Origin of the sequence: Pseudomonas sp. BNK-45 (assembly GCF_047456255.1) — a bacterium.
Lineage (GTDB): Bacteria > Pseudomonadota > Gammaproteobacteria > Pseudomonadales > Pseudomonadaceae > Aquipseudomonas.
This window is the reverse complement of the sequence record NZ_CP179909.1, coordinates 5725081-5780403: the sequence shown is the minus strand read 5'-3', so window position 1 is coordinate 5780403 and position 55323 is coordinate 5725081. Positions and strand designations below refer to the sequence as shown.

Genomic DNA, 55323 nt, shown 5'->3' with positions numbered 1-55323 from the left:
GCTCCGCTGCGCAGCTCGCGCCTGGGCAAGCCGCTGCCGTTGCTGGCGGCGCTGCTGGTGCCGGTGCTGGGGCTGGGGCTGTACCTGCATTTTGGCGCCAGCGACAAGGTCGAGCTGACCCGGGAGTTTGCCCAGGCGCCGCAGTCCATGGAGGAAATGACCCGGCGCCTGGAGCGCGCGGTGGCGGCCCAGCCGGACTCTGCCGAAGGTCTGTATTTCCTCGGGCGCACCTACATGGCCCAGGACCGTCCGGCGGACGCGGCGAAGATCTTCGAACGCACCGTGGCCGTGGCCGGCCGCCAGCCCGAGCTCTTGGGGCAATGGGCCCAGGCCCAGTACTTCGCCGACAACAAGCAATGGTCGGACAAGGTCCAGGGCCTGACCGACGAAGCGCTGAAAGCCGATCCCAACGAAGTCACCAGCCTCGGGCTGCTGGGGATCGCCGCCTTCGAAGGCGGACGCTACCAGGACGCCATCGACTACTGGAAACGGCTGCAGGCGCAACTGCCGCCGGACGACAATTCCCGCGCAGCGCTGCAGGGCGGGATCGAACGGGCCAGCGAGAAGCTGGTGGCCGCGGGAGGCAAGGTTGCGACCGAGCCGGCGGTTCAGGCCAAGGGCGCCTTGCTCAAGGTTCGCGTCGATCTGGCTGCGCAGCTCAAGGACAAGGTCCAGCCGGGCGACAGCGTGTTCATCTTCGCCCGTGCCACCCAGGGGCCGCCCGCCCCGTTGGCGGCCAAGCGCCTGACCGTGGCCGACCTGCCGGCTACGGTCGAGCTGGGCGATAGCGACGCGATGATGCCGCAGTTGAAACTGTCGAACTTCCCTGAAGTCCAACTGGTTGCGCGCATTTCCCGCGCCGGCAAGCCAACGTCCGGCGAGTGGGTTGGGCGTAGCCAGCCATTGCCCAGCAGCACCACCGCCGCGCAACAGCTGACCATCGACAGTCCGGATCAATAACCAGAGAAGCCGCCATGACCGCCATCGCTCGTATCACCCTGTTGTCACTGGTCCTGGGGTTGAGCGCTTGTACGGTCCAGCGGCCGGTGCCCACCTCCTCTGAACCCATTCCGCCCGCGGGGCCGAGCACACGCCCGGCTCCGTCCACGGCCCCGGGCAAGCCCAGCGCGCCGATCCCCACGACCAAACCCCTGCCTCGCACCTCCGCCAGCTTTGCCCCGCCGCCGGGCGGGCACAGCCACTGGGACGCCCGGCTCGGGGTCTATGTGCTGGACGACCAGGACAACACGTTCTACCGCCAGCGCACCTATTACCGCTGGAACAACGGTTGGAGCCGTTCCATCAGCCCCGACGGGCCTTGGGAAGACACCGATATCCACGGTGTTCCCGCCGGCCTCGGCCGCCAGTTCCAATAATTCCGGCGCCTGCCGGATAACCGCAGAGGCGCAGGCCAGAGCCCGCGCCCCGGGGTGGATTATTTAAGCCTCGGGTCGGCTGGCCGATACAGCGGGGTGTTCCCGAGTATCAGCCGTTGAGCGCCCGATGAAGAAAGACCTGAACAAACCCTATGTCGCGCCGATGGTGTTTTGGCTGGCCGTGATCTGTGTCCTGCTGTTGCTGTATGGCCTGGGGGCGGCAGACGTGCCGGAACTGATCTATCTGTCCCTGGCACCGCTGTACCTGCTGGTGGCCTTCGCCTTCATGTATTACTTCTTCTGCTGGAGCCTGATCTCGGTGTTCCGCCTGGGCGAGATCGGCTGGAAGAAGGTCGACTACGGCTGGCTGCTGCTGGCTTCCCTGGCGCTGATCAGTGCTACCCAGGCGGTCCGCGTGGACTGGTTCCAGAGCGACTATCAATGGGCGCAAAGCCAGCAGGCCGGCCTGCAGCGCAGGGTGTTGGCCGAGATCGACGACATGCTCGGCAGCGCTCACTGTCAGGCAGCGCTTGAGCTGCATGAGCCCCAGGATGCGGCCCAGGTCAGCAGCCTGTGCGAGCGCTTTGGCACGCTGGAACGCAGCGCCGATGGGCGTCCGTCGACCCTGGCGGTGAGCAAGGTGCAGCAGGCTCTGGATGATCTGCGTGGCGAGTATTCAGCCCCCCTGGTGCAGCAATGGTTGCAGCGTCTGGGACAGACATTCGGGGAGTTGGAGCGCCAGCGGGCCGAGGTCCAGCGCCTGCATGGGCTGACCCAGGTCAGCCAGGCCGAACGCCTCTACGGCTATTGCGCACCCCTGTTGCTGGTGATTGCCCTGGCCTTGCGCGCCTCCAAGGTGACGGGCGAGGTGCTGCTCAAGGCCCCCCAGCGACGCAGGCTGTGGCTGATCGTCAACCGCCGCGTGGTGCTCGATGGCCTGGGCTTTGTCCGCGGTGCCCGGGCGCGACTCGACGAAGCCCTGAGGAACTGGCGCGTGGCCCGTTGGGGCGTGGTGCACCTGTCCTGTGACTTCATCGCCGCGGCCAGTCCCCAGGACACCCCGGTGGCGGTGGCCCCGGGGTTCTATGAAAACGAATTCCGGCTCGAGACCCTGGCCGCCTTCGATGGCAGCGAGTTCGTGCAGTGGACCGCGACCCAGACCATCGACATCCTGTACCTGGTCGGTGAAACCGATCAGGGCCTGATCGAGCGCCTGCGGCGCTGGGGCGAGGCGCTGAACATCGAGGTGCTGGTCCGCGAGCGCATCTGAAGCGCGTCTCAGAGGCGCTCCAGCAACTGCTCCACGTACTCGATGAAGGCCCGGGCCTTGGCACTCACCAGGCGCCCGCCGGGAAACACCGCCCACAGTTGCTGTCGTGGCAGCTGCCAGTCGGTCAGCAGTGCCTTGACCGCGCCGCTGGCCAATTCCGGGGCGAACATCCATTGCGAGGCGGTTGCCAGGCCCTGATGTGCCAGGACCGCCGCCCGCAAGCCTTCCGCGGCATTGACCCGGATCCTGCCGCTGACACTCACCTGCTGCTCTTGGTCACCCTGGAAAAAGTGCCAGAGATGGCCGGGCCCCCGGCTGTAGATCAGGGCCTGGTGTTCGCTCAGATCGTCCGGATGCCGGGGTTCGCCATGTGTGGCCAGGTACTCCGGGGTGGCCAGCAGCAGGCGCGGGCATTCGGCGATTTTGCGCGCGGTGAGGGTCGAGTCGGCCAGGCGGCCCATGCGCAGCGCCACATCCACCCCGGCTTCCACCAGATTGATGTGCTGATCGTCCAGCACCACGTCGATCTGCAGTCCCGGGTGACGATCGAGAAAGGCCCCCAGGTGGGGCACGATGTGCATGCGGGCGAAGGTCACCGCAGCGCCGATGCGCAGGGTGCCATGCAATGCCGCCGCCGACCCGCGAGCAGCGTTTTCCGCCTCGCAGGCCTCCTCCAGGGTGCGCCGGGCCCGTTCGAAATAGGCCAGGCCGGCCTCGGTGGGGGTCAAGCCGCGGGTGGAGCGCAACAACAGCCGCACCTGCAGATGGGCCTCCAACTGGGCAATGGTTTTCGATACGGCGGGCTGGCCCAGGTTCAGGCGGCGGGCGGCAGCGGAGAAGGACCCGCTTTCCACCACATGCACAAAGGTTTCCATCGCGGCTAGGCGGTCCATCGGTTGTCCTTGCAGGAGAGGGGAGCAGGGCCCCCGGGAGCGGTTGCCGACACTATCACCGGGTTCAGCCCGAGTCGCCTAGGCGCGCACTGCTCGGCGGTTGTCCGCCACCAAAAGAAAACGCAGCAGGGCCAGCAGAGGAAAGGCGCTGCCCACCAGCGCCACGCCCAGCCAGCCGCCGTGTTCGTACACCGCGCTGGCAATCGATGAGCCGAAGGCGCCACCGATGAAGATGCTGGTCATGTACAGCGCGTTGAGGCGGCTGCGGCTGTGGGCGTCCAGGGCATACACCGCCCGTTGCCCGAGCACCATGTTCATTTGCACGCAGAAGTCCAGGACCACCCCGGTCACCGCCAGGCCGATCACGCTGTAGGCGGGATGGATCAGTGTCGGCACAAAGCTCAGGGCCGCCAGGAGCATGGCCAAGAGCGAGGCGATGCGGGTGTGGCCGGCATCCGCCAGGCGTCCGCTGATGGGGGCGGCGATGGCCCCGATGGCGCCTACCAGGGCGAAGATCGCGATCTGGCTCTGCGACAGGCCGTGCTGGCGTGCCAGCTCCAGCGGGGCCGCGGTCCAGAACAGGCTGAAGCTGGCGAACATGCAGCCCTGGTAGAAGGCCCGCTGGCGCAAGACCGGTTGCCGGCGCAGCAGGCTCCCCAGTGAGCGCAGCAGTTGGCCGTAAGTGGCGCTATGGGCCGGTTGGCGCTTGGGCATGGTCAGCATCAGGACCAGGCTGATGGCCGCCATCAGCACGGCAGCGGCAATGAACATCGCGCGCCAGCCAAACAGATCGGCCACCACGCTGGACACCGGACGAGCCAGGAGAATCCCCAGCAGCAGGCCGCCCATGATCCCGCCCACCACTCGGCCGCGGGACTCTTCCGGGGCCAGGTGCGCTGCCAGGGGAATGAGGATCTGCACCGACACCGAGCTGAAGCCGATCAGCAGCGACACCAGGAGAAAGACGTTGGGCTGCTGGGTCCAGGCCGCTCCCAGCAGGCTGGCGATGGCCACCAGGGTGGTGATCACCATCAGTCGGCGGTTTTCCAGCAAGTCGCCCAGGGGCACCAGGAAGAACAGGCCCAGGGCATAGCCGATCTGGGTCAGGGACACGATCAGGCTGGCCAGGGAACTGGACAGGCCGAGGTCCGGGGCGATCAGCTCGATGATGGGTTGTGCGTAGTAGATGTTGGCGACGATGGCGCCGCAGCAGAAGGCGAACAGCAGCACCATGCCTCGGGTCATTGTCACGCTGCGCAGGGGCAGCGCCTGGGTCGTTGAGCTCATCGGAATTCTCTTGGCGGCGAAAAGATGGGGCAAGGTTAAGAGGCAGCGCGGTAACGCAGTAGAGAGGGCGGGGCAATAGCATTCATTCCTGCGGGGAATAAATGACCGATTCAAGGCGTTGCGCTGCCGGCCGGGACGGATGCCGCTGACGAGGGCTGATGATACATTTACTTACATCTTGTTCGATAGCATGCTCATGTTCGCCATTCGCCCCGGAGTGGCCCGAGCCCCTTTTTCAACAGAGGATCCATCCCATGAATCGGTCTTTGCGTGGTTGGTTGTGCGCCGCTCAGGGCGTTGTCCTGGCGTTCACCCTGGTGGGCGTCGCGGCCCGCGCCCAGGAGGCGCCGGGCATGCGCATGGGCGTGCGCGGCGAGATCACCGGGATCAGCGGCGACCTGGTGCGGGTGCATGTCAACAGCGGTGAAAACGTCAGTGTCGAGCTGACCCCACAGACCCAGGTACGCGGGGTGACCCTGGCCAACATCGAGGACATCAAGCCCGGCAGCTACATCGGCTCGGCGGCACTGCCCATGGCCGACGGCACTCTCAAGGCCCTGGAAGTGCATGTCTTTCCCGCGCAGATGGCCGGCACCGGGGATGGTCATCGGCCCTTCGACCTGGCCAAGGGCAGCAGCATGACCAACGGCAGCGTCGGGGATCTGGTGGTGAGCAACGGCCGCACCCTGACCGTCAATTACAAGGGCGGGCAGCAGAAGATCCTGGTGCCGGACGATGTCCCCATCGTCAATCTCACCCCCGGGGATCGCAGCCTGCTCAAGGCCGGGGTCAAGGTGGTGATGTTCGTCACCCAGAGCGCCGACGGCAAACTCACCGCGCAGTCGATTTCCGCCGGCAAGGATGGGGTGGCTCCGCCCATGTAAGGCCGTTGCCTGCGGCGTGGAGGATCCCGCTCCGGCTCTGCGCCGCCCAGGCTTGCATTGCCAAATGTTGCAGCACGCGGGTTGCGGTGGAAGTCGCCAAAGCCTTGGTTTACGGTTTCCGGTCGTTCAATGCGCCGGGAGTGCCTTATGGAAAAGTCGACGTTCAACCCAGCCAGTGTGTTCAATTCGCTGCAATACGGTTTCAGCCAGGCGGTGGAAGTGCGGGGCGGCCGACGCCTGCTGCTGTCCGGCCAGGTGGGGGTGGATGAGCAGGAGCGGACGGTCGGCCCCGGCCTGCGGGAGCAGACCGAGCAGGCCTTCGACAACATCGCAAGCGTCCTGGCCGCGGCGGGCGGCCAGATGGCGGATGTGGTGATGCTGCGGATCTACATCGCCGAAGCCGCCCGCGACCAGCAGGAACACATCAGCGCAGTGCTGCTGGAGCGCTTTGCCAGCCAGCCGCCGGCGTCTTCGTGGATCATCGTCAGCGGCCTGTCCCTGCCCGAGTGGCTGATCGAGGTCGAGGCCGAGGCGGTGCTGGAGGAGCAGCATCAGGTGGCCACGGCGGCGTTGTTCAATCCGGCACGGGCGCTCTGAACTCGCCAGCAGGCATAAAAAAAGCGACCGCCAGGGTCGCTTTTTTCATTCACCCGCGAGGGGTCATTTGGCGTTGGTGTAGATCTGGTCGAAGATCCCGCCGTCGTTGAAGTGGGTCTTCTGCACGCTGCGCCAGTCGCCGAAGGTCTTCTCCACCGAGAGGAAGTCGACTTTCGGGAAGCGGTCGGTGTACTTGGCCAGCACCTTCGGGTCCCGTGGGCGCAGGTAGTTGTTGGCGGCGATTTCCTGGCCTTCCGGCGACCACAGGTACTTCAGGTATTCCTCGGCCGCGGCGCGGGTGCCTTTCTTCTCCACCACCTTGTCCACCACCGATACCGGCGGCTCGGCTTCGGCGGACACGCTCGGGTAGATCACCTCGAACTGATCGCGGCCGAATTCGCGGGCGATCATTTCCGCTTCGTTCTCGAAGGTCACCAGCACGTCGCCGATCTGGTTGGTCATGAAGGTGGTGGTGGCGGCGCGGCCACCGGTGTCCAGTACCGGCGCCTGCTTGAACAGCTTGCCGACGAAGTCCTTGGCCTTGTTCTCGTCGCCGCCGTTCTTCAGCACATAACCCCAGGCCGAGAGGTAGGTGTAGCGGCCGTTACCCGAGGTCTTGGGGTTGGGCACAATCACTTGCACGCCATCCTTGAGCAGGTCCGGCCAGTCCTTCAGGGCCTTGGGGTTGCCCTTGCGCACGATGAACACGGTGGCCGAGGTGAAGGGCGCGCTGTTGTCCGGCAGGCGCGTCACCCAGTTGTCCGGCACCAGTTTGCCGTTGTCCGCCAGGGCGTTGATGTCGGTGGCCATGTTCATGGTGATGACATCCGCCGGCAGGCCGTCGATCACCGAGCGCGCCTGTTTGCTGGAGCCGCCGAAGGACATCTGCAGGGTGATGTTCTCGTTGTGCTCGGCTTTCCAGTGTTTCTGGAAGGCGGCGTTGTAGTCCTTGTAGAAGTCGCGCATCACGTCGTAGGACACGTTGAGCAGGGTCGGTGCGGCCTGGGCGACGCTGCCCAGGGCCAGGCCGGCCGCCAGAAGCGAAGCGCTGAAGAGTTTTTTCACTGCACATTCCTTTTGTTCGAGAGTGAAGGCAATTTGCCGCCGACTATAGCCGGGGCGCTATATCTCTTTAAAGATTAAAAAGAACTTTGCTTATTCCAGTTTTTTGAACAGCGCGTTACCGCAGCGCGAGCAGAAGGCCGCGGACGGTTCGTGGCTGTTCTTGCGGCACACCGGACAGTCATGCTTGAGCTGTTCGCCACGCATGGCGCTGGCCAGTTCCGCGGTGAAGATCCCGGTGGGCACGGCGATGATCGAGTAACCGGTGATCATCACCATGGACGAGATCATCTGGCCGATCACGGTCTTGGGCACGATGTCGCCATAACCCACGGTGGTCAGGGTGACGATGGCCCAGTAGATGCCCTTGGGGATGCTGGTGAAGCCATGCTCCGGGCCTTCGACCACGTACATCAGGGTGCCGAACACCGTGACCAGGGTGCAGACGCTGAGCAGGAACACCAGGATCTTCTGCTTGCTGCCGCGCAGGGCGTCCAGCAGGTAATGGGCCTGTTTCAGGTAGGGCGCCAGCTTGAGCACCCGGAAGATCCGCAGCATGCGGATGATACGGATGATCAGCAGGTACTGGGCGTCGCTGTAGTACAGGGCGAGGATGCCGGGGACGATCGCCAGCAGGTCCACCAGGCCATAGAAACTGAAGGCGTAGCGCAGCGGCTTGGGCGAGCAGTACAGGCGCAGGCCGTACTCGATGGCGAAGATCAGGGTGAAGCCCCATTCGATGCAGGCCAGGACGTTGGCGTAGTTGCTGTGTACCTCGTCGATGCTGTCGAGGATCACGATCACCAGGCTTGCGAGGATGATCAGCAGCAGGGCGGTGTCGAAGCGCCTTCCAGCTACCGTATCGGTCTGGAAGATCATCACGTAGAGGCGCTGGCGCCAGTTGTCGCTATTACCCATGGAAGTCGCCTGAATCAAAGATCAGCGCAGCCTAGGGGGAGAGGCCGGGGGAGCGCAAGGTGTGTTGTCCCGGGGCGTGCGATCCAGGACCCGGGTGGCGGCATGCACCAGCCAGCAGGCGATGACGAAGGGCGCGGTGAGGGGTGCAAGGCCCAGGCTGACGATCCCGGGGGTGATCAGCAGTGCCAGCGACATCCCCGCCAGGGGGCGCCACGGAGCACGGGCCTGCTGGCCCAGGGCCAGGGCCGCCAGCGCGCTGTTGTAGCCGGCCAGGCCCAACAGGGCCTGGCCCTGTTGCTGCTGCCACAGTGCCAGGGCCAGGCCGCAGGCCGAGCCGACCAGGGCCCAGGTCGCCGCTCGGCGGTTGGCCAGCAGCAGTCCGAGGAGTATCAGCAGTCCGGCCAGCGGCTGGCCGAGAAACATGATCTGGCCCAGGCCCTGGAGCAGGCCGCCCAGCAGGCTCGACAGCGACAGCTCGGGCACTGCCGGGGGTAGGGGCGCCTGGGGTTGCATCAGGCTCAGCAACAGCCAGCCAAGGCCGACGAAGGGCGCGGTATAGGCCGGCAGGCTGCGCGGCTGGCGAGCGCGCTTGAGCCATTGCTGGGTGAGGATCGCGCTGAGGCCGGCGGCGGCGATGATCAGCGGCGGCAGCAGCACCGACCAGGGCAGGTACAGGCTCAGCAGCAGACCCAGGAGCACACCGTTATAGCTGAAGAGCCCGGCTTGCCGGTCGGCCTTGGCGTAGCCCCGGCGTTGTGCCGTGAGCAGTCCGGCCAGGGCGCCAAGCAGGGCGCCCCCGAGTTGGGCCGGGGCGCCGATCAGGATCGCCAGCAGGCACAACAGGCCGCACAGCGGATGGCGCTGGAGGAAAATCTGACTGAAACCGTTGAGCAAGGCAGTGGCCCAGTCGGGGCAGAAGGCGTTGAAAGACTGTGCAGGCATGGTGGAAATCGATGGATGCGGCGACTACCGCGTGCAGCGCTCGCTCCGAGTGGCCGCCTCTTCGGGCGGCTTCCTGCAGGTCGAGTGCGCTGCGGGGCAGTGGCGGCGGGTCAGAGAAGGGTTTCGACACGCAGGGAGTTGGTGGTCCCCGGCTGGCCGAACGGCACGCCGGTGGTGATCACCACGGTATCGCCGCGCTTGGCCAGGCCCTGGGCCTGGGCGATTTCCAGGGCCGTGGCACACACCTCGTCCACCTGGCGCAGGCGGTCATTGACCACCGAGTGCACGCCCCAGGTCAGGGTCAGGCGGCGCGCGGTGGCCAGGTTCGGCGTCAGGTTGAGGATGGGCACCGATGGCCGTTCCCGGGCGGCACGCAGGGTCGAGCTGCCCGATTCGCTGTAGTTCACCAGCACCGCCACCGGCAGGATGCTGCACACCCGGCGGATCGCGCAACTGATGGCGTCGGACACCGTCGCCTCGGCCTGGGGCCGGCTGACATCCAGTTGGGTCTGGTAGTCGGGACCGCTCTCCACCTGGCGGATGATCTTGCCCATCATCTGCACCGCTTCCAGCGGGTACTCGCCGGAGGCGGTTTCCGCCGACAGCATCACCGCATCGGCGCCTTCGGCCACGGCGTTGGCCACGTCGGTGACCTCGGCCCGGGTCGGCGCGGGCGAAAAGCGCATCGATTCCAGCATCTGGGTGGCCACCACCACGGGTTTGCCCAGCTGGCGACAGGTGCCGATGATGGTTTTCTGGATCTGCGGCACGCTTTCCGCCGGCACCTCCACCCCCAGGTCGCCCCTGGCCACCATGATCGCGTCGCTCAGTTCGGCGATTTCCCGTAGTTGGGTCACCGCTGAAGGTTTTTCGATCTTGGCCATCAGGTAGGCCTTGTCGCCGATCAGCGTGCGGGCTTCACGGATGTCTTCCGGGCGCTGCACGAAGGACAGCGCCACCCAGTCAACCCCCAGCTCCAGGCCGAAGCTCAGGTCGCGGCGGTCCTTGGCGGTCAGTGGGCTGAGGTCGAGCACGGCCTGGGGCACGTTGACGCCCTTGCGGTCCGACAGTTCGCCGCCATTGAGCACGGTGGTCTCGATGGCGTCGGCGTGCTTGGCGATGACCCGCAGGCGCAGCTTGCCGTCGTCCAGCAACAGGTCCATGCCCGGCTCCAGCGCGGCGATGATTTCCGGGTGCGGCAGGCTGACCCGCTCGGCGTTGCCCGGGGTCGGGTCGAGGTCCAGGCGCAGCGCCTGACCCCGCACCAGTTGCACCTTGCCTTCGGCGAAGGTGCCGACCCGCAGTTTCGGTCCCTGCAGGTCCATGAGGATGCCCAGGGGATAGTTCAGTTCGCGTTCGATCTGGCGAATCCACTCATAGCGCTGCGCATGATCGGCGTGGCTGCCGTGGCTGAAGTTGAGCCGGAAGATGTTGACTCCGGCCTGCACCAGTTCACGGATGTCCTCGATGCCGTCGATGGCCGGACCCAGGGTGGCGAGGATTTTGACCTTCTTGTCAGGCGTCATGTTTGGGGCTCTCGAGAATCAGGATGGCGCGGAAGTCGTTGACGTTGGTGCGGGTCGGCTCGGTGACGATCAGGTCGCCCAGCGCGGCGAAGTAGCCGTAGCCATTGTTGTTGTCCAGCTCGTCGCTGGCGCTCAGGCCCAGGGCTGCGGCGCGGGCGTAGCTGTCCGGGGTCATGATGGCCCCGGCGTTGTCTTCGGAACCGTCGATGCCGTCGGTATCACCGGCCAGGGCGTAGATGCCCGGGTAGCCCTTGAGGCTGTCGGTAAGGCTCAGGAGGAACTCGGCATTGCGTCCGCCACGGCCATTGCCGCGCACGGTGACCGTGGTTTCGCCGCCGGAGAGGATCACGCAGGGCGCCGCCAGCGGCTGGCCGTGCAAGGCCACCTGGCGGGCGATGCCGGCGTGAACCTTGGCCACCTCGCGGGATTCCCCCTCCAGGTCGCCGAGGATCAGTGGGCTGTAGCCGGCCTGGCGGGCTTTCACCGCGGCGGCTTCCAGGGATTGCTGGGGCCTTGCGATCAGCTGGAAGTGGCTGCGCTCCAGGCACGGGTCGCCGGGCTTGACGGTTTCCGACTCGGGGCTCTGCAACCAGCTGCGCACGGCCGCCGGGACGTCGATGTCGTAGCGCTTGAGAATCGCCAGGGCCTCGGCCGAGGTGCTCGGGTCGGCCACTGTCGGGCCGGAGGCAATGACTGTCGCCAGATCGCCGGGTACATCGGATATCGCGTAGGTGTAGACCGTGGCCGGCCAGCAGGCCTTGGCCAGTCGGCCGCCCTTGATCGCCGAGAGGTGCTTGCGCACGCAGTTCATCTCGCCGATGGTGGCGCCGGACTTGAGCAGGGCCTTGTTGATGGCTTGCTTGTCCGCCAGGGTGATGCCGGCGGCGGGCAGGGCCAGCAGGGCCGAACCGCCACCGGACAGCAGGAAGATCACCCGGTCCTGTTCCGACAGGTTGCTGACCAGCTCCAGCACCCGCTTGGCCACGGCCAGGCCGGCGGCGTCTGGCACCGGGTGGGCGGCCTCGACCACTTCGATCCTGGTGCAGGGGGCGCCGTGGCCGTAGCGGGTAACCACCAGCCCGCTGACTTCGCCCTGCCAACTGTGCTCCACCACCTGGGCCATGGCCGCCGCGGCCTTGCCGGCACCGATGACGATCACTCGACCGCTGCGGTCGCTGGGGAGATGGGCTTGCAGTACCTGTTGCGGATGGGCGGCGTCGATGGCTGTGGCGAACAGCTCACGGAGGAATTGTTGCGGATCGACCGACATGGCGGGCTCCCGGATTTCTTGTTATGGGGGGCTTGAAGCGGGTGTAGCCGCCACCTCAGGCGGCGACAAGGTCGGCAGGGCCGGTCCCTGGCCCGCCGTGAGGCGTGACCTGCGAACCTTGGTACAGCCTGGGGCAGCGGCTACATAGGGGGGTTATTTTTTCTCGCGGATCGAGAAGTTGGCCATGTGTTCCAGGCCCTTGATCAGCGCCGAGTGGTCCCAGTTGGCGCCACCGATGGCGCTGCAGGTGCTGAACACTTGCTGGGTACCGGCGGTGTTGGGCAGGTTGATGCCCAGCTCGCGGGCGCCGCTGAGGGCCAGGTTCAGGTCCTTCTGGTGCAGGTTGATGCGGAAGCCCGGATCGAAGGTGCCCTTGATCATCCGCTCGCCGTGCACTTCGAGGATCTTCGAGGAGGCGAAGCCGCCCATCAGCGCTTCGCGCACCTTGGCCGGGTCGGCGCCGTTCTTCGCGGCGAACAGCAGGGCTTCGGCCACCGCCTGGATATTCAGGGCGACGATGATCTGGTTGGCCACCTTGGCGGTCTGGCCGTCACCGTTGCCGCCGACCAGGGTGATGTTCTTGCCCATGCTCTGGAACAGCGGCAGGGCACGTTCGAAGGCCTGGCTGTCGCCGCCGACCATGATGCTCAGGGTCGCGGCCTTGGCCCCGACTTCGCCGCCGGACACCGGGGCGTCCAGGTACTGTGCGCCTTTCTCGTTGATCTTGGCGGCGAAGGCCTTGGTCGCGGTGGGGGAGATGGAGCTCATGTCGATGACGATCTTGCCCTTGCCGATCCCGGCGGCAACGCCGTCGGCACGCAGCAGCACGTCTTCGACCTGGGGCGTATCGGGCACCATGATGATGACGAATTCGGCTTCCTGGGCCACTTCCCGGGGCGAGGCCAGGGCCACGGCGCCGGCGGCGATCAGGTCGGCCGGGGCCTTGCCGTGGTGTTCCGAGAGCAGCAGCGAGTGACCGGCTTTCTGCAGGTTGGCGGCCATGGGGTGACCCATGATGCCGGTGCCGATAAATCCGATTTTAGCCATGATAAAAATCCTCTATTCAACGGGGCCTTGCAGGAGCTGGCTGGCCAGCGCAGGTGGCCGCAAGGGCGCTGCAAGGCTTGCGGGCCTGTTCGCCGGCAAGCCGGCTCCTACGCAGGTCCAGGTTCAGATTGCGTTGTGGGTTTTCAGCCAGCCAAGGCCGGCCTCGGTGGTGGTCAGCGGCTTGTACTCGCAGCCGACCCAGCCCTGGTAGCCGATGCGGTCCAGGTGCTCGAAAAGGAAGCGATAGTTGATCTCGCCGGTGCCGGGTTCGTTGCGTCCAGGGTTGTCTGCCAGCTGGATGTGGTTGATCTGGCTCAGATGGCTGGCCATGGTCCGGGCCAGGTCGCCCTCCATGATTTGCATGTGGTAGATGTCGTACTGCAGGTAGAGGTTGGCGCTGCCCACCTGTTCGCGGATCGACAGGGCCTGGGCGGTGTTGTTGAGGTAGAAGCCGGGAATGTCGCGGGTGTTGATGGCCTCCATCACCAGCTTGATGCCCACCGCCTGCAGCTTGTCGGCGGCGTACTTGAGGTTGGCGACCAAGGTCTTTTCCAGCAGGGCTTCATCGGCGCCTTGTGGGCGGATGCCCGCCAGGCAGTTGACCTGGGTGTTGCCCAGGACCTGGGCGTAGGCGATGGCCAGGTCGACGCCGGCACGGAACTCCTCGACCCGATCGGGCAGGCAGGCGATACCGCGCTCACCCTTGGCCCAGTCACCGGCCGGCAGGTTGAACAGCACCTGGGTCAGGCCGTGGGCATCGAGTTGCGCCTTGATTTCGGCGGAGCTGAATTCGTAGGGAAACAGGTATTCGACGCCGCTGAAGCCGGCATCGGCGGCGGCCTTGAAGCGGGCGAGGAAGTCCTGTTCGGTGAACAGCATGGACAGGTTGGCGGCAAAACGCGGCATGGTGGTCTCCTGTGAAGCGGTGAAGCCTGTGGCGGGCGCCAAGGTGGCAGTCGGGCTGCCCCGGCGACCTCTCTGGACAAGAGGGCGCACTGGGCAATCCCGGCAGGTTCGGTGAACCCGATGACAGCCTGTGGCAGCGGCTCCAGGGGTTAGTCGAGCAGGGAAATCGCGGTAGGGGCGTCGTTGCCCACCAGCGCCAGGTCTTCGAACTCGTTGACCGCGTTGATCTCGGTGCCCATGGAAATGTTGGTCACCCGCTCCAGGATGATTTCCACCACCACTGGCACCTTGTAGGTCTGGAGCATTTCCTGGGCCTGGCGCAGGGCCGGCTGGATGTCCTTGGGTTCGAACACCCGCAGGGCCTTGCAACCCAGGCCTTCGGCGACCGCCACGTGGTCGACGCCGTAGCCGTTGAGTTCCGGCGCGTTGAGGTTGTCGAAGGACAGCTGCACGCAGTAGTCCATGTCGAAGCCGCGCTGGGCCTGACGGATCAGCCCCAGGTAGGAGTTGTTCACCACCACATGGATGTAGGGCAGGTTGAACTGGGCGCCTACCGCCAGCTCTTCGATCATGAACTGGAAGTCGTAGTCGCCGGACAGCGCCACCACCTGGCGATTCGGGTCGGCCTTGACCACGCCCAGGGCCGCGGGAATGGTCCAGCCCAGCGGGCCGGCCTGGCCGCAGTTGATCCAGTGGCGCGGCTTGTAGACGTGGAGGAACTGCGCGCCGGCAATCTGCGACAGGCCGATGGTGCTGACGTAGCAGGTGTCCTTGCCGAACACCTGGTTCATCTCTTCATACACGCGCTGCGGCTTGACCGGCACGTTGTCGAAGTGGGTCTTGCGGTGCAGGCTGGCCTTGCGCTGCTGGCAGTCATGCAGCCAGGCGCTGCGGTCCTTGAGCTTGCCGGCGGTCTGCCACTCGCGGGCCACTTCCAGGAGCACGGTCAGGGCGCTGCCGGCGTCGGAGACGATGCCCAGGTCCGGGGTGAATACCCGGCCGATCTGGGTTGGCTCGATGTCCACGTGGATGAACTTGCGGCCTTCGGTGTAGACGTCCACCGAGCCGGTGTGGCGGTTGGCCCAGCGGTTGCCGATGCCCAGCACAGCGTCGGACTTGAGCAGGGTGGCGTTGCCGTAGCGATGGGAGGTCTGCAGGCCGACCATGCCCACCATCTGCGGGTGATCGTCGGGGATGCTGCCCCAGCCCATCAGGGTCGGGATCACCGGAATGCCGGTCAGCTCGGCGAACTCCACCAGCAGCTCGCTGGCATCGGCGTTGATCACGCCGCCACCGGCCACCAGCAACGGACGCTCGGCCTGGTCCAGCAGGGCCAGGGCTTTCTCGGCCTGGACTCGGGTCGCGCTTGGCTTGGCCAGGGGCAGGGGCTGGTAGGCGTCGATGTCGAACTCGATTTCCGCCATCTGCACGTCGAACGGCAGGTCGATCAGTACCGGACCGGGGCGGCCGGAGCGCATTTCGTAGAAGGCTTTCTGGAAGGCGTAGGGCACCTGGCCCGGCTCCAGCACGGTGGTGGCCCACTTGGTCACCGGCTTGACGATGCTGGTGATGTCCACTGCCTGGAAGTCTTCCTTGTGCAGGCGGGCGCGGGGGGCCTGGCCGGTGATGCAGAGAATCGGGATCGAGTCGGCCGAGGCGCTGTACAGGCCGGTGACCATGTCGGTGCCGGCCGGGCCGGAGGTGCCGATGCACACGCCGATGTTGCCGGCCTTGGTGCGGGTGTAGCCCTCGGCCATGTGCGAGGCGCCTTCAACGTGGCGGGCGAGGACGTGATCGATGCCGCCGACCTTCTGCAGCGCGGAATACAGCGGGTTGATGGCGGCACCCGGGATGCCAAAAGCGGTATCGACCCCTTCGCGGCGCATCACCAGAACGGCGGCTTCGATTGCTCTCATTTTGCTCATGGTTTTGTGCCTCTTACGTTTTGTAATTGTATACAAGTGGCTTTCCGCAAAGTGTATTCACGGCGAGCGACGCAGGTCAATTGATTTTCTTGAACTACAGTTGCTTTTGCGCAAGCCCCGATAAACCGGCGTCCATTTGTCGCACGTACCGACTTTTGCGATTTATTGTATACAAAATACAAATTCATTGTGTTCTATTTGTCGTATCGGACTTCTCCTACAAGAAGCTTCCCTCGGGCTTTCTCAATAACAAGATAAGGACGGCACCCATGAGCGCTTTAACCTTGAAAGTCGCAGTCAACCTGGCCAATCAGGCCATCAGTGCGGGGCGCCAGATCAGCGCGGCGCCCCTGACCATCGCCGTGTTGGACGCCGGCGGCCATCTGGTGACCCTGCAACGCGAGGACGGCGCCAGCTTGCTGCGTCCGCAGATCGCCATCGGCAAGGCCTGGGGCGCGATTGCCCTGGGCAAGGGGTCGCGCCTGCTGGCCCTGGACGCGCAGCAGCGCCCGGCGTTCATCGGTGCGTTGAATGGCCTGGGGCAGGGCAGCGTGGTGCCGGCACCGGGCGGGGTGCTGATTCGGGATCAGGCGGGGGCGGTGATTGGGGCGATCGGCATCAGTGGCGATACCTCGGACATCGACGAGCAATGCGCCATCAGCGCGATCGAAGCTCAGGGCCTGGCGGCGGACGCCGGCGTCAGCGCGTAGTCCTCAACCTTGCGGGCCCGGCCCCGGCCTGTAGCCGCTGCCGAGCCCGCGAGGCTGCGAAAAGGTCCGCAGGACCTTGCTGGTGTCTTGATATTTCTGCGCGCAGTTTGCAGCAACAACAGAAATGCAAGGGAAGGGGCACAAACGCGATCAGCGATCCGGTTCGCAGCCCTTGAGCACCAGGCGGATGATGGTCTGCGCCGCGGCCTCGTAGTCTTCTTCGGTGAGCTTGGCCTTGCCGGTGACCACCGAGATCTGCCAGTCGAAGTCGGCGTAGGTCTGGGTCGCGGCCCAGATGCTGAACATCAGGTGGTTGGGGTCGAGCGGGGCGATCAGGCCGCGATCGATCCAGGTCTGGATGCATTCGATGTTGTGCTTGGCCTGGGCGTTGAGCTGTTCCACCTGCTCCGGGCTCAGGTGCGGCGCGCCATGCATGATTTCGCTGGCGAACACTTTGGAGGCGAACGGCAGGTCGCGGGAGATGCGGATTTTCGAGCGGATGTAGCCGCTGAGCACTTCGCTGGGCACACCATCGGCATTGAACGGCGTGGAGGCCTGGAGAATCGGTTCGATGATGCTTTCCAGCACCTCGCGATAGAGGTTTTCCTTGGACTTGAAGTAGTAGTAGACGTTGGGTTTGGGCAATCCGGCCTTGGCGGCGATGTCGCTGGTCTTGGTCGCGGCAAAGCCCTTGTCGGCAAACTCTTCGCTGGCGGCCCGCAGGATCAGTTCTTTATTGCGCTCGCGGATGGTGCTCATAAACCGGGGGATTCCTTGCCTGTTCGGGCGGTTGCGCATGGTAGCACCGGCTTTGCGAGAGGCTCAAGAATGCCGGGTAGGGCCCGCTTTTCCTGCTTGCGCGCGCTCGCTGCACGGTCGGTGGCGCGGTATGCTGCGCGCCTCATTTTCATGCAGGAAGCCTGGCCCATGGCAGGAAGCAGTTTGCTGGTATTGATCGACGACATCGCCGCGGTACTCGATGACGTGGCCTTGATGACCAAGATGGCGGCGAAGAAGACCGCCGGCGTATTGGGCGACGATCTGGCACTTAACGCTCAGCAGGTTTCCGGGGTGCGCGCCGAGCGGGAACTCCCCGTGGTCTGGGCAGTGGCCAAGGGCTCGTTTCGCAACAAGTTGATCCTGGTGCCGGCGGCCCTGGCCATCAGTGCCCTGGCGCCCTGGCTGGTGACGCCGTTGCTGATGGTCGGTGGTGCCTACCTGTGTTTCGAAGGCTTCGAGAAGCTGGCGCACAAGTACCTGCCCCACGGCGACGATGCGGCCGAACATGAGCAGACCTTACAGGCGCTGGCAGACCCTCAGGTGGATCTGGTGGCCTTTGAGAAGGACAAGATCAAGGGCGCGATCCGTACCGATTTCATCCTCTCCGCCGAAATCATCGCCATCACCCTGGGTACGGTGGCGGGTGCTTCCCTGAGCCAGCAGGTGGTGGTGCTGTCGGGGATTGCGATCGTCATGACCATTGGTGTCTATGGCCTGGTGGGCGGCATCGTCAAGCTGGACGACCTGGGACTGTGGCTGGCGCAGAAGCCCGGCGCCCTGGCCAGGGGCATCGGCGGCGCTATTCTGCGGGCAGCGCCCTGGATGATGAAGAGCCTGTCGGTGATCGGCACGGCGGCGATGTTCATGGTCGGCGGCGGCATCCTCACCCACGGCGTGCCTGCCGTGCATCATCTGATCGAAGGTCTGGCCCAGCGCAGCGCCGGGTTCATCGGCGGCGCCTCGGTGATCATGCCGACCCTGCTCAATGCGGTGGCCGGGATTATTGCTGGCGCAGTGGTGCTGCTGGCCGTGAGCCTGATTGGCAAGGGCTGGCGTGCGCTGCGTGGCTGAGGCCTGATCACCCCGAGCCGGCGGCCTGGCGTAGAGCGATTGATGGCGCCCGCGATGCCCGGTGAACTGCACTTGCCTGGGTTGTGCTGTGAGGATGTGTCGCCCCGCCGGATGGCGGGGCGAGGCGGGATTACTCGGCGATCTGCAGCTTGCGCGCTTCGGTGTACACGTAGCGCACTTTTTCGTACTCGAACGGCGAGTTCAGCTGGCCATAGCGGAAGCTGGTCTGGTAACGCTTGTCGACCCCGCGCAGGACCCAGATTTCCGGATGATTGCTGCTGACTTCCGAAACGTTGAGGAAGTTGATCGCCGATTCGGTGGTGTAGTCCACCGCCAGCCCCGCGGTGTCCCGCAGGTTCGACGGACCGAGGATCGGTAGCACCAGATAGGCCCCCGCGGGCACGCCATAGAAGCCCAGGGTCTGGCCGAAATCTTCGGTTTGGCGCGGCAGGCCCATCTTGGTCGCCGGGTCCCACAGGCCGGCGACACCGATGGTGGTGTTGAGCAGCAGGCGCGCGGTGGTTTCCATCGAGCGTTGGCCCTTGAACTGCAACAGGCTGTTGACCAGGTTGGGCACGTCACCGAGGTTGTTGAAGAAGTTGCTCACTCCGCTGCGCAGGAAGCCAGGTGTCACATAGCGGTAGCCGTCCACCACCGGCAGGAACACCCACTGGTCGAAGCGGTAGTTGAAGTGGTAGACCCGACGGTTCCAGGACTCCAGCGGGTCGTAGACATTCAGCGCATTGAGGGTTGAACGCTCGAATTCGCGCTGGTCCAGCCCCGGGTTGAACTTGAGCCTCTTCAACGGCTCGGTGAAGCCGTCGGGATCGGGCGTGACCGGGGTGTTGGCCTTGCTGTTGTCGGCTTGGGCATAGCCTGCGCAGAACAACGCAGCGATAAGCAGGAGATGTTTAGCCACGGAAGAACTCCAGCATGGCGTCGCTGTTGACGCGGTAGTTGAGGTTGCCGCAATGGCCGCCATGGGGGTAGACGGTCAGGCGGTCGCCAAAGGTCTTGCGCAGGAAGCCCAGGTCGCCAGGGCCGAGGATCACGTCGTCGGCGTTGTGCATTACGGCAATCTTCGGGCTGGCCTTGAGGTAGTCCTGCAGGGCGTAGAGGCTCACCTGGTCGATCAGTTGCAGCAGGCTGCCGCCGTCGGTGCGGGCGCGCCACATGGGGATCACCTGCTCGGTCAGGTAGCAGTCGAAGTCGCACTGCAGGGCGCGCTTGAGAAACGGCGTGAGGCTGGTGCCTTCGCGGATCGGGTACTTGGGCGGGGTGATCAGGCCGCGACGGTTGATCAGGTCCGAGGTGAAGGCGATGTCCGCCGCCGAGAAGCGGAAGGAGGTGCCGATCAGCATCGCCATCTGTTCATTGCTCAAGTGCTGCTTGGACTGCTGGAAGTCATAGAGCAGGGCATCGTTGAGGTCGATATAGCCCTTCTGCTGGAAATAGCGGGTCAGCTTGCCCAGCACCAGTTCATAGAAGGTGGTGCTGTTGTTGATGCCCTTGACCTCGGTTTGCACCAGCTTGTCGAGGTTGGTGATCGAGGTGTAGAGGTTGACCGGCGGGTTGAGCAGCAGGACTTTCTTGAAGTTGAAGCTGCGCCGGGTCTCGTCCAGCTTGCTGACGAACGCGGCGTCCAGGGCGCCGAGGCTGTAGCCGGTGAGGTAGAACTCGGTGATCGGCAGCTTGGGGTGCTGGGCGCGCACGGCCTGCATGACCCGGTACATGTCTTCGGCGTCTTCCTGGGTCACCCCGGGGGTGGCGAAGCGCGAGGCGGCGCTGATGAAGTCGAAACTGGTGGGCGAGGACAGCTGCACCACGTGGTAGCCGGCCTTGTAGTAGAGCTTCTTCAGGTATTCGTTGAGGCTGCTGTCATAGCGCGCCCCGGTGCCGGCGATCAGGAAGATCAGCGGCGCGGCGTGATCCTGGGTGGCGATGCGGTAGGTGAGTTTCTTCACCGCCCAGAAGTTGTCCGGGAGGATGAACTCGCGTTCCGGGCGCAGGGTCAGGCTGTAGTCCGACTGGCGGATGTCCTCGTTTGCGGGCAGTTCCGGGCGCAACTCCGGCGGCGTGGTGGCGATGGTGGCTTCGAACGGGTTGGTCAGCGGGTAGCCATAGCTGGCCGGGTCGACATCGACCGCCAGCGCGGACGCACTCAGGATAAGGCCGCCAAGCAGGGCAGCGAAGCGCAAGGAACGAAGCATGACTGTATCCCTAGAAGGAAGGTGCCGAATGAGGTTTGCAGGCTATGACCACCGCGCTGCTGCCGAAGTGCCATGGGGTGGCACAAATTTCCCCTGCCGCAGGCGTGTCGAAGGTTGCTGGTAGGCGGACGATACACGTTGCCACTATTTGCTGAACAGTTATCTGTGCGTCGCCCTTGCCAAGCGTTGGTGGAGGATTATGCTGGGCGCCGTTTTGACTGTTCGGAGTGTTCCATGTCTCGCCGCTTGCCCGTGATCGTGCTGCTCATCGTCCTGCCGTTGTGGCTGGCCGCCAGTTATGGCTTGCGCTACGGCTTTATGGAGGATGCGCGCTGGGTGGGCGCCTGTGTCGAGGAGGCCGCGCGCTGGGAATGCTCGCTGCGTTCCAGCCTGGGCTGGATGATCCACTTCAAGGTGCTGGGCTGGAGCGCCCTGGGTACTGCGCTGCTGGCATTTGTCCTGCCGGGGCGCAGCGGCTGGTGGCTGGCGGTGCTGGCGTTGCTGGCCGGCATTCCGGCCCTGGCGTTGTACAACACCACCTTGGCGGTGTTCGCGGTGGTGATTGGCGCATTGCGTCTGGTGCGGGCTGCGCGATCCTGAAGTGGCGGCCGCGGGCGCAATCCAGGCGTCCCGCGGCCAACAGGCCAAGGTTCAGGCGAGACGGGCCCTGAGGCTGCGCCACAGCGCGGCCACCATCAGCAGGCTGACCAGGGCCCAGCCCCAGGCCTGTTGGTTGGCCAGGCCTTCCTGGTACAGCTGGGGAGCGATGCCGGCACCCAGGATAAAGGTCAGCAGGGCAATTTCGCGGCGCGGGACGCGGACCGGGCGGCACAGGTAGACCAGCGCCGGCAGCACCAGGGCCGCGCTGGGGAAGCTGCGGTAGCGTGGGTCGAACACCAGTTCCAGCATCATGACTGCAGCGGCGAAGCCCGCTGCCGCCAGAAGCCAGCCGGCCCGTTGTTCCAGGGCGTTGAAGGCCCGTTGGCGCCAGCCTTGGCGAGGGCTCAGTGTCAGTGCGGCGTGGCTCAGAACCAGCAGGTTCAGGCCCAGCAGCAAGGCGGCCCACACCCACTCCCCGGTGAAACGGCTGGTGACCCGTGCCAGTTCGGCCCAGGTGCCGATGGCGCAGGCCGCCAGCGCTCCCAGTAGCGGCAGCAGCAGTGCCGCGTGCCGGGTCCGGACTGGTCCGCCCAGCACCAGGGTGCCAAGGAAGATCACGCCGCCCACGCCCAGCCACAGCGGCCAGTAAGGCAGGTTGGAAACCGGGCCGGCGAGGATGCCCTTGTCCTGGCGATCGGCGTCGAACAGTCCCCAGTAGCCGCCCACCGCACCTTCGCTGGCGCGTTTCCAGGGTTGGTCGAAGGCTTCGATCAGGTTGTAGTGCCAGCCGTTGTGCTCTGCCAGGGCCACGAAGCCGCGAATGAACTTGGCTTCGTTGACCCGGCTCGGCACTGCGGTTTCGCGCTGGCGGCCTTCGCTGGGCCAGCCGGTTTCACCGATCAGCACGTCCTTGGGGGCGAAACGGTTGCCGAACACCTGGCGCACCTCGGCCACGTGGTTGAGGGCGGCGTCGATGTTCGATGGATCGTCTTCCCAATAGGGCAGCAGGTGGATGGTGAGGAAGTCCACCGCCGGGGCGATTTCCGGGTGCTTGAGCCAGAACTCCCAGACGTCGGCGTAGGTCACCGGCTGCTTGACCCCGGCCTTGACCTTGAGAATCAGCCGCGCCAGTTGGGCGCCGGTGACTTCCTTGCGCAGCAGGGCTTCGTTGCCGACGATCACCGCGCTGACCACGTCCGGGTTGGCGTTGGCCGAGGCGATCAGCAGGTCGACTTCTTTTTCGGTGTCCACCGGGTTGCTGTTGACCCAGGCGCCGATCATCAGCTTCAGGCCGTGCTTGCGCGCCAGCTCGGGCAGGGCTTCGAGTCCGGTCATGGAGTAGGTGCGGATGCATTCGAACCGTGTGGCCAGCAGCGCCAGGTCGGCATCCATGCGCTCGGGGCGCAGTGCGAACGGCTGGTCGAAGGGCGACTGATCCTTGTCGAACGGCGTGTAGGACGCACATTGCAGTTTGTGGCTGGCGCTGGCGACGTCGGGCAGATGCACTGGCTGGCCAAGGCCGTACCAGTAGCCGCAAAGGGCCAGCAGGCCGATCAGGCAGGCAAACAGATAAGCAGGGAAGGGGAAGCGGGCGGAGGCGGACATGGTCAGGCCATAGCAGAACAAAGCCCGGCATCTTACCCGTATTTGTCCGGGGCTTGGTGGTCGGCATGCTGTAGCCATGCAAAGTTCGGGCGGGCCTGCGGCATGGGATCGGCGGCGGGCCGGTTAATGGCTATCTGATGTCGTTGCTGGTTGTCTTGAGGTCGCAGACAGAGCAGGTCGCGGGCGAAGGCAGGTTGATGATCGAAGCATCAGTACTCCGCTGATGATCGAACGCGTTCGCGGTGAGGCGTGATGGGGGCGCTGTGCACCATAACCATACGTTGACGTGCCTGGCAGCCGCCTGGCACTGCACTATTCGGGGAAGTAACGATGAAGATGCGACGACTCTTAGGCGCAGGTGCCGCACTGGTACTTGCCATCAGCTCCACTCTGGCCAGTGCCGACAGCAAGACCCTGAGCATCGGCTACGTCGACGGCTGGTCCGACAGCGTGGCGACCACCTATGTGGCCGCGGAGGTGATCAAGCAGAAGCTCGGTTATGACGTCAAGCTGCAAGCGGTTGCGACCGGGATCATGTGGCAGGGCGTGGCCACCGGCAAGCTCGATGCCATGCTCTCGGCCTGGTTGCCGGTGACTCATGGTGAGTACTGGGCCAAGAACAAGGACAAGGTGGTGGACTATGGCCCCAACTTCAAGGACGCCAAGATCGGTCTGATCGTGCCCGAGTACGTCAAGGCCAAGACCATCGACGACCTCAAGACCGACACCAGCTTCAAGAACAAGATCGTTGGCATCGACGCCGGGTCCGGGGTGATGCTCAAGACGGATCAGGCGATCAAGGACTACGGCCTGGACTACAAGCTGCAGGCCAGTTCCGGTGCGGCGATGATCGCTGAGCTGACACGTGCCGAGGAAAAGCAGGAGTCCATCGCCGTGACGGGCTGGGTGCCGCACTGGATGTTCGCCAAGTGGAAGCTGCGTTTCCTTGAAGACCCGAAAGGCGTCTACGGCGCTGCTGAAACCGTCAACAGCATCGGCAGCAAGGGGCTGGAGAAGAAGGCGCCGGAAGTGGCGGCGTTCCTGAAGAAGTTCCAGTGGGCGTCCAAGGATGAAATCGGCCAGGTCATGCTGGCCATTCAAGACGGCGCAAAACCGGAGGCAGCGGCCAAGGACTGGGTTGGCAAGCACCCGGAACGCGTTGCCGAGTGGACGGCTAAATAGCCGCCAGGCGTCTAGATAGAGGGTCCCGGGGCCGCCCGCTGCTTGCAGTGGGCGGCCCTTGTTTTTTTCGCGGGGAAAATTGGCGAGCTGGCTAATGTCGTTCTAATACTAAGGTCGTCTGGAACCTGCTCCATAGCCGCATAGAGTGGACGAAGGTCTGTTGACGCTTGGTGGCGAGCCGCGTTGCTGGGCCAGCTTGTGCGAGGCAAGGCGCGAGATGCCGCCAATGGTTATTCCCTTGGCAAATCCCGCAACGCAGCCTCGCGCAAGTTGGCATGCAACCGAAGGGACGGGGTCCACTTGGTGCAGGGCTGCGTTTCTCGGAGCTTATTTGGAACAACCAAACTGCGCTCCTCGCGCCTTGCCCTGCACCAAGTGGATCACCGTCGCGGTCGTCACCAAGCGTCAACAGACCCTAGGTTCCACCTAAAATCTGTGCTGCGAGGATAAAAACAATGAACGACAGCATTTACCTCTCGATTCAAAACAGCCCGCGTTTCAAGGAGCTGGTCAGCAAGCGAGAGCGGTTCGCCTGGATTCTCTCGGCGATCATGCTTGGGCTTTACTCGGGTTTCATCCTGTTGATCGCCTATGGGCCCCAGATCCTGGGCGCCAAACTCAGTCCGACGTCATCCATCACCTGGGGTATTCCCATTGGTGTCGGCTTGATTGTCTCGGCCTTCGTCCTGACGGCCATCTATGTGCGACGCGCCAACGGTGAGTTCGACGAGCTGAACAACGCGATCCTGAAGGAGGCTCAGCAATGATCCGACGTCTATTCGCAGCACTCGGTCTTGCCGCTTTCGCTCCCGCCCTCTGGGCCGCAGACGCTTTGACAGGCGAAGTCCACAAGCAACCCCTCAACGTTTCGGCGATTGCCATGTTCGTGGTGTTCGTTGGGGCTACGCTGTGCATCACCTACTGGGCCTCCAAGCGCAACAAGTCGGCTGCCGACTATTACGCGGCGGGCGGCAAGATCACCGGCTTTCAGAACGGCCTGGCGATTGCCGGTGACTACATGTCCGCGGCGTCCTTCCTGGGGATTTCCGCCCTGGTGTTCACTTCCGGCTATGACGGCCTGATCTACTCCATCGGCTTCCTGGTGGGCTGGCCGATCATTCTGTTCCTGATCGCCGAGCGCCTGCGCAACCTGGGCAAGTACACCTTTGCCGACGTGGCGTCCTACCGCCTCGGGCAGACCCAGATCCGTACCCTGTCGGCCTGCGGCTCGCTGGTGGTGGTAGCGTTCTACCTGATCGCGCAGATGGTGGGTGCCGGCAAGCTGATCCAGCTGCTGTTCGGCCTCGACTACCACGTGGCGGTGATCCTGGTGGGGATCCTGATGTGCCTGTATGTGCTGTTCGGCGGCATGCTGGCCACCACTTGGGTGCAGATCATCAAGGCGGTGCTGCTGTTGTCCGGCGCGTCCTTCATGGCGCTGATGGTGATGAAGCACGTCAACTTCGACTTCAATACCCTGTTCTCCGAGGCGATCAAGGTTCACCCCAAAGGTGAGGCGATCATGAGCCCGGGCGGCCTGGTGAAGGATCCGATCTCGGCCTTCTCCCTGGGTCTGGCGCTGATGTTCGGTACCGCCGGCCTGCCGCACATCCTCATGCGTTTCTTCACCGTGAGCGATGCCAAGGAAGCTCGCAAAAGCGTGCTCTACGCCACTGGTTTCATCGGCTACTTCTACATCCTGACCTTCATCATCGGCTTTGGCGCGATCCTGCTGGTGAGCACCAATCCGGCCTTCAAGGATGCGGCGGGTGCCTTGCTCGGCGGTAACAACATGGCGGCGGTGCACCTGGCCAATGCGGTGGGTGGCAGCGTGTTCCTCGGCTTTATCTCGGCAGTGGCCTTCGCCACCATCCTGGCGGTTGTGGCGGGTCTGACCCTGGCGGGTGCCTCGGCGGTGTCCCACGACCTGTATGCCAGCGTGATCAAGAAGGGCAAGGCCAACGAGAAGGACGAGATCCGCGTTTCCAAGATCACTACCGTGGCCTTGGGTGTGCTGGCCATCGGCCTGGGCATTCTCTTCGAAAGCCAGAACATCGCGTTCATGGTGGGCCTGGCGTTCTCCATCGCCGCCAGCTGCAACTTCCCGGTACTGCTGCTTTCCATGTACTGGAAGAAGCTCACCACCCGCGGCGCCATGGTTGGTGGCTGGCTGGGCCTGGTCAGTGCGGTGGCGCTGATGGTCCTCGGTCCAACCATCTGGGTGCAGATCCTGCATCACGAGAAGGCGATCTTCCCGTATGAGTACCCGGCGCTGTTCTCGATGATCATCGCCTTCATCGGTATCTGGTTCTTCTCCATCACTGACAAGTCGGCTTCGGCTGTCAACGAGCGGGCCCTGTTCTTCCCGCAGTTCGTGCGTTCGCAGACCGGTCTGGGTGCCAGTGGGGCGGTGTCGCACTAAGCGAGAGGGTGGCATCGGCTTCTATATAGAAGCTGTGTAATGGCGAAATGCCTCGGTCGAGAGATCGGGGCATTTTTGTGTCCGCTCGTCCTGTACTACTGGCGCCGAGTTCAGGCGCAGGGTCGTAGGCGCGGGCTTGCCGGGCAAAGCGTATTTGAGGGGGGAGGGAGTGCGGGGCTCTTCACCGGCAAGCCGGCTACTGCGCTGTGTAGGCAAGGGAGGGCAGAAACAAATACGACCTCTGTTAGAGGCCGTATTCGGTGCAGCTAAGACGTGTGCGCAAGGCGGGTCTTATTTGCGGTCTTCCAGCTTGGTGATGTCGCGCGACTCGTAGCCGGTGTACAGCTGACGTGGACGGCCGATCTTGTAAGGGCTGGAGAGCATTTCTTTCCAGTGGGAGATCCAGCCGACGGTCCGCGCCAGGGCGAAGATCACGGTGAACATACTGGTTGGAATGCCGATCGCCTTGAGGATGATCCCCGAGTAGAAGTCGACGTTCGGGTACAAGGAGCGTTCGATGAAGTACGGATCGGTCAGGGCGATCTCTTCCAGGCGCATGGCCAGTTCGAGCTGAGGATCGTTGTTGATGCCGAGCTCTTTCAGGACTTCGTCGCAGGTCTGCTTCATCACGGTGGCGCGCGGGTCGCGGTTTTTATACACACGGTGACCGAAGCCCATGAGTTTGAACGGATCGTTCTTGTCCTTGGCCTTGGCGATGAACTTGTCGATGTTCGATACATCGCCAATTTCGTCGAGCATGGTCAGTACGGCTTCGTTGGCGCCGCCGTGGGCAGGGCCCCAGAGTGCCGCAATACCGGCTGCGATACAGGCGAACGGGTTGGCGCCCGAAGAGCCGGCCAGGCGCACGGTGGAAGTCGAGGCGTTCTGTTCGTGGTCGGCGTGGAGGATGAAGATCCGGTCCATTGCCTTGGCCAGTACCGGGCTGATCGGTTTGATCTCGCACGGGGTGTTGAACATCATGTGCAGGAAGTTTTCCGCGTACGACAGGTCGTTGCGCGGATACATCATCGGTTGGCCCATGGAGTACTTGTAAACCATCGCAGCCAGGGTCGGCATCTTGGCGACCAGGCGCACGGCGGAAATTTCGCGGTGCTGCGGGTTATTGATGTCCAGGGAGTCGTGGTAGAACGCCGACAGGGCACCGACTACGCCACACATCACCGCCATCGGGTGAGCGTCGCGGCGGAAGCCGTTGAAGAAGCTCTTCAGCTGCTCGTGAACCATGGTGTGGTTCTTTACGGTGCTGACGAACTGAGCCTTTTGTTCGGCGGTGGGCAGTTCACCGTTGAGCAGCAGGTAGCAGGTTTCCAGATAGTCCGACTTTTCAGCCAGTTGTTCGATCGGGTAGCCGCGATGCAGCAGAATGCCGTTGTCGCCGTCGATGTAGGTGATTTTCGACTCGCAGGAGGCGGTCGACATGAAACCCGGGTCAAAAGTGAAGCGGCCCGTGGCCGTCAGGCCCCGAACATCGATTACATCGGGACCAACGGTGCCGGTTAAAATGGGCAGCTCGACGGGGGCTGCGCCCTCGATGATCAACTGCGCTTTTTTGTCAGCCATGTGGCCTCCTATTTATGCTTGAAATCATCAGACAGACCCCCCACGCAGGGCCCGCACCACTATAGTGAGATAAATCTGAATGTCAATTTGCCTAAAGTCTTGTCCCAGAAGGCTTTGGGAGGGATTTTTTAGCGAAATTCACCGCCATTTACGCCTTTTATATGGCTAACGCAATCAGCTATTAGGGGAAGGCGTTTGCGTTGTCATTAGTAGCCTAACTGTCTATACTCGGCCACCGACCTCCGTAGGCTTCTGGGCCCGCTTTATTGGGGGTCGCACTCCCTGGGTAGTGGTTACCTGACCAGTGCACTCCCCAACAACTTTGCCCTGATTGTTAGGGGCTCTTCAGTGTGAAAAAAAGCCGTGAATAGCCAACGACCTGTAAACCTAGACCTAAGGACCATCAAACTCCCCATCACCGGCGTTACGTCGTTTCTTCACCGTGTTTCCGGCATCATCCTCTTCCTGGGCATCGGCATCATGCTTTATGCATTGAGCAAATCCCTGGGTTCCGAGGAAGGCTATGCCGAGGTGAAGGCGTGCTTGACCAGTCCGCTGGCCAAATTCGTTGCATGGGGCCTCCTGTCCGCCTTGCTGTATCACTTGGTGGCCGGTGTACGCCATCTGATTATGGACATGGGCATCGGTGAGACGCTGGAAGGCGGCAAGCTGGGCTCGAAAATCGTTATCGCCGTATCCGTGGTGGTAATCGTTCTGGCGGGAGTTTGGATATGGTAACCAGCGTTACGAACCTGTCGCGTTCGGGCCTTTATGACTGGATGGCACAACGTGTGTCTGCGGTCGTTCTCGCGGCTTATTTCATTTTCCTGATCGGATACCTCGTAGCGAATCCGGGCATTGACTACACCCAGTGGCATGGCCTGTTCGCAAACAACTGGATGCGTATCTTCAGTCTGCTGGCCATGGTGGCCCTGGGCGCTCACGCCTGGGTCGGCATGTGGACCATCTCGACTGACTACCTGACGCCGATGGCGCTGGGCAAGTCGGCGACAGCAGTGCGTTTCCTTTTCCAGGCAGTATGCGGCGTCGCGATGTTCGCTTACTTCGTCTGGGGTGTGCAGATTCTCTGGGGTATCTGATTCATGGCTAACATTCCAACCATTTCTTTCGACGCCATCATCATTGGCGGCGGCGGCGCCGGCATGCGTGCCGCACTGCAGCTGGCCCAGGGTGGCCACAAGACTGCCGTGATCACCAAGGTGTTCCCGACCCGTTCGCACACTGTGTCTGCCCAGGGCGGCATCACCTGCGCGATCGCCTCGGCGGACCCGAACGATGACTGGCGCTGGCACATGTACGATACCGTCAAGGGTTCCGACTACATCGGTGACCAGGACGCTATCGAATACATGTGTCAGGAAGGCCCGGCTGCGGTCTTCGAACTGGACCACATGGGTCTGCCGTTCTCCCGTACCGAAACCGGTCGTATCTACCAGCGTCCTTTCGGCGGTCAGTCCAAGGACTACGGCAAGGGCGGCCAGGCGGCTCGTACCTGCGCAGCTTCCGACCGTACCGGTCACGCGCTGCTGCACACCCTTTATCAGGGCAACCTGAAAGCCGGTACCACCTTCCTCAACGAGTGGTACGCAGTCGATCTGGTGAAGAACCAGGATGGCGCCTTTGTTGGCGTGATCGCTATCTGCATCGAAACCGGCGAAACCACCTACATCCGCTCCAAGGCCACCGTTCTGGCTACCGGCGGTGCAGGTCGTATCTACGCTTCCACCACCAACGCCCTGATCAACACCGGTGACGGTGTAGGCATGGCGCTGCGTGCCGGCGTTCCGGTGCAAGACATCGAAATGTGGCAGTTCCACCCGACCGGCATCGCCGGCGCTGGTGTACTGGTAACCGAAGGTTGCCGTGGTGAAGGTGGCTACCTGATCAACAAGCACGGCGAGCGTTTCATGGAGCGTTATGCTCCGAACGCCAAAGACCTGGCTGGCCGCGACGTTGTAGCGCGCTCCATGGTCAAGGAAATCATCGCCGGCAACGGCTGTGGCCCGAATGGCGACCACGTGATGCTCAAGCTCGATCACCTGGGTGAGGAAGTGCTGCACAGCCGCCTGCCTGGCATCTGCGAGTTGTCGAAGACCTTCGCCCACGTTGACCCGGTGGTTGCTCCGGTTCCGGTCGTTCCAACCTGTCACTACATGATGGGCGGCGTTGCCACCAACATTCATGGTCAGGCGATCACTCAGAACGCTGCTGGCGAAGACACTATCATCCCTGGCCTGTTTGCAGTGGGTGAAGTGGCTTGCGTATCGGTACACGGTGCCAACCGTCTGGGCGGCAACTCGCTGCTGGATCTGGTGGTGTTCGGTCGTGCAGCTGGCCTGCACCTGGAAAAAGCGCTGTCCGACGGTATCGAATACCGCGACGCCAGCGACACCGACGTCGACGTAGCCCTGAACCGCCTGGCCAAGCTCAACGAGCGCACCACCGGTGAAGACGTTGCAACCCTGCGTCGCGAGCTGCAGAGCTGCATGCAGAACTACTTCGGTGTATTCCGTACTGGCGAATACATGCAGAAGGGTATCGCCCAGCTGGCCGATCTGCGTGAGCGTATCGCCAACGTCAAGATCAACGACAAGTCTCAGGCTTTCAACACTGCACGTATCGAAGCACTTGAGCTGCAGAACCTGCTGGAAGTGGCTGAAGCCACCGCCATCGCTGCCGAAGTGCGTAAGGAGTCCCGCGGCGCTCACGCCCGTGAAGACTTTGAAGACCGTGACGACGAAAACTGGCTGTGCCACACCCTGTACTTCCCGGGTGAGAAGCGCGTTGCCAAGCGTGCGGTCAACTTCTCGCCGAAGACTGTTCCGACTTTTGAACCAAAAGTCCGGACTTACTAAAGGGTGATCGATATGTTGCAAGTTGAAGTTTATCGTTACAACCCAGACACCGACTCGGCTCCGAAAACCCAGGTTTTCCAGGTCGACACCGGTGGCAAGGACCTGATGGTGCTGGACGTGCTGGCGCTGATCAAAGAGCAGGACGAGGGTTTCTCCTACCGTCGTTCCTGCCGTGAAGGCGTTTGCGGTTCCGATGGCATGAACATCAACGGCAAGAACGGCCTGGCGTGCATCACGCCGCTGTCTGCCGTGGTCAAGAAGAACAAGCTGGTTATTCGTCCGCTGCCAGGTCTGCCGGTTATCCGTGACCTGGTCGTCGATATGAGCATCTTCTACAAGCAATACGAGAAGGTGAAACCATTCCTGCAGAACGATACGCCGGCTCCGGCCATCGAGCGTCTGCAGTCTCCGGAAGAGCGCGAGAAGCTCGACGGTCTGTACGAGTGCATCCTGTGCGCTTGCTGCTCGACCTCTTGCCCGTCCTTCTGGTGGAACCCGGACAAGTTCCTGGGTCCAGCTGCCCTGCTGCAAGCCTATCGCTTCCTGGCAGACAGCCGTGACACCAAGACATCCGAGCGTCTGGCTTCCCTGGACGACCCGTTCAGCGTATTCCGCTGCCGGGGGATCATGAACTGCGTCAACGTATGTCCCAAAGGCCTGAACCCGACTAAGGCCATCGGTCACATTCGTAACATGCTGCTGCAGAGCGGCGTGTGATTCAGCTGTTGTACCCGTAGGACCGCTGTACCCGTAAAAGCCAAGGCGCGGGCTTCAACCCGCGTCATGGCTCTAACCTGAGCAGCAGCTCACAAAGTGGCTGCTCTTATTTTTGAAGAAATGAGACAAGCAGGGGCATCCGGGCTGGTACCCGGACTATCAGCGTGATCCTAAGTGGCTTGTTTTGGTCGCTGCATTCGGACTTCTGCAAGCTTGCTCGGTGTCTTCGCCGGTGGTGTTCCCCTAACCGAGGGTGACCAAGCATGCAAGAAAGCGTGATGCAGCGCATGTGGAACAGCGCCTACCTATCCGGTAGTAACGCTGCCTATGTGGAAGAGCTCTACGAGCTCTACCTGCACGACCCTAACGCTGTGCCAGAAGAGTGGCGCACTTACTTTCAGAAGTTGCCTACCGACGGCAGCACTGCCATCGATGTTTCGCACTCGACAATCCGCGATCATTTCGTCTTGCTGGCAAAGAACCAGCGCCGCGCCCAACCGGTATCCGCCGGCAGCGTGAGCAGTGAGCACGAGAAGAAGCAAGTTGAAGTGCTGCGATTGATCCAGGCCTATCGGATGCGTGGCCACCAGGCAGCCCAGCTTGACCCGCTGGGGCTGTGGCAGCGTCCTGCACCTGCAGACCTGTCGATCAATCATTACGGCTTGACCAATGCCGATCTTGATACGACCTTCCGTGCCGGCGACCTGTTCATCGGCAAAGAGGAAGCGAGCCTACGCGAAATTCACGAAGCGTTGCAGCAGACATATTGCCGCACCATCGGCGCTGAATTCACGCACATCACCGATTCCGAGCAGCGCCAGTGGTTCCAGCAGCGTCTGGAAAGCGTGCGCGGCCGTCCGACCTATTCCGCCGACATCAAGAGCCACCTGCTCGAGCGCGTCACCGCCGGCGAAGGCCTGGAAAAATACCTGGGTACCAAATACCCGGGCACCAAGCGTTTCGGCCTGGAAGGTGGCGAAAGCCTGATTCCGATGCTCGACGAGTTGATCCAGCGTTCCGGTTCCTACGGCACCAAGGAAGTCGTGATCGGCATGGCCCACCGTGGCCGCCTCAACGTGCTGGTCAACACCTTCGGCAAGAACCCGCGCGAGCTGTTCGACGAGTTCGAAGGCAAGAAGAAGGTCGAGCTGGGCTCCGGTGACGTCAAGTACCACCAGGGCTTCTCGTCCAACGTGATGACCACCGGTGGCGAAGTTCACCTGGCCATGGCGTTCAACCCGTCCCACCTGGAAATCGTTTCTCCGGTGGTCGAAGGTTCGGTGCGCGCCCGTCAGGACCGTCGCAACGACCAGACCGGTGACAAGGTTCTGCCGATCTCGATCCACGGTGACGCGGCATTCGCCGGTCAGGGCGTGGTGATGGAAACCTTCCAGATGTCCCAGACCCGCGGTTTCCGTACCGGCGGCACTGTGCACATCGTGATCAACAACCAAGTTGGTTTCACCATCAGCAACCCGCTGGACTCGCGTTCCACCGAGTACGCCACCGACGTTGCGAAGATGATCCAGGCGCCGATCCTCCATGTGAATGGTGATGATCCGGAAGCCGTGTTGTTCGTGACCCAGCTGGCCATCGACTACCGCATGCAGTACAAGCGCGATGTGGTGATCGACCTGGTCTGCTACCGTCGTCGCGGCCACAACGAGGCCGACGAGCCAAGCGGCACCCAGCCACTGATGTATCAGCAGATCACCAAGCAGCGCACCACCCGTGAGCTGTATGCCGATCGCCTGATCCAGAGCGGTGTGCTTGACGCAGAGCGTGTTCAGGCGAAAGTCGATGAGTACCGCAATGCGCTGGACAACGGTCTGCACGTAGTGAAGAGCCTGGTCAAGGAACCGAACAAAGAGTTGTTCGTGGACTGGCGCCCATACCTGGGCCACACCTGGACCGCGCGTCACGACACCACCTTCGATCTCAAGACCCTGCAGGAACTGTCCGCCAAGCTGCTGGAATTGCCAGAAGGCTTCGTGGTTCAGCGTCAGGTCGCGAAGATCTACGAAGACCGTCAGAAGATGCAAGCCGGCGGCCTGCCGATCAACTGGGGTTACGCTGAAACCATGGCGTACGCGACCCTGGCGTTCGAAGGTCACCCAATCCGCATGACCGGCCAGGACATCGGCCGCGGCACCTTCTCGCACCGTCACGCTGTTCTGCACAACCAGAAAGATGCCAGCACTTACGTGCCGCTCAAGCATCTGTTCGAAGGTCAGCCGCGCTTTGACCTGTACGACTCCTTCCTGTCGGAAGAGGCGGTACTGGCATTCGAATACGGCTACTCGACCACCACGCCGAACGCGCTGGTGATCTGGGAAGCCCAGTTCGGCGACTTCGCCAACGGTGCGCAAGTGGTGATCGACCAGTTCATCACCAGCGGCGAGCACAAGTGGGGCCGTCTCTGCGGTCTGACCATGCTGCTGCCTCACGGTTACGAAGGTCAGGGCCCCGAGCACTCCTCGGCACGCCTGGAGCGTTACCTGCAGCTGTGTGCCGAGCACAACATTCAGGTGTGCATGCCGACCACGCCGGCACAGATCTACCACTTGCTGCGTCGCCAGGTGATCCGTCCTCTGCGCAAGCCGCTGGTGGTACTGACTCCTAAGTCGCTGCTGCGTCACAAGCTGGCCATCTCGACTCTGGAAGATCTGGCCGAAGGTTCGTTCCAGACCGTTATTCCGGAAATCGACGCACTGGACCCGAAAAAGGTCGAGCGCCTGATTCTGTGTAGCGGCAAGGTCTACTACGACCTGTTGGAAAAACGCCGTGCCGAAGGTCGTGAAGACATCGCCATCGTGCGTATCGAGCAGCTGTATCCGTTCCCTGAGGACGACCTGAACGAAGTCCTGGCTCCGTACACCAACCTCAAGCACGTGGTCTGGTGTCAGGAAGAGCCGATGAACCAGGGCGCCTGGTACTGCAGCCAGCACCACATGCGTCGCATCGTAGGCAATCACGACAAGTCGCTCGTACTCGAGTACGCCGGCCGTGACGCCTCTGCTGCGCCTGCTTGTGGCTACGCGTCGATGCACGCTGAGCAGCAGGAAAAACTGCTGCAAGATGCTTTCACTGTTTAACGCCTTCGCGCACCTGAAACCGAATTTAAGGAACCACAGATAATGGCTATCGAGATCAAAGCCCCCACTTTCCCGGAATCGGTTGCCGATGGCACCGTTGCCACCTGGCACAAGCAACCGGGCGAAGCCGTCAAGCGCGACGAGCTGATCGTCGACATCGAGACCGACAAGGTTGTGCTGGAAGTTCTGGCCACCGCTGACGGCGTGCTGGGCGCTATCGTCAAGAACGAAGGCGACACCGTTCTGTCCGACGAAGTTCTGGGCTCCATCGTTGAAGGCGGTGCCGCTACCGCTGCTCCTGCTGCCGCTGCTCCGGCCGCTGCCGCTGCTGCCCCGGCTGCCGCTGACGGCGAAGACGATCCAATCGCCGCTCCTGCCGCGCGCAAGCTGGCTGAAGAAAACGGCATCAACATCGCTTCCGTTGCCGGTACCGGCAAAGGTGGTCGTGTGACCAAGGAAGACGTAGTGGCTGCCGTTGCCGCCAAGAAAGCCGCTCCGGCTGCCGCGCCTGCCAAGGCTCCGGCCCCGGCTGCCGCTGCTCCGGTGTTCGCTGCCGGTGATCGCGTCGAGAAGCGCGTACCAATGACCCGTCTGCGTGCCAAGGTTGCCGAGCGTCTGGTTGAAGCCCAGTCGAACATGGCGATGCTGACCACCTTCAACGAAGTCGACATGACCGAAGTCATGGCTCTGCGTTCGAAGTACAAGGACCTGTTCGAGAAGTCCCACAACGGCGTGCGCCTGGGCTTCATGTCGTTCTTCGTCAAGGCCGCCACCGAAGCGCTGAAACGCTTCCCTGCGGTCAACGCCTCGATCGACGGTTCCGACATCGTTTACCACGGCTACGCCGACATCGGTGTTGCGGTGTCCAGCGACCGTGGCCTGGTGGTTCCGGTTCTGCGTAATGCCGAGTTGATGAGCCTGGCCGAAATCGAAGGCGGCATTGCCACCTTCGGCAAGAAGGCTCGCGACGGCAAGCTGTCGATGGAAGAAATGACCGGTGGTACTTTCACCATCACCAACGGTGGTACTTTCGGCTCGATGATGTCGACCCCGATCGTCAACCCACCGCAAGCCGCTATCCTGGGCATGCACAACATCCTGCAACGTCCTATGGCGATCAACGGTCAGGTAGTAATCCGTCCGATGATGTACCTGGCGCTGTCCTACGATCACCGTCTGATCGACGGTAAAGAAGCTGTGACATTCTTGGTAACCATCAAGAACCTGCTGGAAGACCCGGCGCGTCTGCTTCTGGACATCTAAAAAGCAGTTGCAAGCTGCAAGCGACAAGCTCCAAGCCCCCAGGGCGAGGGGCTTCAAGCTTGCGGCTTGCGGCTTCTAGCTTGCCGTTAAAAGGAACCTTTTTATGACTCAGAAATTCGACGTAGTAGTGATTGGCGCGGGCCCAGGCGGTTATGTAGCTGCAATCAAGGCAGCACAGCTTGGCCTGACGACTGCTTGCATCGAGAAGTACACCGATAAAGAGGGCAAGCTGGCCCTCGGCGGTACTTGCCTGAACGTCGGTTGCATTCCTTCCAAGGCGCTGCTGGACAGCTCCTGGAAATTCCACGAAGCGCAGGACGGTTTTGCCATCCACGGTATCCAGCACGCTGGCGTGACCATGGACGTGCCGGCCATGATCGGTCGCAAGGCCAACATCGTCAAAGGCCTGACCAGCGGTGTTGCCACCCTGTTCAAGGCCAACGGCGTCACTTCGATCCAGGGCCACGGCAAGCTGCTGGCTGGCAAGAAGGTCGAAGTCACCAAGCCGGACGGTTCGGTTGAAGTGATCGAAGCCGAAAACGTGATCCTGGCTCCAGGTTCGCGTCCGATCGACATTCCACCGGCTCCGGTCGATCAGAACGTCATCGTCGACTCCACCGGCGCCCTGGAATTCCAATCCGTACCAAAACGTCTGGGCGTGATCGGCGCTGGCGTCATCGGCCTGGAGCTGGGTTCGGTCTGGTCGCGTCTGGGCGCGCAAGTGACTGTCCTCGAAGCACTGGACACCTTCCTGATGGCAGCTGACACCGCTGTTTCCAAGGAAGCGCTGAAAACCCTGACCAAACAGGGCCTGGACATCAAGCTGGGCGCTCGCGTGACCGGCTCCAAGGTCAACGGCGAAGAAGTCGTGGTGACCTACACCGACGCCAACGGCGAGCAGACCATCACTTTCGACAAGCTGATCGTTGCCGTTGGTCGCCGTCCGGTGACCACCGATCTGCTGGCTGCCGATTGCGGCGTGACTCTGGACGAGCGCGGCTTCGTGCACGTTGATGATCACTGCGCCACTACCGTACCGGGCGTCTACGCCATTGGTGACGTGGTGCGCGGCATGATGCTGGCTCACAAGGCCTCGGAAGAGGGCGTCATGGTCGCCGAGCGCATCAAGGGCCACAAGGCCCAGATGAACTATGACCTGATCCCTTCGGTTATCTATACTCACCCGGAAATTGCATGGGTCGGTAAAACCGAGCAGGCCTTGAAAGCTGAAGGCGTTGAAGTTAACGTCGGCACCTTCCCGTTTGCCGCCAGCGGCCGTGCCATGGCAGCCAACGACACCGGTGGTTTCGTCAAAGTCATCGCCGATGCCAAGACTGACCGCGTATTGGGCGTCCACGTGATTGGCCCAAGCGCTGCGGAACTGGTTCAGCAAGGTGCGATCGGCATGGAATTCGGCACCAGCGCCGAAGACCTGGGCATGATGGTTTTCTCCCATCCGACCCTGTCCGAAGCCCTGCACGAAGCAGCTCTGGCTGTGAATGGCGGCGCCATCCACATTGCCAACCGCAAGAAACGCTAAGCAATAATAAGAAACCACGGCGGTTGGCCCGTCGTGAGCCTTGTGCGCAAGACTCACCGCGGAATATCCGCTGGACTCGACCTCTTGAGGTAGCGCCACACACTGGATCGGGGCCCAGGCTCCGGGTTCAGGGTGTGGCGCTGGTTTGAGAGTAGCGGTCACAGGTGGTGCGGCACTCAATATTGAGCGCAGCGCCGAATGCGCAGTACCTAACGAAGACGGTAAAAAGCATGAATCTTCACGAGTATCAGGGTAAGCAGCTGTTCGCTGAATACGGCCTGCCAGTATCCAAAGGCTACGCGGTAGACACCCCGGAAGAAGCAGCAGAAGCTTGCGACAAAATCGGCGGCTCCGAGTGGGTTGTCAAAGCCCAGGTTCACGCCGGTGGTCGCGGTAAAGCGGGCGGCGTTAAGCTGGTTCGCAGCAAAGAAGACGCTAAGGCATTCGCTCAGCAGTGGTTGGGCAAGCGTCTGGTGACCTATCAGACTGACGCCAATGGCCAGCCTGTCACCAAGATCCTGGTTGAATCGTGCACTGATATCGCTAAAGAGCTGTACCTGGGCGCTGTCGTTGACCGTTCGAGCCGTCGCATCGTGTTCATGGCTTCCACCGAAGGTGGCGTGGACATCGAGAAAATCGCTCACGACACTCCAGAAAAAATTCTGAAAGCCACTATCGATCCACTGGTTGGCGCTCAGCCATTCCAAGGTCGCGAGCTGGCTTTCCAACTGGGTCTGGAAGGCAAGCAAGTTGCCCAGTTCGCCAAGATCTTCGTGGGTCTGGCCAAACTGTTCCAAGATCACGATCTGGCCCTGCTGGAAGTGAACCCGCTGGTGATCAAGGCTGACGGCGATCTGCACTGCCTGGACGCCAAGATCAACATCGACGCCAACGCCATGTACCGTCAGCCTAAGCTGAAGACTTTCCACGATCCGTCGCAGGACGATCCGCGCGAAGCGCACGCTGCCAAGTTCGAACTGAACTACGTAGCCCTGGAAGGCAACATCGGCTGCATGGTCAACGGTGCCGGCCTGGCCATGGGTACCATGGACATCGTCAACCTGCACGGCGGTAAGCCAGCCAACTTCCTCGACGTGGGCGGTGGTGCTACCAAAGAGCGCGTGACCGAAGCCTTCAAGATCATTCTGTCCGACACCAACGTCGCTGCAGTACTGGTCAACATCTTCGGCGGCATCGTTCGCTGCGACATGATTGCCGAAGGCATCATCGGCGCCGTGAAAGAAGTCGGCGTGAAAATCCCGGTTGTTGTTCGCCTTGAAGGCAACAACGCGGAACTGGGCGCTAAAGTACTGGCAGAAAGCGGCTTGAACATCATCGCTGCTACCAGCCTGACCGACGCTGCTCAACAAGTTGTCAAAGCTGCGGAGGGCAAATAATGAGCGTCCTGATCAATAAAGACACCAAAGTTATCTGCCAGGGCATTACCGGTTCGCAAGGTAGTTTCCACACCCAGCAAGCCATCGAGTACGGCACCAAGATGGTTGGCGGCGTAACTCCAGGCAAAGGCGGCACCGAGCACCTGGGCCTGCCAGTGTTCAACACCGTGAAAGACGCTGTAGCGGCCACTGGCGCCACCGCCAGCGTGATCTACGTTCCAGCTCCTTTCTGCAAGGACTCGATCCTGGAAGCGGCTTTCGGCGGCATCAAGCTGATCGTCTGCATCACCGAAGGCATTCCTACCCTGGACATGCTGGACGCTAAAGTTAAGTGCGACGAGCTGGGCGTGACCCTGATCGGCCCTAACTGCCCAGGCGTGATCACTCCAGGCGAATGCAAGATCGGCATCATGCCAGGTCACATTCACTTGCCAGGCAAGGTCGGTATCGTTTCCCGTTCCGGCACCCTGACTTACGAAGCCGTCAAGCAGACCACTGATGCCGGTTTCGGCCAGTCCACCTGCGTCGGCATCGGTGGTGACCCGATCCCGGGCTCCAACTTCATCGACATCCTGAAGCTGTTCCAGGAAGACCCGAAGACCGAGGCGATCGTGATGATCGGCGAGATCGGCGGTTCGGCTGAAGAAGAAGCGGCTGCCTACATCAAGGCTCACGTGACCAAGCCGGTTGTTTCCTACATCGCTGGTGTGACTGCTCCTCCGGGCAAGCGCATGGGCCATGCTGGCGCAATCATCTCTGGCGGCAAAGGCACTGCAGACGAGAAATTCGCTGCACTGCAAGACGCAGGCGTGAAAACCGTGCGTTCGCTGGCAGACATCGGCAAGGCCCTGGCCGAGCTGACCGGTTGGGCTGTCAAGTAAGCCTCGCGCTTAGCTTGTAGTTCCTCCAGCAAAGGCCACCTTCGGGTGGCCTTTGTGCTTTCTGGCGCAAGCCGGTTTGCCGGCGAAGGGGCCTGTGCGCGGGGGTGTTGTCCTTGGCGAGGCCGGCGCTGGCGGGCCTGCTCCGACACGAGTCGGCTCCTGGGCGAACCAGGCTCTGGGCAACGCAGGCGCCAGCCGTGCGGTGGCTGCGCGGGGGGATTCATTCCGGTGGAAAAATAGTTTCAAAAAGGCGACATCCCCATGTCGCATATCAGAAAATTCTCATTGCGCCGGTGCGTTCGTCTTACAGATTCGGTAGGCTAGCCGCCTCTTTATGCGTCTGCTGCCCACAAGGTATCGGCGCGCTAAACGGGTCAGTCTTATACGGACTGACAGCATTTCCCTCACCCATAAGGGAAATCCCTCTCTAAATTCCGATTCAGTAGTGTGGTATTTCCTTAATGAAAGTGTTGAAAGGCCAGGACATTCTGGCGCTCGGCTTCATGACTTTTGCCCTGTTCGTCGGGGCTGGCAACATCATTTTCCCACCCATCGTCGGCTTGCAGTCCGGACCTCATGTCTGGATGGCGGCGCTGGGCTTTCTGATCACTGCGGTGGGCCTGCCGGTGATCACCGTGGTTGCCCTGGCCAAGGTCGGTGGCGCCATGGATGCGTTGAGCAGCCCCATCGGTAAAGTCGCCGGCGGTCTGTTGGCGGCGGTCTGCTACCTGGCGGTTGGCCCGCTGTTCGCCACGCCGCGCACCGCCACTGTGTCCTTTGAAGTGGGCCTGGCACCCCTGACCGGCGAGAGCCCGCTGGCACTGTTCCTCTACAGTTCGGCGTATTTCCTGCTGGTGTTCTTCATCTCCCTGTATCCAGGTCGTCTGCTGGATACCGTTGGCCGTTTCCTGGCGCCGCTGAAGATCATCGCCCTGGCGGTGCTGGGGATCGCAGCGTTCGCCCTGCCGGCCGGCAGCATTGGCGATGCCACGCCCGAGTATGTCGCCGCACCATTTTCCCAGGGCTTCATCAATGGCTACCTGACCATGGATACCCTGGGCGCCCTGGTGTTCGGCATCGTCATCGTCAATGCCATTCGCTCGCGCGGGGTCGAGTCGCCTCGACTGATCACCCGCTATGCGGTGATCGCCGGCCTGATTGCCGGGGTTGGCCTGGCGCTGGTGTACGTCAGTTTGTTCCGCCTCGGTTCGGGCAGCCATGAAGTGGCAGCCGGTGCCACCAACGGCGCAGCGGTACTGCATGCCTACGTGCAGCACACCTTCGGCTCCCTGGGCAGCGGTTTCCTCGCGGTGCTGATCTCCCTGGCGTGCCTGGTGACCGCCGTGGGTCTGACTTGCGCCTGTGCCGAGTACTTCAGCCGCGTAACGCCCTTGTCCTACAAGACGCTGGTCGTGATCCTCGCGGTTTTCTCGCTGTTGGTATCGAACCTTGGCCTGACCAAGCTCATCGCCTTCTCGATTCCGGTGCTGACCGCCATCTACCCGCCCTGCATTGCCCTGGTGGCCCTGAGCTTCTGCAAGGAGTTCTGGCAGGACCAGCGCCGCATCGTCGGTCCGGTGATGCTGGTGTCCTTTGTCTTCGGCCTGATCGATGCGCTCAAGGGCGCCGGCCTGGCCGATGGCCTGCCCAGCCAGCTGGCGCACCTGCCGTTGAGCGAGCAAGGCCTGGCCTGGCTGGTGCCTTCGGTGATCATCCTGGCGGTTGCCGTGATCTTCGACCGTATCCTGGGCAAGCCGGCCGAAGCGCTGGCTTGATCTGTCGGCAAGGGCTCAGGGTCGCCACAAGCGGCTCATGAGCATCCAGAACAATGCCCCGTATCGATCGATACGGGGCATTTTTTATGGGGCTCGGGCAGTGCCTTTTTCCTTTGCGTGGCGTCGAAGCTGTGTCCTCTGCCACGCCCTACAGGAATTTGCATGTCGTTCGTCCAAGCCAACCTGATCCATTTACTGGCCGCTTTGTGGTTCGTCATCTGCTGGGGCGGCTATACCCGTTATGCCACCTGGAAGGGACGGGACACCGCCTGCCTGGCCAGTGTCCTGCACCTGTATCGCGAAGACTGGATGCGCCGCATGCTGTTGCGTGACAACCGTATCGCCGACGCCAGTGTGATCGGCAACCTGGAACGCAACGCCTCGTTCTTCGCCTCCAGCACCCTGATCATCCTGGCGGGCATTCTTACCGTGCTTGGAGCCTCGGAACGCGCGGTGTCGCTGCTGGCGGACATTCCCATGGTCCAGCAGGCGTCCCAGGGCATGTCGGAGATCAAGCTGCTGTGTCTGGCGCTGGTGTTCGTCTACGCCTTCTTCACCTTCAGCTGGTGCATGCGCCAGTACAACTTCGCCGCCATTCTGGTGGGCTCGGCGCCAATGATCGGTGAGCGCCAGGTGTCCGAGCAGGAGCGCAAGGCTTTCGCTTCGCGGGCGGCACGGGTCATTTCCATGGCTGCCAACCAGTTCAACTTCGGCCTGCGCTCCTATTACTTCGGCATGAGCATGCTGGCCTGGTTTGTCAGCCCCTGGCTGTTCATGGTGATGAGCGCGGGGGTGGTGCTGGTGCTTTATCGTCGCGAGTTTCATTCCGACGTACTGGATGTGATGGTCTATACCCCTACGGAGGCGCCATTGCCCGAGACAAACAAGGAGCTAGGCTGATGAGTATTTCGTTCTGGTGCGTGTTTATCAGTGCGTTGCTGATTTTCATTGCGCGCATTCCGGTGGCCAAGGCCATGAAAGAGCAGGGCGGTTACAACAACCATCTGCCACGTCAGCAACAGGCCCAACTGACCGGGCTGGGCGCGCGGGCCCTGGCGGCGCATCAGAACAGTTTCGAGGCCTTCATGCTGTTTGCGGTCGGGGTGCTGATGGCCCATGTCACCCAGACTCAAGGCTGGTTGATCGACGTCCTGGCCATCACCTTTGTGATTGCCCGGGTCTTCTATCTGGCGTGCTATCTGGCGGATTTGACCTGGCAGCGAAGTCTGTTCTGGGCGGTGGGAATCTTGTGTTCCTTGTTGTTGATGCTTAGTCCAACTTTTCGCTGGTTGCTTATCTAGTCATTTCTTTCGGACACAATAAAGCCCGCACTTGGCGGGCTTTATTTATATCTTGCGCTAAAACCGAGTTAGTTGGTTTTAGGGGCTGCTTCCTTGGCGCTTTCTTCGGCTGCGGCCTTGTTGGATTCAGCCTGGTCTTTGGCAGCTTCGGCGTTTTCCTTGGCAGCTTCGTTCACTTTATCCTGAGCTTCGTTCATTTTTTGTTGAGCTTGCTCAGCGTGTTGGTTGGCATCTTGAGCTTTGTCCTCGGATTTTTTGTCACAGGCAGCCAGACCGAGGGAAGCGGTCAGCATCAGGGCAATAGCTAAAGTCTTACGCATGGGGTGTTTCTCCTTAGTGAAGATATCTACTGGCCTTTCGATCATGGTCTTGTGATTTAAGTTCCTTGGGGTTCCTAGATATATTAAGTATTTGTTCTACGGAACTTTTATCGCCCTGGCCAACCATCGATTCCTGACACTAACAAGAGAGATAACCCATGGCGCAGAATCCTGTTTTCGAGCGTGCATTGCGCTTTCTTTCCGCCTTGCGACACTGCCAGGTGCTGGGCATCAGCGTGCATAGCGCATCAGCGCAGGGCATGACCCTGACCTTGCCCTACAGCCCGCAGATCGTCGGCGATCCCCACACTGGAATCATCCACGGTGGCGCCCTGACCACCCTCATGGACACGGCCTGTGGCATGGCCACGTTGTGCGTGCTGCCGGAGTTCGAGGTTTGCCCGACCCTGGACCTGCGCATCGACTACATGCACCCGGCGGTGCCTCATCACGACGTGCATGGTTTTGCCCAGTGCTACCGGGTCACCACCGATGTGATCTTTACCCGCGGTTTTGCCTATCAGGACGATCCGCAGCGCCCGGTAGCCCATGTGGTCGGTACGTTCATGCGCATGGGCAAGGGTCTCAAGGGCACCCCGGGTTTTGCCACGGCCCTCAAGGGAGCGCGTCCATGAGCGAAGATCTCAAGGTGTTGCTGGAGCAGGCTCACCAACAGGGCGACTACGGTCCCTTGCTGCAGAAGATTCCCTACGCCGCCCTGATCGGCATCGAATGCTCGCGGCTGGGGGACGAGTTGCTGTTTCGCTTGCCGGCCAACAAGGACAACATCGGCAATCCCTTGCTGCCGGCGCTGCATGGCGGAGTGATCGCCGGTTTCATGGAATTGGCGGCGGCTGTGCATCTGTTGATCTTCACCGGCGCTCCCGGGGTGCCGAAGATCATCGATTTTTCCCTGGATTACCTGCGTGCCGGGCAGTTTCGCGACACCTTTGCCCGCTGCCAGGTCTGGCGTCAGGGGCGGCGCGTGGCCAACGTCGCGATCACCGCCTGGCAGAGCACCGCCGACGAGCCGATTGCCACCGCCCGTGCACATTTCAAGATCGAAGAGGCACCCGCCCCTTGAAATCCGGCGAGCTACCCCCACTTCCATGTCATCCCGCCGTTCTCCGCTTCCGGAGCGCGACCACAGCCATCTGATTGGAGTTTGATGACCATGAGTGTGGAAACTCAAAAGGAAACCCTGGGCTTCCAGACCGAGGTGAAGCAACTGCTGCACCTCATGATCCATTCGTTGTATTCCAATAAGGAAATCTTCCTTCGCGAATTGATCTCGAACGCCTCTGACGCCGTCGACAAATTGCGTTTCGAAGCCCTGTCCAAGCCTGAGTTGCTGGAAGGTGGCGCTGAACTGAAAATCCGTGTGAGCTTCGACAAGGACGCCAAGACCGTCACCCTCGAAGACAACGGTATCGGCATGAGCCGTGAAGATGTCATCACTCACCTGGGGACCATCGCCAAGTCCGGCACCGCCGACTTCATGAAAAACCTCACCGGCGACCAGAAGAAGGACTCGCACCTGATCGGTCAGTTCGGCGTGGGCTTCTACTCTGCATTCATCGTTGCCGATCAGGTCGAAGTGTTCAGCCGCCGTGCCGGCCTGCCGGCCAGCGAGGGCGTGCACTGGTCGTCCAAGGGCGAAGGCGAGTTCGAGGTTGCGACCATCGACAAGGCCGAACGCGGCACCCGCATCGTCCTGCACCTGAAGTCCGGTGAAGACGAATTCGCCGATGGCTGGCGCCTGCGCAACATCATCAAGAAGTATTCCGACCACATCGCCTTGCCGATCGAGCTGCCCAAAGAAGCCGCTGCCGCCGAAGGCGAAGAGAAACCGGCGCTGGAGTGGGAAACCGTCAACCGCGCCAGTGCCCTGTGGACCCGTCCGCGTACCGAGATCAAGGACGAGGAATACCAGGAGTTCTACAAGCACATCGCCCATGACTTCGAGAACCCGCTGAGCTGGAGCCACAACAAGGTTGAAGGCAAGCTGGAATACAGCTCGCTGCTCTACGTGCCGGCTCGTGCACCGTTCGACCTGTACCAGCGTGAAGCGCCGAAGGGCCTCAAGCTCTACGTACAGCGCGTGTTCGTCATGGATCAGGCCGAGTCCTTCCTGCCGCTGTACCTGCGCTTCATCAAGGGCGTGGTGGACTCCAACGATCTGTCGCTGAACGTCTCGCGGGAAATCCTGCAGAAAGACCCGATCATCGATTCGATGAAGTCGGCGCTGACCAAGCGCGTGCTGGACATGCTGGAAAAACTGGCGAAGAACGAGCCTGAGCAATACAAGGGTTTCTGGAAGAACTTTGGCCAGGTGATGAAGGAAGGCCCGGCCGAAGACTTCGCCAACAAGGAAAAGATCGCCGGCCTGCTGCGCTTCGCTTCCACTCAGGGCGACGACGGCGAGCAGACCGTGTCCCTGGCCGACTACCTGGCTCGCGCCAAGGAAGGTCAGGACAAGATCTACTTCCTCACCGGCGAATCCTACGCCCAGGTCAAGAACAGCCCGCACCTGGAAGTCTTCCGCAAGAAAGGCATCGAAGTGCTGCTGCTCACCGACCGCATCGACGAGTGGCTGATGAGCTACCTCAACGAGTTCGACGGCAAGAGCTTTGTCGACGTGGCTCGTGGCGACCTGGACCTGGGCAACCTGGACTCGGAAGAGGACAAGAAGGCTGCCGAGGAAGTCGCCAAGACCAAGGAAGGCCTGGTTGAGCGGATCAAGACCGCGCTGGGCGAGAGCGTCAGCGAAGTGCGGGTTTCCCACCGCCTGACCGACTCCCCGGCGATCCTGGCCATCGGCGAGCAGGACCTGGGGCTGCAAATGCGTCAGATCCTCGAAGCCAGCGGGCAGAAGGTTCCGGATTCCAAGCCGATCTTCGAATTCAACCCGACTCACCCGTTGATCGAGAAACTCGACGGCGAGCAGAACGAAGAGCGCTTTGGCGACCTGTCGCACATCCTCTTCGATCAAGCGGCCCTGGCGGCCGGCGACAGCTTGAAAGACCCGGCGGCCTATGTGCGCCGACTGAACAAGCTGCTGGTTGAACTGTCGGTTTAACCAGGTTGCAGGAAAAACCCGCTTCGGCGGGTTTTTTCATTCTGGTGTCCCCCTACTGGAGAAGATGAGTCATGAGTCAAATCACCGTGCGTTCCGTGGTCTATCAGATCGATGGCCAGCCCTATGAAGGCCTGCTGGCCTTTGATGCCGCCCATAAAGGCGCGCTCCCGGGGTTGCTGATGGCGCCGAACTGGATGGGTGTCAGCGCCGGCGCGCAGCAGCTCGCCGAGTCGGTGGCGGCCAAGGGGTATGTGGTGCTGATCGCCGACCTGTATGGCCAGTCGGTACGCCCCAGCGACGCCGATCAGGCCGGTGCGGCGATGATGCCCCTGAAGAATGACCGGGCGCTGTTGCGTCGGCGGATGCAGGCGGCCTTCAGCGCCCTGCAGAGCCAGGCCGAGGCCGCGGTGGACCTGTCCAGGCTGGCCACCTTCGGTTTCTGCTTTGGCGGCTGCTGCGCGCTGGAGCTGGCCCGCAGCGGGGCGCCAGTCAAGGCCGCGGCTTCCTTCCATGGCACCCTGGACACGCCCGATCCTGCGGATGCGCAGAACATCAAGGGCTCGGTGCTGGTGCTGCACGGTGCGGCCGATCCGCTGGTGGCCAAGGAACAACTGCCGGCCTTCGAGGCGGAGATGAATGCCGCAGGTGTTGACTGGCAACTGGTCAGCTACGGCGGCGCGGTGCATTCCTTCACCGATCCTCAGGCCAATGTCCCGGGCAAGATGATGTATGACGCCAAGACCTCGGCCCGGGCCTTCGCCACCCTGTACTACCTGCTGGACGAAGTGTTCCAGGGCTGACGGCATCCCTTGATCCGCCAGGAGCCGGCCTGCCGGCGATAGAGGGGCCTGTGGGCGATGCAAGGCCTGCGGGCCTGTTCGCCGACAAGCCGGCTCCTGCAGATCAGTGGCGGGAAGCGGGCAGTTCGATGCGCTCGCTTTCTCCCGGCACTTGCGGCCAGTCCCCGGCTGCCCAGCGTCCGCGTGCGGCCTCGATCAACAGCGGGTCGCTGGCGACAAAGTTCCAGTTGATCCGCCGCGGCCCGTCCAGAGGCGCACCGCCAAGCAGTACCGCGTGGCAGTCGCTCTCGGCGAACAGCGTGGCGTTTTCTCCCTCCGGCAACACCACCAGCGAGTGCGGGGGCAATGGCTCGCCGTCCAGTTGTGCCTCGCCGTCCAGCACATACAGCGCGCGTTGCTGATGCTCGGTGGGAATCAGCAGGCTGGTGGCGGTCTGCAGGTGCAGTTCGGCATACAGGGTCGGGGAGAGCACCGGCACCGGCGACTCCAGGCAGAAGCCGCTGCCGGCGATCATGCGGATCGTGACCCCGAGGTTGTCACTCACTGGCAGTGTGGCTGCGGGGTGATGGCTGTAGTGTCCGGGCCCCTGCTCATGCTCCTTGGGCGAGGCCAACCAGACCTGCAAGCCATGCAGGGTGAAAGCCTGGCTCAGCAAGGCCTCGGGCGTGCGCTCGACGTGGGCGATGGCACTGCCTGCGGTCATCCAGCTGACGTCCCCGGGGAGGACGATCTGGTCCGAGCCGAGGCTGTCCTTGTGGCGGATCTGTCCTGCGAACAGGTAGGTCAGCGTGGACAGGCCGATATGCGGGTGCTGGCGGATGTTCATGCCTTTGCCGGCGGGGTAGGAGGTGCTCAGCATGTGGTCGAAGAATACGAAGGGGCCGACGCTGCGGCACTGTGCCGAAGGCAGGGGGCGGAGGATAGGCTGGCCTTCGACGTCCTCGACGCGGGGGCGGATCACTAGGGGTGAATTCATGGCGGATTCCAGGCTGACCGGGGGTATGCCCGCAAGCATAACCCCCGGATGCCAGCCTTGCCGCTACTGGCTGAAGGCGCCTTCGGACAGGTGAGTCTCGATGCTGACTTCACTGGTGGTCATCAGCTTGTGGATCGGGCAGCGGTCGGCCACCCGGTGCAACTCTTCACGCTGGGCGTCGGTGAGCACGCCCTTGAGGGTCAGCTTCACGTGCAGGGCGTACTTGCCTTGCTGTTCCTGGCTGTTGTCGTGCTTGAGCTCCACCGTGACGCCGGTGAGCGGGATGTTTTTCTTCTGTGCGTAGAGCTTGAGGGTCAGGGCCTTGCAGGCCCCCAGGGCGGCATCGAAATAATCGTGGGGCTCGGGCGCGGTGCCTTCGCCACCGGCGTACTGGGGCAGGTCGGTGAACAGCTGATGGTCGTCGACCTGAATGCTGTGGCGGAAACCTTCGCTGGACTCGGTATTGACGGTAATGGTCATGGCAAACCTCAGGCAGTGATGAATGTCGGATCGGGTGGTAAAGGTGCTGAAGTTATAGAGCATCGGCCGGCGCAGGCGTTCAGGTTTTTACTGGCGGTAGCCGATGGCCCGGTGGCACGCCGATGAATGTGCAAGCAGCGACGTCGCAGCGGGTTTCGAGGTGGAAGCTGTACTGTTTGATCGGAAAATGTCGATTTTCTGTGAGCTGAATCGTTTTACTCTGAGGTATCGAAGTCATAGGGCGTTTTGATATCACGTTTTTGTCTTACGCAAATTTCCGCCGGCCCGATACCGTCTAAGAGCACCCTGCTGCAAGCTCTTGCAGCGCTCTAGGAAGGAGCCAAAGGAATGAGTCTCAGAAGTCTCAACATCGCCCCCCGCGCCAGCCTGGGTTTTGGCTTGCTGGCGCTGATGGTGTTTGTCCTCGGCGCATTTGCCCTGATGCAGATGGCCAACATGCGCCAGCAGTCCGATGAGGTGGAAAGCAACTGGTTGCCCAGCGTCATGTCGGTGGGCGACATGAGCCAGGATCTGTTGCGTCTTCGCGCCCTGACCCTGCGCCTGCTGATCAATCGCGACCCCCAGGCCCTGGCCCAGAACGAAGCCAAGATCAAGGACATCAAGAGTGGCCTGGGCGTTGCCCAGGGGCGCTATGAGTCGCTGATCGTGCTGCCCCAGGAGCGGGTCCTGTTCGATCGCTTCAAGGGCGTGGAGCAGCAGTACCTGCAGCGGCAGGCCCAGGTCATGGCCTTCTCCAGCCAGAATCAGCTGGAGGAGGCGGTCAAGGTGGTCAACGGTGAAATGAACCAGTTGGCCGATGAAATGGCCGCGACACTGCACGAGCTGATCGACTTGAACAAGCAAAGTGCGACCCAGGCCACGGATCTGGCTCAGGCAGTGTTCAGCCAGTCGCGCGTCTGGGTGGTGGCGATGATCGTGGTGGCGGCCCTGGTGACCATTGGCCTGGCCTTGTTGTTGACCCGCAGCATCGTCCTGCCGCTGGCGCAGTCCTTGCGCGTCGCCGAGGTGGTGGCCGGCGGCGACCTGACCGGAGACATCACGGTGATCGGCAAGGACGAGCCGGCGCGCCTGTTGCTGGCGCTCAAGGCCATGCAGCACAGCTTGCGCGAGACTATCCGGCGCATTTCCGATTCCTCCAGCCAGCTTGCCTCGGCTTCCGAGGAGCTCAGTTGCGTCACCGAGGATGCGACCCGGGGCCTGCATCAGCAGAGCCAGGAGATCGAACAGGCCGCCACGGCAGTGAATCAGATGACCGCCGCGGTGGAGGAGGTGGCGAGCAACGCGGTGGCCACTTCCGAAGCGTCCCGGGAGTCAGATCGGATCGCCCAGCACGGTCGCGAACAGGTGCATCAGACCGTGCTGTCCATCGAGTCGCTGGCCGAGGATGTAACAGCCAATGCCAGTCAGGTCGAACAGCTGGCGCAGAAGGTCTACGGCATCAGCAAGGTGCTGGAGGTGATTCGCTCCATCGCCGAGCAGACCAACCTGTTGGCCCTGAACGCGGCCATCGAGGCGGCGCGGGCCGGGGATGCCGGGCGCGGCTTCGCGGTGGTGGCCGATGAAGTGCGGGCCCTGGCCCATAGGACCCAGCAGTCGACCCAGGAAATCGAGCAAATGATCGGCGGTATCCAGCAGGGCACCGATCAGGCGGTCAGCTCCATGCAGCAGAGCAATAGCCGCGCCCATTCGACCCTGGAAGTGGCCAAGGCGGCGGGGCAGGCGCTGGAGGAAATCGCTTCGGCCTTCACCCTGATCAACGAGCGCAACATCGTGATCGCCAGTGCCTCGGAGCAACAGGCGGCGGTGGCGCGGGAAGTGGACCGCAACCTGATGAACATCCGCAACCTGGCGTTGCAGACCTCGGCCGGGGCCAATCAGACCAGCGCGGCCAGCCAGGAACTGTCGCGGCTGGCGGTGGACCTGAACAGCATGGTGGCGCGTTTTTCCGTCTGAGCCGCTGGCGCCGGAAAATGGCAGGCAAAAAAAAGCCCCGAACCGGTCGGGGCTTTTTCATGTCGCGAAGCGGCGAGGCTTACTTGCCCTGCCAGCGCTTCAGCACCAGGGTGGCGTTGGTGCCACCGAAGCCGAAGCTGTTGCTCATCACGGTGTTGATGGTGGCGTCTTCGCGAGTCTTGGTCAGGATCGGCATATCGGCCACTTCCGGGTCCAGCTCGTCGATGTTGGCCGAACCGGCCATGAAGTTGCCTTCCATCATCAGCATGCAGTAGATCGCTTCGTGAACGCCGGCGGCGCCCAGGGAGTGACCCGACAGGCTCTTGGTGGAGCTGATGGCTGGAGCCTTGTCGCCGAACACTTCACGCACGCCTTTCATTTCCGCGACGTCGCCGACCGGAGTCGAGGTGCCGTGGGTGTTCAGGTAGTCGATCGGGGTGTCGACAGTGGACATGGCCATCTGCATGCAGCGGATAGCGCCTTCGCCGCTTGGGGCCACCATGTCGTAGCCGTCGGAAGTGGCGCCGTAGCCGACGATTTCCGCGTAGATCTTGGCGCCACGGGCCAGAGCGTGTTCCAGCTCCTCGACCACCACCATGCCGCCACCGCCGGCGATGACGAAACCGTCACGCTTGGCGTCGTAGGCGCGGGAGGCTTTTTCCGGGGTTTCGTTGTACTGGGTGGACAGGGCGCCCATGGCGTCGAACAGGAACGACTGGGTCCAGTGCTCTTCTTCACCGCCGCCGGCGAAGACGATGTCCTGCTTGCCCATCTGGATCTGTTCCATGGCGGTGCCAATGCAGTGAGCACTGGTGGCGCAGGCAGAAGCGATGGAGTAGTTCAGGCCCTTGATCTTGAACGGTGTGGCCAGGCAGGCGGAAACGGTGCTGCTCATGGTCCGCGTGACGCGGTATGGGCCAACGCGCTTGACGCCTTTCTCGCGCAGGATGTCCAGCGCTTCCATCTGGTTCAGGGTCGAGGCACCACCGGAACCGGCGATCAGGCCGGTACGCGGGTTGGAGACTTGTTCTTCGCTCAGGCCAGAGTCGGCGATGGCGTCTTTCATGGCCAGGTAGGCGTAAGCCGCCGCGTGGCCGACGAAGCGATAGATCTTGCGATCGATCAGTTCTTCGAGGTTCAGGTCAATGGAGCCGGAAACCTGGCTACGCAGACCCATTTCGGCATATTCCGGGTTGAAGCGGATGCCAGGGCGACTTGCACGCAGGTTAGCGGAGACGGTCTCTTTGTCATTGCCCAGGCACGAAACAATGCCCAGACCAGTGATAACGACGCGGCGCATGCGGATAACCCTTAGAAGTTGTCAGTGGAGGTAAACACGCCGACCCGGAGGCCTTCGGCGGTGTAGATTTCGCGGCCGTCAACGCTGACCGAGCCATCGGCGATGGCCATGTTCAGCTTGCCCTTGAGCACGCGCTTGATGTGAATGTTGTAGGTGACCTTTTTCGCCGTCGGCAGAACCTGGCCGAAGAACTTCACTTCTCCCGAACCCAGGGCGCGACCGCGGCCCGGCAGGCCTTGCCAGCCGAGGAAGAAACCGACCAGCTGCCACATGGCATCCAGGCCCAGGCAGCCCGGCATCACCGGATCGCCTTCGAAGTGGCAAGCGAAGAACCACAGGTCTGGAGTGATATCCAGCTCAGCGACCAATTCACCTTTACCGTACTTGCCACCCTCTTCGCTGATATGGGTGATGCGATCCACCATCAGCATGTTGGGGGCGGGCAGTTGCGCGTTACCTGGGCCGAACAGCTCACCGCGACTGCAGCGCAGCAGGTCTTCCCGAGTAAAGGCGTTTTGTTTGGTCATGCGAGCTCCTCAATAGTCCCGTGCGGCAGGGTTGGGCAATCTTCCCGGCCGATCGAAGCGTTCATGCCTCGAGCCGGCAGCCTACTCATAGACTATTGCGTTGTAGTGAAAGTCACAGCGCCAAGGGTATGAAAGTACACTTGTTCACTGAAATTTTTTTTGAGGGCCTTTTCAGGGCCCCGTCGGGTGCCTAAGACTGCCGCACTTTCGCCCGTCACGCCAGTCGCACCTGTTGGAAAATAGCCTGTTACTGCACCCAACGTTGGAGAATCTGCTGCAGATCCGCACGCTTGAACGGCTTGGCCAGGTAGTCGTTCATGCCCGCTGCCAGGCAGGCTTCGCGGTCGCCCTGCAAGGCGTTGGCGGTCAGGGCGATGATCGGCAGATCGGCGCAGCCGGGCAATTGGCGGATCTGCCGGGTGGCTTCATAACCATCGACCAGCGGCAGTCGGCAATCCATCAGAATTGCCTCGAAAATCAGGCTCTCGGCGCTGCGCACCGCCTGGGCCCCGTCGGTGACGATGCTCACGGTGAAGCCCAGGCTGCGCAGCATGGCCTGGATCACGGTCTGGTTCACCGGGTTGTCTTCCACCAGCAGCACATTGCGGCCCTCGCCCTGGTGAGCGGCGGTGCTGACGCGCGGTGCCAGCACCGGCAGGCTTTGCTGGAACAGCGCCAGGGGGATCTCCAGGGTGAACACCGAGCCACGGCCTTCCTCGCTCTGGGCCCGCAGGGTGCCGCCCATGCGTTCGGCCAGGGTGCGGGCAATGGGCAGGCCCAGGCCGGTGCCGCCATACCGCCGGGAAATGCTGCTGTCGGCCTGCTGGAATGCATCGAACATCAGCTCCAGGCTGGCGGGGCTGATACCGATTCCGCTGTCGCGCACCGCACAGGTGAACCACAGGAGCTCATGATCCAGGGCCTGCCACTGGGCCTCGATGATCACGCTGCCTTGTTCGGTGAACTTCAGGGCGTTGCCGATCAGGTTGACCAGAATCTGCCGGATCCGCGTCGGGTCGCCCTTGACCTGCAGCGACTCCATGCCCGGTGGCAGGCGCAGTTGCAGGTCCAGGCCGCGCTGCAGGGCGCTGTGCTGGAAGGCCTGGGCCGAGCTGCCGATCAGTTCGGCGAGGTTGAACGGGATGTGTTCCAGCTCCAGGGCTGAGCGTTCGATGCGCGAGAAATCGAGGATGTCGTTGATCACCTTCAGCAGGTGTTCGGTGGACTCCGAAGCCAGCGCCGCGTATTCGCTCTGCTCCTGGGTCATCTCGGTGGTTTCCAGGAGCTGCAGCATGCCCAGCACGCCGTTCATCGGGGTGCGCAGTTCGTGGCTCATCATCGCCAGGAAATCCGATTTCGCCTTGTTCGCCCGTTCCGCTTCCTCCCGGGTCTGGATCAGTTGCGACATGGCCTGTTGCTGCTCGCGGCTGGCCAGCTCCAGGCCGGCGGCGAGGTTGTTGATGTGGCGTGCCAGATTGCCCAGCTCGCCGTCGTCGACAATCGGCAGCGGCGCCTTGAAGTCGCCTTCCTGGATCGCCTTGACCGCGTTACCCATGGCGCTGATGGGTTGCGCCAGGCCGGCAGCCAGGCGCCGTGCGAGGAGGAAGGTGAATAGCAGGGCGAACAGGGCGAGGATCGCGGCCTTGAGGAGTATTTCCTGCTGGCGCTGGCTGAAGGCGTCGTTGGACATGCCGACAATGACCCGTCCCAGATACCCGTCGCCCTGGGGCCCGAGGCTGGTCGGGTCGTCTTCCAGGAAGTCGTTGTGCACCTGGATGCGCTGCAAGCGCACCGGCGCCTGGAACACCTTGATCTGTTGCGCCTGTTTATGAGTGGCAGACGGTTGCTCGACATACACCAGGATGTTGTTGGCGCTGTCCTGGACCTCCAGAAAGTGCACGTGGGGCGTGGCCAGGGTGGCCTGCAACAGGCTTTCCAGGCCTTCGTTGTTGCCGGAGATCACGCCGTACTCGGTGGCTGGCGCCAGCTGGTTGGCAATCAGTTGGCCGGTGTGGTTGAGCTCCTGGCGCAGGTCCTGAATGCGCACGAAGGTGAAGAAGCTGATCAGCAACAGGGTCAGGAGCAAGGCCGGGCCGAGGCTGATGAGCTGCGTGCGGGTGTGGATGTCCCATCGGCGACGCAATTTCATGGGCGTTGCTCTCCTTCACTCAGTTGGCGCGCGACGGCTTGCGGGTCGATTTCCTCGATGCCCAGTGAGCGTGCCACCTGTGGATTGCTCAGTACTTTGAAGGCCGCCGGGTACAGTGCCCGGGGCCAGCGATTCGGCGCCTGCTCAAGCAGGCTGTCCAGGGTCTGCAGCCAGTCCTGCTGGTCGCTGTAGGTGCTGGCCAGGCTGCCGGCCCTGACGAAGCCGGCATTGGGGCCGATCAGCGCCCGCTGTTGGGCGTAGCTGCTCAGGAGCAGGTTCTTCACGGTTTTCGGGTTGTACAGCTTGGGGTCATCCAGGCCCAGCAGCACGTCGCTGTTGCGCAGCAGGTTTTGCAATGGCCGGCTGTCGTGGGTGCTGTCCCAGGCTTCGGCGACGATCTCCAGGCCCAGGGATTGCGCGGCGCCGCGCAGCTCCTTGAGCAGGAACTGGCTGTCCTCGCTGTACAGCACGCCAACCCGGCGCACCTGGGGCAAGACCTGGCGGATCAGGTGCAACTGACGACTCGGCGGTGGATCGCTCCAGAGCAGGCTGAGCTCGGGGTGGTGCAGGCCTTGCAGGCGCTGTTCGGCTTGCAGGCGGCTGATGCGCAGGACCAGGGTGGCCGGGCCCTGGGGATCTTGCAGGCGCCAGTCGAGGCTTTGCGGATCCAGCAGAATCAGGCGCGTGGCGCTGGGCAACTGGCCCGGCGCCGGCAGTTGCTCCAGCGGTACGAAGTGCACCTGGTCCTGGGGGCGTTGGGCGGCCAGCTCTGCGGTGAAGGTGCGTACCGCCGGGTTGTCCTCGCTGGC

50 protein-coding genes and 1 pseudogene (2 of these 51 cut by a window edge) are annotated in these 55323 nt (G+C 62.4%); 29 read left to right on the top strand and 22 right to left on the bottom strand.

Features of this window, described 5'->3' with window-relative positions:
• The 3 genes from ccmI to ACMGG8_RS26120 all read left to right on the top strand — a co-directional run.
• Positions 1–960, top strand: partial view of a c-type cytochrome biogenesis protein CcmI gene (gene ccmI, locus ACMGG8_RS26130; RefSeq protein WP_108544782.1) — the 3' portion only. Its footprint begins 246 nt before the window's first position; the window shows 960 of its 1206 coding nt (coding positions 247–1206); its start codon lies off the left edge, out of view; it ends in the stop codon at positions 958–960.
• A gap of 14 nt (positions 961–974) precedes the next feature.
• Complete coding sequence (locus ACMGG8_RS26125) at positions 975–1376, top strand: hypothetical protein (RefSeq protein WP_414158695.1); 402 nt, start codon at positions 975–977, stop codon at positions 1374–1376.
• Between the two features lie 127 nt (positions 1377–1503).
• Entirely contained in the window at positions 1504–2646 is a 1143-nt protein-coding gene (locus ACMGG8_RS26120; protein WP_414158694.1) for a hypothetical protein, read from the top strand.
• An 8-nt stretch (positions 2647–2654) separates the two neighbouring features.
• Here ACMGG8_RS26120 and ACMGG8_RS26115 read toward each other — a convergent pair whose 3' ends face one another.
• Positions 2655–3539 (bottom strand): LysR family transcriptional regulator, encoded by an 885-nt coding sequence (locus ACMGG8_RS26115; RefSeq protein WP_129405528.1) that lies wholly within the window; start codon positions 3537–3539, stop codon positions 2655–2657.
• A gap of 78 nt (positions 3540–3617) precedes the next feature.
• Positions 3618–4826 (bottom strand): MFS transporter, encoded by a 1209-nt coding sequence (locus tag ACMGG8_RS26110; protein WP_060838170.1) that lies wholly within the window; start codon positions 4824–4826, stop codon positions 3618–3620.
• A gap of 254 nt (positions 4827–5080) precedes the next feature.
• Between ACMGG8_RS26110 and ACMGG8_RS26105 the strand changes: the two genes are divergently transcribed.
• Entirely contained in the window at positions 5081–5710 is a 630-nt protein-coding gene (locus ACMGG8_RS26105; protein WP_060838171.1) for a DUF5666 domain-containing protein, read from the top strand.
• A 147-nt stretch (positions 5711–5857) separates the two neighbouring features.
• Positions 5858–6307 (top strand): RidA family protein, encoded by a 450-nt coding sequence (locus ACMGG8_RS26100; protein WP_060842830.1) that lies wholly within the window; start codon positions 5858–5860, stop codon positions 6305–6307.
• Positions 6308–6370: 63 nt separating this feature from the next.
• On the opposite strand, the gene ACMGG8_RS26095 is transcribed toward ACMGG8_RS26100, so the two are convergent.
• The 8 genes from ACMGG8_RS26095 to gcl all read right to left on the bottom strand — a co-directional run bounded on the left by ACMGG8_RS26095 (position 6371) and on the right by gcl (position 15903).
• Positions 6371–7372, bottom strand: a complete 1002-nt coding sequence (locus ACMGG8_RS26095; protein ID WP_060838173.1) for a sulfate ABC transporter substrate-binding protein — start codon at positions 7370–7372, stop codon at positions 6371–6373.
• A gap of 90 nt (positions 7373–7462) precedes the next feature.
• Positions 7463–8287, bottom strand: a complete 825-nt coding sequence (locus ACMGG8_RS26090) for an ion transporter (RefSeq protein ID WP_060838174.1) — start codon at positions 8285–8287, stop codon at positions 7463–7465.
• 21 nt (positions 8288–8308) lie between these two features.
• Positions 8309–9229: an urea transporter gene (locus ACMGG8_RS26085; RefSeq protein ID WP_414158693.1), complete on the bottom strand. Its 921-nt coding sequence runs from the start codon at positions 9227–9229 to the stop codon at positions 8309–8311.
• A gap of 110 nt (positions 9230–9339) precedes the next feature.
• On the bottom strand, positions 9340–10755 hold the full coding sequence (pyk, locus tag ACMGG8_RS26080) for a pyruvate kinase (protein WP_060838176.1): 1416 nt from the start codon (positions 10753–10755) through the stop codon (positions 9340–9342).
• Complete coding sequence (locus tag ACMGG8_RS26075; RefSeq protein WP_414158692.1) at positions 10745–12025, bottom strand: glycerate kinase type-2 family protein; 1281 nt, start codon at positions 12023–12025, stop codon at positions 10745–10747. The genes pyk and ACMGG8_RS26075 overlap by 11 nt, the downstream gene beginning before the upstream one ends.
• A 153-nt stretch (positions 12026–12178) precedes the next feature.
• On the bottom strand, positions 12179–13072 hold the full coding sequence (locus tag ACMGG8_RS26070; RefSeq protein WP_060838178.1) for a 2-hydroxy-3-oxopropionate reductase: 894 nt from the start codon (positions 13070–13072) through the stop codon (positions 12179–12181).
• A gap of 123 nt (positions 13073–13195) precedes the next feature.
• The gene (hyi, locus tag ACMGG8_RS26065; RefSeq protein ID WP_108544789.1) at positions 13196–13978 is read right to left on the bottom strand and encodes a hydroxypyruvate isomerase; all 783 of its coding nucleotides are present in this window, start codon (positions 13976–13978) and stop codon (positions 13196–13198) included.
• Between the two features lie 149 nt (positions 13979–14127).
• Positions 14128–15903, bottom strand: a complete 1776-nt coding sequence (gcl, locus tag ACMGG8_RS26060) for a glyoxylate carboligase (protein WP_060838180.1) — start codon at positions 15901–15903, stop codon at positions 14128–14130.
• 269 nt (positions 15904–16172) lie between these two features.
• Here gcl and ACMGG8_RS26055 point away from each other — a divergent pair, with 269 nt between their 5' ends.
• Positions 16173–16613 carry a GlcG/HbpS family heme-binding protein gene (locus tag ACMGG8_RS26055; RefSeq protein ID WP_016968076.1) on the top strand — a complete coding sequence of 147 codons (441 nt, stop codon included), beginning with the start codon at positions 16173–16175 and terminating at the stop codon, positions 16611–16613.
• Between the two features lie 150 nt (positions 16614–16763).
• Here the strand turns inward: ACMGG8_RS26055 and ACMGG8_RS26050 are convergent, their stop codons facing one another.
• Positions 16764–17372 carry a TetR/AcrR family transcriptional regulator gene (locus ACMGG8_RS26050; protein ID WP_060838181.1) on the bottom strand — a complete coding sequence of 203 codons (609 nt, stop codon included), beginning with the start codon at positions 17370–17372 and terminating at the stop codon, positions 16764–16766.
• A gap of 168 nt (positions 17373–17540) precedes the next feature.
• On the opposite strand from ACMGG8_RS26050, the gene ACMGG8_RS26045 reads away from it, so the two are divergent.
• Positions 17541–18464 carry a DUF808 domain-containing protein gene (locus ACMGG8_RS26045; protein WP_060838182.1) on the top strand — a complete coding sequence of 308 codons (924 nt, stop codon included), beginning with the start codon at positions 17541–17543 and terminating at the stop codon, positions 18462–18464.
• A gap of 130 nt (positions 18465–18594) precedes the next feature.
• Here ACMGG8_RS26045 and ACMGG8_RS26040 read toward each other — a convergent pair whose 3' ends face one another.
• Positions 18595–19383, bottom strand: coding sequence for a VacJ family lipoprotein (locus tag ACMGG8_RS26040; RefSeq protein ID WP_060838183.1), 789 nt, complete (start codon positions 19381–19383; stop codon positions 18595–18597).
• Positions 19376–20674: a serine/threonine protein kinase gene (locus tag ACMGG8_RS26035; RefSeq protein ID WP_060838184.1), complete on the bottom strand. Its 1299-nt coding sequence runs from the start codon at positions 20672–20674 to the stop codon at positions 19376–19378. Before ACMGG8_RS26035 ends, ACMGG8_RS26040 begins: the two co-directional genes overlap by 8 nt.
• A 234-nt stretch (positions 20675–20908) precedes the next feature.
• Between ACMGG8_RS26035 and ACMGG8_RS26030 the strand changes: the two genes are divergently transcribed.
• Complete coding sequence (locus tag ACMGG8_RS26030; RefSeq protein WP_060842833.1) at positions 20909–21274, top strand: hypothetical protein; 366 nt, start codon at positions 20909–20911, stop codon at positions 21272–21274.
• A gap of 51 nt (positions 21275–21325) precedes the next feature.
• On the opposite strand, the gene ACMGG8_RS26025 is transcribed toward ACMGG8_RS26030, so the two are convergent.
• Positions 21326–22879 carry a beta (1-6) glucans synthase gene (locus tag ACMGG8_RS26025; RefSeq protein WP_414158691.1) on the bottom strand — a complete coding sequence of 518 codons (1554 nt, stop codon included), beginning with the start codon at positions 22877–22879 and terminating at the stop codon, positions 21326–21328.
• Positions 22880–23209: 330 nt separating this feature from the next.
• Between ACMGG8_RS26025 and ACMGG8_RS26020 the strand changes: the two genes are divergently transcribed.
• The 3 genes from ACMGG8_RS26020 (at position 23210) to ACMGG8_RS26010 (ending at position 26483) form a co-directional block, all read left to right on the top strand.
• Positions 23210–24061: a glycine betaine ABC transporter substrate-binding protein gene (locus tag ACMGG8_RS26020; RefSeq protein ID WP_060838186.1), complete on the top strand. Its 852-nt coding sequence runs from the start codon at positions 23210–23212 to the stop codon at positions 24059–24061.
• Between the two features lie 455 nt (positions 24062–24516).
• Positions 24517–24828, top strand: coding sequence for a DUF485 domain-containing protein (locus tag ACMGG8_RS26015; RefSeq protein ID WP_016968084.1), 312 nt, complete (start codon positions 24517–24519; stop codon positions 24826–24828).
• On the top strand, positions 24825–26483 hold the full coding sequence (locus ACMGG8_RS26010; RefSeq protein ID WP_060838187.1) for a cation acetate symporter: 1659 nt from the start codon (positions 24825–24827) through the stop codon (positions 26481–26483). Before ACMGG8_RS26015 ends, ACMGG8_RS26010 begins: the two co-directional genes overlap by 4 nt.
• 291 nt (positions 26484–26774) lie before the next feature.
• Here ACMGG8_RS26010 and gltA read toward each other — a convergent pair whose 3' ends face one another.
• A complete protein-coding gene (gene gltA / locus ACMGG8_RS26005) occupies positions 26775–28064 on the bottom strand; it encodes a citrate synthase (RefSeq protein WP_011060047.1) in 1290 nt (429 codons plus the stop codon).
• A gap of 363 nt (positions 28065–28427) precedes the next feature.
• On the opposite strand from gltA, the gene sdhC reads away from it, so the two are divergent.
• The 12 genes from sdhC to ACMGG8_RS25945 all read left to right on the top strand — a co-directional run bounded on the left by sdhC (position 28428) and on the right by ACMGG8_RS25945 (position 42909).
• Positions 28428–28802 (top strand): succinate dehydrogenase, cytochrome b556 subunit, encoded by a 375-nt coding sequence (gene sdhC / locus ACMGG8_RS26000; protein ID WP_011060048.1) that lies wholly within the window; start codon positions 28428–28430, stop codon positions 28800–28802.
• Positions 28796–29164: a succinate dehydrogenase, hydrophobic membrane anchor protein gene (gene sdhD / locus ACMGG8_RS25995; RefSeq protein WP_011060049.1), complete on the top strand. Its 369-nt coding sequence runs from the start codon at positions 28796–28798 to the stop codon at positions 29162–29164. Before sdhC ends, sdhD begins: the two co-directional genes overlap by 7 nt.
• A 3-nt stretch (positions 29165–29167) precedes the next feature.
• Positions 29168–30940, top strand: coding sequence for a succinate dehydrogenase flavoprotein subunit (gene sdhA, locus ACMGG8_RS25990; RefSeq protein ID WP_060838188.1), 1773 nt, complete (start codon positions 29168–29170; stop codon positions 30938–30940).
• A gap of 12 nt (positions 30941–30952) precedes the next feature.
• Positions 30953–31657, top strand: coding sequence for a succinate dehydrogenase iron-sulfur subunit (locus tag ACMGG8_RS25985; RefSeq protein ID WP_022643104.1), 705 nt, complete (start codon positions 30953–30955; stop codon positions 31655–31657).
• Positions 31658–31920: 263 nt separating this feature from the next.
• Positions 31921–34752 carry a 2-oxoglutarate dehydrogenase E1 component gene (locus ACMGG8_RS25980; RefSeq protein WP_016968088.1) on the top strand — a complete coding sequence of 944 codons (2832 nt, stop codon included), beginning with the start codon at positions 31921–31923 and terminating at the stop codon, positions 34750–34752.
• 42 nt (positions 34753–34794) lie between these two features.
• A complete protein-coding gene (gene odhB, locus ACMGG8_RS25975; protein WP_060838189.1) occupies positions 34795–36015 on the top strand; it encodes a 2-oxoglutarate dehydrogenase complex dihydrolipoyllysine-residue succinyltransferase in 1221 nt (406 codons plus the stop codon).
• Positions 36016–36118: 103 nt separating this feature from the next.
• Positions 36119–37555 carry a dihydrolipoyl dehydrogenase gene (lpdA, locus tag ACMGG8_RS25970; RefSeq protein ID WP_060838190.1) on the top strand — a complete coding sequence of 479 codons (1437 nt, stop codon included), beginning with the start codon at positions 36119–36121 and terminating at the stop codon, positions 37553–37555.
• Positions 37556–37785: 230 nt separating this feature from the next.
• Positions 37786–38952 (top strand): ADP-forming succinate--CoA ligase subunit beta, encoded by a 1167-nt coding sequence (sucC, locus tag ACMGG8_RS25965; protein WP_009047768.1) that lies wholly within the window; start codon positions 37786–37788, stop codon positions 38950–38952.
• Positions 38952–39833 (top strand): succinate--CoA ligase subunit alpha, encoded by an 882-nt coding sequence (gene sucD, locus ACMGG8_RS25960; RefSeq protein ID WP_003223019.1) that lies wholly within the window; start codon positions 38952–38954, stop codon positions 39831–39833. Before sucC ends, sucD begins: the two co-directional genes overlap by 1 nt.
• A 461-nt stretch (positions 39834–40294) precedes the next feature.
• Positions 40295–41608, top strand: a complete 1314-nt coding sequence (gene brnQ / locus ACMGG8_RS25955) for a branched-chain amino acid transport system II carrier protein (RefSeq protein WP_060838191.1) — start codon at positions 40295–40297, stop codon at positions 41606–41608.
• A gap of 162 nt (positions 41609–41770) precedes the next feature.
• The gene (locus tag ACMGG8_RS25950) at positions 41771–42508 is read left to right on the top strand and encodes a DUF599 domain-containing protein (RefSeq protein ID WP_060838192.1); all 738 of its coding nucleotides are present in this window, start codon (positions 41771–41773) and stop codon (positions 42506–42508) included.
• A complete protein-coding gene (locus tag ACMGG8_RS25945; protein ID WP_060842835.1) occupies positions 42508–42909 on the top strand; it encodes an MAPEG family protein in 402 nt (133 codons plus the stop codon). The genes ACMGG8_RS25950 and ACMGG8_RS25945 overlap by 1 nt, the downstream gene beginning before the upstream one ends.
• Before the next feature lie 68 nt (positions 42910–42977).
• Here ACMGG8_RS25945 and ACMGG8_RS25940 read toward each other — a convergent pair whose 3' ends face one another.
• Positions 42978–43229 (bottom strand): hypothetical protein, encoded by a 252-nt coding sequence (locus ACMGG8_RS25940; RefSeq protein ID WP_016968094.1) that lies wholly within the window; start codon positions 43227–43229, stop codon positions 42978–42980.
• Between the two features lie 158 nt (positions 43230–43387).
• Here ACMGG8_RS25940 and ACMGG8_RS25935 point away from each other — a divergent pair, with 158 nt between their 5' ends.
• The 4 genes from ACMGG8_RS25935 (at position 43388) to ACMGG8_RS25920 (ending at position 47108) form a co-directional block, all read left to right on the top strand.
• The gene (locus ACMGG8_RS25935) at positions 43388–43864 is read left to right on the top strand and encodes a PaaI family thioesterase (protein WP_060838194.1); all 477 of its coding nucleotides are present in this window, start codon (positions 43388–43390) and stop codon (positions 43862–43864) included.
• The gene (locus ACMGG8_RS25930) at positions 43861–44313 is read left to right on the top strand and encodes a PaaI family thioesterase (RefSeq protein WP_060838195.1); all 453 of its coding nucleotides are present in this window, start codon (positions 43861–43863) and stop codon (positions 44311–44313) included. The genes ACMGG8_RS25935 and ACMGG8_RS25930 overlap by 4 nt, the downstream gene beginning before the upstream one ends.
• A gap of 90 nt (positions 44314–44403) precedes the next feature.
• Positions 44404–46308, top strand: a complete 1905-nt coding sequence (gene htpG, locus ACMGG8_RS25925; protein WP_060841901.1) for a molecular chaperone HtpG — start codon at positions 44404–44406, stop codon at positions 46306–46308.
• 71 nt (positions 46309–46379) lie between these two features.
• Positions 46380–47108: a dienelactone hydrolase family protein gene (locus ACMGG8_RS25920; RefSeq protein ID WP_060838196.1), complete on the top strand. Its 729-nt coding sequence runs from the start codon at positions 46380–46382 to the stop codon at positions 47106–47108.
• A gap of 103 nt (positions 47109–47211) precedes the next feature.
• On the opposite strand, the gene ACMGG8_RS25915 is transcribed toward ACMGG8_RS25920, so the two are convergent.
• Together ACMGG8_RS25915 and ACMGG8_RS25910 are read right to left on the bottom strand one after the other, a co-directional pair.
• On the bottom strand, positions 47212–48084 hold the full coding sequence (locus tag ACMGG8_RS25915) for a pirin family protein (RefSeq protein ID WP_060842837.1): 873 nt from the start codon (positions 48082–48084) through the stop codon (positions 47212–47214).
• A gap of 63 nt (positions 48085–48147) precedes the next feature.
• Entirely contained in the window at positions 48148–48564 is a 417-nt protein-coding gene (locus ACMGG8_RS25910; RefSeq protein WP_042942143.1) for an OsmC family protein, read from the bottom strand.
• A gap of 348 nt (positions 48565–48912) precedes the next feature.
• Between ACMGG8_RS25910 and ACMGG8_RS25905 the strand changes: the two are divergent.
• Positions 48913–49683, top strand: a pseudogene (locus ACMGG8_RS25905) (MCP four helix bundle domain-containing protein); the annotation flags it as partial.
• Positions 49675–50538, top strand: a complete 864-nt coding sequence (locus ACMGG8_RS25900; RefSeq protein ID WP_375136255.1) for a methyl-accepting chemotaxis protein — start codon at positions 49675–49677, stop codon at positions 50536–50538. The pseudogene ACMGG8_RS25905 and the gene ACMGG8_RS25900, both read left to right, overlap by 9 nt.
• A 79-nt stretch (positions 50539–50617) precedes the next feature.
• On the opposite strand, the gene fabB is transcribed toward ACMGG8_RS25900, so the two are convergent.
• The 4 genes from fabB to ACMGG8_RS25880 all read right to left on the bottom strand — a co-directional run.
• Entirely contained in the window at positions 50618–51838 is a 1221-nt protein-coding gene (gene fabB, locus ACMGG8_RS25895; RefSeq protein ID WP_016963486.1) for a beta-ketoacyl-ACP synthase I, read from the bottom strand.
• Positions 51839–51849: 11 nt separating this feature from the next.
• Complete coding sequence (gene fabA, locus ACMGG8_RS25890; protein WP_011060067.1) at positions 51850–52365, bottom strand: 3-hydroxyacyl-[acyl-carrier-protein] dehydratase FabA; 516 nt, start codon at positions 52363–52365, stop codon at positions 51850–51852.
• Between the two features lie 247 nt (positions 52366–52612).
• The gene (locus ACMGG8_RS25885) at positions 52613–54514 is read right to left on the bottom strand and encodes an ATP-binding protein (RefSeq protein WP_060838199.1); all 1902 of its coding nucleotides are present in this window, start codon (positions 54512–54514) and stop codon (positions 52613–52615) included.
• Positions 54511–55323, bottom strand: partial view of an ABC transporter substrate-binding protein gene (locus ACMGG8_RS25880; protein ID WP_414158690.1) — the 3' portion only. Its footprint extends 84 nt past the window's final position; 813 of the gene's 897 nt are visible here — the last part of the coding sequence; its start codon lies beyond the right edge, outside the window — the gene reads right to left on this strand; its stop codon occupies positions 54511–54513. The genes ACMGG8_RS25885 and ACMGG8_RS25880 overlap by 4 nt, the downstream gene beginning before the upstream one ends.

What these genes read in the sequence shown, in the direction of transcription:
- ACMGG8_RS26125 (WP_414158695.1), top strand. Translation starts at nt 975, where the DNA reads ATGACCGCCATCGCTCGTATCACCCTGTTGTCACTGGTCCTGGGGTTG.
- ACMGG8_RS26120 (WP_414158694.1), top strand. Translation starts at nt 1,504, where the DNA reads ATGAAGAAAGACCTGAACAAACCCTATGTCGCGCCGATGGTGTTTTGG.
- ACMGG8_RS26115 (WP_129405528.1), bottom strand. Translation starts at nt 3,539, where the DNA reads ATGGACCGCCTAGCCGCGATGGAAACCTTTGTGCATGTGGTGGAAAGC.
- ACMGG8_RS26110 (WP_060838170.1), bottom strand. Translation starts at nt 4,826, where the DNA reads ATGAGCTCAACGACCCAGGCGCTGCCCCTGCGCAGCGTGACAATGACC.
- ACMGG8_RS26105 (WP_060838171.1), top strand. Translation starts at nt 5,081, where the DNA reads ATGAATCGGTCTTTGCGTGGTTGGTTGTGCGCCGCTCAGGGCGTTGTC.
- ACMGG8_RS26100 (WP_060842830.1), top strand. Translation starts at nt 5,858, where the DNA reads ATGGAAAAGTCGACGTTCAACCCAGCCAGTGTGTTCAATTCGCTGCAA.
- ACMGG8_RS26090 (WP_060838174.1), bottom strand. Translation starts at nt 8,287, where the DNA reads ATGGGTAATAGCGACAACTGGCGCCAGCGCCTCTACGTGATGATCTTC.
- ACMGG8_RS26085 (WP_414158693.1), bottom strand. Translation starts at nt 9,229, where the DNA reads ATGCCTGCACAGTCTTTCAACGCCTTCTGCCCCGACTGGGCCACTGCC.
- pyk (WP_060838176.1), bottom strand. Translation starts at nt 10,755, where the DNA reads ATGACGCCTGACAAGAAGGTCAAAATCCTCGCCACCCTGGGTCCGGCC.
- ACMGG8_RS26075 (WP_414158692.1), bottom strand. Translation starts at nt 12,025, where the DNA reads ATGTCGGTCGATCCGCAACAATTCCTCCGTGAGCTGTTCGCCACAGCC.
- ACMGG8_RS26070 (WP_060838178.1), bottom strand. Translation starts at nt 13,072, where the DNA reads ATGGCTAAAATCGGATTTATCGGCACCGGCATCATGGGTCACCCCATG.
- hyi (WP_108544789.1), bottom strand. Translation starts at nt 13,978, where the DNA reads ATGCCGCGTTTTGCCGCCAACCTGTCCATGCTGTTCACCGAACAGGAC.
- gcl (WP_060838180.1), bottom strand. Translation starts at nt 15,903, where the DNA reads ATGAGCAAAATGAGAGCAATCGAAGCCGCCGTTCTGGTGATGCGCCGC.
- ACMGG8_RS26055 (WP_016968076.1), top strand. Translation starts at nt 16,173, where the DNA reads ATGAGCGCTTTAACCTTGAAAGTCGCAGTCAACCTGGCCAATCAGGCC.
- ACMGG8_RS26050 (WP_060838181.1), bottom strand. Translation starts at nt 17,372, where the DNA reads ATGAGCACCATCCGCGAGCGCAATAAAGAACTGATCCTGCGGGCCGCC.
- ACMGG8_RS26045 (WP_060838182.1), top strand. Translation starts at nt 17,541, where the DNA reads ATGGCAGGAAGCAGTTTGCTGGTATTGATCGACGACATCGCCGCGGTA.
- ACMGG8_RS26035 (WP_060838184.1), bottom strand. Translation starts at nt 20,674, where the DNA reads ATGCTTCGTTCCTTGCGCTTCGCTGCCCTGCTTGGCGGCCTTATCCTG.
- ACMGG8_RS26030 (WP_060842833.1), top strand. Translation starts at nt 20,909, where the DNA reads ATGTCTCGCCGCTTGCCCGTGATCGTGCTGCTCATCGTCCTGCCGTTG.
- ACMGG8_RS26025 (WP_414158691.1), bottom strand. Translation starts at nt 22,879, where the DNA reads ATGTCCGCCTCCGCCCGCTTCCCCTTCCCTGCTTATCTGTTTGCCTGC.
- ACMGG8_RS26020 (WP_060838186.1), top strand. Translation starts at nt 23,210, where the DNA reads ATGAAGATGCGACGACTCTTAGGCGCAGGTGCCGCACTGGTACTTGCC.
- ACMGG8_RS26015 (WP_016968084.1), top strand. Translation starts at nt 24,517, where the DNA reads ATGAACGACAGCATTTACCTCTCGATTCAAAACAGCCCGCGTTTCAAG.
- ACMGG8_RS26010 (WP_060838187.1), top strand. Translation starts at nt 24,825, where the DNA reads ATGATCCGACGTCTATTCGCAGCACTCGGTCTTGCCGCTTTCGCTCCC.
- gltA (WP_011060047.1), bottom strand. Translation starts at nt 28,064, where the DNA reads ATGGCTGACAAAAAAGCGCAGTTGATCATCGAGGGCGCAGCCCCCGTC.
- sdhD (WP_011060049.1), top strand. Translation starts at nt 28,796, where the DNA reads ATGGTAACCAGCGTTACGAACCTGTCGCGTTCGGGCCTTTATGACTGG.
- sdhA (WP_060838188.1), top strand. Translation starts at nt 29,168, where the DNA reads ATGGCTAACATTCCAACCATTTCTTTCGACGCCATCATCATTGGCGGC.
- ACMGG8_RS25985 (WP_022643104.1), top strand. Translation starts at nt 30,953, where the DNA reads ATGTTGCAAGTTGAAGTTTATCGTTACAACCCAGACACCGACTCGGCT.
- ACMGG8_RS25980 (WP_016968088.1), top strand. Translation starts at nt 31,921, where the DNA reads ATGCAAGAAAGCGTGATGCAGCGCATGTGGAACAGCGCCTACCTATCC.
- odhB (WP_060838189.1), top strand. Translation starts at nt 34,795, where the DNA reads ATGGCTATCGAGATCAAAGCCCCCACTTTCCCGGAATCGGTTGCCGAT.
- lpdA (WP_060838190.1), top strand. Translation starts at nt 36,119, where the DNA reads ATGACTCAGAAATTCGACGTAGTAGTGATTGGCGCGGGCCCAGGCGGT.
- sucC (WP_009047768.1), top strand. Translation starts at nt 37,786, where the DNA reads ATGAATCTTCACGAGTATCAGGGTAAGCAGCTGTTCGCTGAATACGGC.
- sucD (WP_003223019.1), top strand. Translation starts at nt 38,952, where the DNA reads ATGAGCGTCCTGATCAATAAAGACACCAAAGTTATCTGCCAGGGCATT.
- brnQ (WP_060838191.1), top strand. Translation starts at nt 40,295, where the DNA reads ATGAAAGTGTTGAAAGGCCAGGACATTCTGGCGCTCGGCTTCATGACT.
- ACMGG8_RS25950 (WP_060838192.1), top strand. Translation starts at nt 41,771, where the DNA reads ATGTCGTTCGTCCAAGCCAACCTGATCCATTTACTGGCCGCTTTGTGG.
- ACMGG8_RS25945 (WP_060842835.1), top strand. Translation starts at nt 42,508, where the DNA reads ATGAGTATTTCGTTCTGGTGCGTGTTTATCAGTGCGTTGCTGATTTTC.
- ACMGG8_RS25940 (WP_016968094.1), bottom strand. Translation starts at nt 43,229, where the DNA reads ATGCGTAAGACTTTAGCTATTGCCCTGATGCTGACCGCTTCCCTCGGT.
- ACMGG8_RS25935 (WP_060838194.1), top strand. Translation starts at nt 43,388, where the DNA reads ATGGCGCAGAATCCTGTTTTCGAGCGTGCATTGCGCTTTCTTTCCGCC.
- ACMGG8_RS25930 (WP_060838195.1), top strand. Translation starts at nt 43,861, where the DNA reads ATGAGCGAAGATCTCAAGGTGTTGCTGGAGCAGGCTCACCAACAGGGC.
- htpG (WP_060841901.1), top strand. Translation starts at nt 44,404, where the DNA reads ATGAGTGTGGAAACTCAAAAGGAAACCCTGGGCTTCCAGACCGAGGTG.
- ACMGG8_RS25920 (WP_060838196.1), top strand. Translation starts at nt 46,380, where the DNA reads ATGAGTCAAATCACCGTGCGTTCCGTGGTCTATCAGATCGATGGCCAG.
- ACMGG8_RS25915 (WP_060842837.1), bottom strand. Translation starts at nt 48,084, where the DNA reads ATGAATTCACCCCTAGTGATCCGCCCCCGCGTCGAGGACGTCGAAGGC.
- ACMGG8_RS25910 (WP_042942143.1), bottom strand. Translation starts at nt 48,564, where the DNA reads ATGACCATTACCGTCAATACCGAGTCCAGCGAAGGTTTCCGCCACAGC.
- ACMGG8_RS25900 (WP_375136255.1), top strand. Translation starts at nt 49,675, where the DNA reads ATGCAGCACAGCTTGCGCGAGACTATCCGGCGCATTTCCGATTCCTCC.
- fabB (WP_016963486.1), bottom strand. Translation starts at nt 51,838, where the DNA reads ATGCGCCGCGTCGTTATCACTGGTCTGGGCATTGTTTCGTGCCTGGGC.
- fabA (WP_011060067.1), bottom strand. Translation starts at nt 52,365, where the DNA reads ATGACCAAACAAAACGCCTTTACTCGGGAAGACCTGCTGCGCTGCAGT.
- ACMGG8_RS25885 (WP_060838199.1), bottom strand. Translation starts at nt 54,514, where the DNA reads ATGAAATTGCGTCGCCGATGGGACATCCACACCCGCACGCAGCTCATC.